This is a genomic window from Flavobacterium sp. LHD-80 (assembly GCF_030929605.1).
Taxonomy (GTDB): Bacteria; Bacteroidota; Bacteroidia; order Flavobacteriales; family Flavobacteriaceae; genus Flavobacterium.
On sequence record NZ_JAVFVS010000013.1, the window covers coordinates 57,672 to 115,342 of the forward strand.

52 protein-coding genes and 1 tRNA gene (1 of these 53 only partly in view) are annotated in these 57,671 nt (G+C 32.9%); 27 read left to right on the plus strand and 26 right to left on the minus strand.

The features are described 5' to 3' along the window. Nucleotides 1–793, plus strand: the 3' portion of a protein-coding gene (locus RB619_RS19125) for an HNH endonuclease domain-containing protein (protein WP_308100498.1). 251 nt of this gene lie to the left of the window's left edge; only the last 793 of its 1,044 coding nucleotides appear in the window; the start codon falls outside the window, past its left edge; it ends in the stop codon at nucleotides 791–793. A 73-nt stretch (nucleotides 794–866) separates the two neighbouring features. Here the strand turns inward: RB619_RS19125 and RB619_RS19130 are convergent, their stop codons facing one another. Further along, on the minus strand, nucleotides 867–1,043 hold the full coding sequence (locus RB619_RS19130) for a histone H1 (RefSeq protein WP_308100501.1): 177 nt from the start codon (nucleotides 1,041–1,043) through the stop codon (nucleotides 867–869). Between the two features lie 385 nt (nucleotides 1,044–1,428). On the opposite strand from RB619_RS19130, the gene RB619_RS19135 reads away from it, so the two are divergent. From RB619_RS19135 to RB619_RS19145, 3 genes are all read left to right on the plus strand, one after another. After that, complete coding sequence (locus RB619_RS19135) at nucleotides 1,429–2,304, plus strand: hypothetical protein (protein WP_308100503.1); 876 nt, start codon at nucleotides 1,429–1,431, stop codon at nucleotides 2,302–2,304. A 283-nt stretch (nucleotides 2,305–2,587) separates the two neighbouring features. After that, nucleotides 2,588–2,755 (plus strand): hypothetical protein, encoded by a 168-nt coding sequence (locus RB619_RS19140; protein WP_308100505.1) that lies wholly within the window; start codon nucleotides 2,588–2,590, stop codon nucleotides 2,753–2,755. Continuing rightward, nucleotides 2,755–4,305, plus strand: coding sequence for a recombinase family protein (locus tag RB619_RS19145; protein ID WP_308100507.1), 1,551 nt, complete (start codon nucleotides 2,755–2,757; stop codon nucleotides 4,303–4,305). Before RB619_RS19140 ends, RB619_RS19145 begins: the two co-directional genes overlap by 1 nt. Here the strand turns inward: RB619_RS19145 and RB619_RS19150 are convergent. Continuing rightward, nucleotides 4,271–4,344, minus strand: a tRNA-Arg gene (locus RB619_RS19150). The two genes, RB619_RS19145 and RB619_RS19150, sit on opposite strands and share 35 nt — an antisense overlap. A gap of 113 nt (nucleotides 4,345–4,457) precedes the next feature. Here RB619_RS19150 and RB619_RS19155 point away from each other — a divergent pair. Further along, nucleotides 4,458–4,970 (plus strand): adenine phosphoribosyltransferase, encoded by a 513-nt coding sequence (locus tag RB619_RS19155; protein ID WP_308100508.1) that lies wholly within the window; start codon nucleotides 4,458–4,460, stop codon nucleotides 4,968–4,970. A gap of 1 nt (nucleotide 4,971) precedes the next feature. On the opposite strand, the gene RB619_RS19160 is transcribed toward RB619_RS19155, so the two are convergent. From RB619_RS19160 to RB619_RS19175, 4 genes are all read right to left on the minus strand, one after another. Continuing rightward, nucleotides 4,972–5,622 (minus strand): response regulator transcription factor, encoded by a 651-nt coding sequence (locus RB619_RS19160; protein WP_308100510.1) that lies wholly within the window; start codon nucleotides 5,620–5,622, stop codon nucleotides 4,972–4,974. Next, entirely contained in the window at nucleotides 5,606–6,271 is a 666-nt protein-coding gene (locus tag RB619_RS19165) for an ATP-binding protein (RefSeq protein WP_308100512.1), read from the minus strand. The genes RB619_RS19160 and RB619_RS19165 overlap by 17 nt, the downstream gene beginning before the upstream one ends. Before the next feature lie 98 nt (nucleotides 6,272–6,369). After that, nucleotides 6,370–7,017, minus strand: a complete 648-nt coding sequence (locus RB619_RS19170) for a hypothetical protein (RefSeq protein WP_308100514.1) — start codon at nucleotides 7,015–7,017, stop codon at nucleotides 6,370–6,372. Nucleotides 7,018–7,027: 10 nt separating this feature from the next. After that, nucleotides 7,028–7,459: a hypothetical protein gene (locus RB619_RS19175; RefSeq protein ID WP_308100516.1), complete on the minus strand. Its 432-nt coding sequence runs from the start codon at nucleotides 7,457–7,459 to the stop codon at nucleotides 7,028–7,030. Nucleotides 7,460–7,729: 270 nt separating this feature from the next. On the opposite strand from RB619_RS19175, the gene RB619_RS19180 reads away from it, so the two are divergent. The 7 genes from RB619_RS19180 (at nucleotide 7,730) to RB619_RS19210 (ending at nucleotide 13,761) form a co-directional block, all read left to right on the plus strand. After that, a complete protein-coding gene (locus RB619_RS19180) occupies nucleotides 7,730–8,581 on the plus strand; it encodes a hypothetical protein (RefSeq protein ID WP_308100518.1) in 852 nt (283 codons plus the stop codon). A gap of 18 nt (nucleotides 8,582–8,599) precedes the next feature. Further along, nucleotides 8,600–9,004 carry a hypothetical protein gene (locus RB619_RS19185; RefSeq protein WP_308100520.1) on the plus strand — a complete coding sequence of 135 codons (405 nt, stop codon included), beginning with the start codon at nucleotides 8,600–8,602 and terminating at the stop codon, nucleotides 9,002–9,004. 18 nt (nucleotides 9,005–9,022) lie between these two features. Then, a complete protein-coding gene (locus RB619_RS19190; RefSeq protein WP_308100522.1) occupies nucleotides 9,023–9,727 on the plus strand; it encodes a hypothetical protein in 705 nt (234 codons plus the stop codon). A gap of 65 nt (nucleotides 9,728–9,792) precedes the next feature. Then, entirely contained in the window at nucleotides 9,793–10,377 is a 585-nt protein-coding gene (locus RB619_RS19195) for a hypothetical protein (RefSeq protein WP_308100524.1), read from the plus strand. Then, a complete protein-coding gene (locus tag RB619_RS19200) occupies nucleotides 10,374–10,826 on the plus strand; it encodes a hypothetical protein (protein ID WP_308100526.1) in 453 nt (150 codons plus the stop codon). The genes RB619_RS19195 and RB619_RS19200 overlap by 4 nt, the downstream gene beginning before the upstream one ends. A gap of 19 nt (nucleotides 10,827–10,845) precedes the next feature. Further along, complete coding sequence (locus RB619_RS19205) at nucleotides 10,846–12,519, plus strand: S8 family serine peptidase (protein ID WP_308100528.1); 1,674 nt, start codon at nucleotides 10,846–10,848, stop codon at nucleotides 12,517–12,519. A gap of 12 nt (nucleotides 12,520–12,531) precedes the next feature. Then, the gene (locus RB619_RS19210; protein WP_308100530.1) at nucleotides 12,532–13,761 is read left to right on the plus strand and encodes a peptidoglycan-binding domain-containing protein; all 1,230 of its coding nucleotides are present in this window, start codon (nucleotides 12,532–12,534) and stop codon (nucleotides 13,759–13,761) included. Between the two features lie 425 nt (nucleotides 13,762–14,186). On the opposite strand, the gene RB619_RS19215 is transcribed toward RB619_RS19210, so the two are convergent. The 12 genes from RB619_RS19215 to RB619_RS19270 form a co-directional block, all read right to left on the minus strand. Further along, nucleotides 14,187–14,654 (minus strand): DUF5004 domain-containing protein, encoded by a 468-nt coding sequence (locus RB619_RS19215; protein WP_308100532.1) that lies wholly within the window; start codon nucleotides 14,652–14,654, stop codon nucleotides 14,187–14,189. Between the two features lie 201 nt (nucleotides 14,655–14,855). Next, nucleotides 14,856–15,806, minus strand: coding sequence for a hypothetical protein (locus RB619_RS19220; protein ID WP_308100534.1), 951 nt, complete (start codon nucleotides 15,804–15,806; stop codon nucleotides 14,856–14,858). Continuing rightward, the gene (locus RB619_RS19225) at nucleotides 15,790–16,914 is read right to left on the minus strand and encodes a hypothetical protein (protein ID WP_308100536.1); all 1,125 of its coding nucleotides are present in this window, start codon (nucleotides 16,912–16,914) and stop codon (nucleotides 15,790–15,792) included. Before RB619_RS19225 ends, RB619_RS19220 begins: the two co-directional genes overlap by 17 nt. A gap of 2 nt (nucleotides 16,915–16,916) precedes the next feature. Next, the gene (locus RB619_RS19230) at nucleotides 16,917–17,264 is read right to left on the minus strand and encodes a hypothetical protein (protein WP_308100538.1); all 348 of its coding nucleotides are present in this window, start codon (nucleotides 17,262–17,264) and stop codon (nucleotides 16,917–16,919) included. A 6-nt stretch (nucleotides 17,265–17,270) separates the two neighbouring features. After that, entirely contained in the window at nucleotides 17,271–19,079 is a 1,809-nt protein-coding gene (locus RB619_RS19235) for a phage baseplate assembly protein V (RefSeq protein WP_308100540.1), read from the minus strand. Between the two features lie 206 nt (nucleotides 19,080–19,285). Further along, complete coding sequence (gene pheT, locus RB619_RS19240) at nucleotides 19,286–21,706, minus strand: phenylalanine--tRNA ligase subunit beta (protein WP_308100542.1); 2,421 nt, start codon at nucleotides 21,704–21,706, stop codon at nucleotides 19,286–19,288. Between the two features lie 294 nt (nucleotides 21,707–22,000). After that, the gene (locus tag RB619_RS19245; protein WP_308100544.1) at nucleotides 22,001–22,930 is read right to left on the minus strand and encodes a type IX secretion system membrane protein PorP/SprF; all 930 of its coding nucleotides are present in this window, start codon (nucleotides 22,928–22,930) and stop codon (nucleotides 22,001–22,003) included. Continuing rightward, a complete protein-coding gene (locus RB619_RS19250; protein ID WP_308100546.1) occupies nucleotides 22,923–25,109 on the minus strand; it encodes a gliding motility-associated C-terminal domain-containing protein in 2,187 nt (728 codons plus the stop codon). Before RB619_RS19250 ends, RB619_RS19245 begins: the two co-directional genes overlap by 8 nt. Nucleotides 25,110–25,164: 55 nt before the next feature. Continuing rightward, complete coding sequence (locus tag RB619_RS19255) at nucleotides 25,165–26,028, minus strand: bestrophin family ion channel (protein WP_308100548.1); 864 nt, start codon at nucleotides 26,026–26,028, stop codon at nucleotides 25,165–25,167. 29 nt (nucleotides 26,029–26,057) lie between these two features. Continuing rightward, a complete protein-coding gene (locus RB619_RS19260) occupies nucleotides 26,058–27,368 on the minus strand; it encodes a TolC family protein (RefSeq protein ID WP_308100550.1) in 1,311 nt (436 codons plus the stop codon). Between the two features lie 65 nt (nucleotides 27,369–27,433). Further along, nucleotides 27,434–30,532, minus strand: coding sequence for an efflux RND transporter permease subunit (locus RB619_RS19265; protein ID WP_308100552.1), 3,099 nt, complete (start codon nucleotides 30,530–30,532; stop codon nucleotides 27,434–27,436). Between the two features lie 136 nt (nucleotides 30,533–30,668). Next, nucleotides 30,669–31,727 carry an efflux RND transporter periplasmic adaptor subunit gene (locus tag RB619_RS19270; protein ID WP_308100554.1) on the minus strand — a complete coding sequence of 353 codons (1,059 nt, stop codon included), beginning with the start codon at nucleotides 31,725–31,727 and terminating at the stop codon, nucleotides 30,669–30,671. 551 nt (nucleotides 31,728–32,278) lie between these two features. On the opposite strand from RB619_RS19270, the gene RB619_RS19275 reads away from it, so the two are divergent. From RB619_RS19275 to RB619_RS19285, 3 genes are all read left to right on the plus strand, one after another. After that, nucleotides 32,279–32,875: a thioredoxin fold domain-containing protein gene (locus RB619_RS19275; protein ID WP_308100557.1), complete on the plus strand. Its 597-nt coding sequence runs from the start codon at nucleotides 32,279–32,281 to the stop codon at nucleotides 32,873–32,875. A gap of 22 nt (nucleotides 32,876–32,897) precedes the next feature. Beyond that, complete coding sequence (locus tag RB619_RS19280; RefSeq protein WP_308100560.1) at nucleotides 32,898–33,764, plus strand: hypothetical protein; 867 nt, start codon at nucleotides 32,898–32,900, stop codon at nucleotides 33,762–33,764. A gap of 90 nt (nucleotides 33,765–33,854) precedes the next feature. Continuing rightward, nucleotides 33,855–34,457, plus strand: coding sequence for a PAS domain-containing protein (locus RB619_RS19285; RefSeq protein ID WP_308100564.1), 603 nt, complete (start codon nucleotides 33,855–33,857; stop codon nucleotides 34,455–34,457). A 310-nt stretch (nucleotides 34,458–34,767) separates the two neighbouring features. Here RB619_RS19285 and recG read toward each other — a convergent pair whose 3' ends face one another. Next, complete coding sequence (gene recG / locus RB619_RS19290; protein ID WP_308100566.1) at nucleotides 34,768–36,876, minus strand: ATP-dependent DNA helicase RecG; 2,109 nt, start codon at nucleotides 36,874–36,876, stop codon at nucleotides 34,768–34,770. Between the two features lie 276 nt (nucleotides 36,877–37,152). Here recG and RB619_RS19295 point away from each other — a divergent pair, with 276 nt between their 5' ends. Both RB619_RS19295 and RB619_RS19300 read left to right on the plus strand, forming a co-directional pair. Continuing rightward, nucleotides 37,153–37,563: a hypothetical protein gene (locus RB619_RS19295; protein ID WP_308100568.1), complete on the plus strand. Its 411-nt coding sequence runs from the start codon at nucleotides 37,153–37,155 to the stop codon at nucleotides 37,561–37,563. Nucleotides 37,564–37,641: 78 nt separating this feature from the next. Continuing rightward, nucleotides 37,642–38,181 (plus strand): DUF1697 domain-containing protein, encoded by a 540-nt coding sequence (locus RB619_RS19300; RefSeq protein ID WP_308100570.1) that lies wholly within the window; start codon nucleotides 37,642–37,644, stop codon nucleotides 38,179–38,181. 97 nt (nucleotides 38,182–38,278) lie between these two features. On the opposite strand, the gene RB619_RS19305 is transcribed toward RB619_RS19300, so the two are convergent. Next, a complete protein-coding gene (locus RB619_RS19305; protein ID WP_308100935.1) occupies nucleotides 38,279–39,025 on the minus strand; it encodes a diphthine--ammonia ligase in 747 nt (248 codons plus the stop codon). 91 nt (nucleotides 39,026–39,116) lie between these two features. On the opposite strand from RB619_RS19305, the gene RB619_RS19310 reads away from it, so the two are divergent. The 3 genes from RB619_RS19310 (at nucleotide 39,117) to RB619_RS19320 (ending at nucleotide 42,845) form a co-directional block, all read left to right on the plus strand. Further along, nucleotides 39,117–41,177, plus strand: coding sequence for a M1 family metallopeptidase (locus tag RB619_RS19310; protein ID WP_308100572.1), 2,061 nt, complete (start codon nucleotides 39,117–39,119; stop codon nucleotides 41,175–41,177). A 108-nt stretch (nucleotides 41,178–41,285) separates the two neighbouring features. Then, nucleotides 41,286–42,185: a patatin-like phospholipase family protein gene (locus RB619_RS19315; RefSeq protein ID WP_308100574.1), complete on the plus strand. Its 900-nt coding sequence runs from the start codon at nucleotides 41,286–41,288 to the stop codon at nucleotides 42,183–42,185. Between the two features lie 117 nt (nucleotides 42,186–42,302). Then, complete coding sequence (locus RB619_RS19320; protein WP_308100576.1) at nucleotides 42,303–42,845, plus strand: hypothetical protein; 543 nt, start codon at nucleotides 42,303–42,305, stop codon at nucleotides 42,843–42,845. 51 nt (nucleotides 42,846–42,896) lie between these two features. Here RB619_RS19320 and RB619_RS19325 read toward each other — a convergent pair whose 3' ends face one another. Then, nucleotides 42,897–43,418 carry a hypothetical protein gene (locus tag RB619_RS19325; protein ID WP_308100578.1) on the minus strand — a complete coding sequence of 174 codons (522 nt, stop codon included), beginning with the start codon at nucleotides 43,416–43,418 and terminating at the stop codon, nucleotides 42,897–42,899. Nucleotides 43,419–43,543: 125 nt separating this feature from the next. Here RB619_RS19325 and RB619_RS19330 point away from each other — a divergent pair, with 125 nt between their 5' ends. The 4 genes from RB619_RS19330 to RB619_RS19345 all read left to right on the plus strand — a co-directional run bounded on the left by RB619_RS19330 (nucleotide 43,544) and on the right by RB619_RS19345 (nucleotide 48,874). Further along, the gene (locus tag RB619_RS19330; protein WP_308100580.1) at nucleotides 43,544–44,311 is read left to right on the plus strand and encodes a TSUP family transporter; all 768 of its coding nucleotides are present in this window, start codon (nucleotides 43,544–43,546) and stop codon (nucleotides 44,309–44,311) included. Between the two features lie 352 nt (nucleotides 44,312–44,663). Continuing rightward, entirely contained in the window at nucleotides 44,664–47,000 is a 2,337-nt protein-coding gene (locus RB619_RS19335; protein ID WP_308100582.1) for a UvrD-helicase domain-containing protein, read from the plus strand. Between the two features lie 136 nt (nucleotides 47,001–47,136). Continuing rightward, nucleotides 47,137–47,757 carry an L-threonylcarbamoyladenylate synthase gene (locus RB619_RS19340; protein ID WP_132991064.1) on the plus strand — a complete coding sequence of 207 codons (621 nt, stop codon included), beginning with the start codon at nucleotides 47,137–47,139 and terminating at the stop codon, nucleotides 47,755–47,757. A gap of 79 nt (nucleotides 47,758–47,836) precedes the next feature. After that, complete coding sequence (locus RB619_RS19345) at nucleotides 47,837–48,874, plus strand: carboxypeptidase-like regulatory domain-containing protein (RefSeq protein ID WP_308100585.1); 1,038 nt, start codon at nucleotides 47,837–47,839, stop codon at nucleotides 48,872–48,874. A 241-nt stretch (nucleotides 48,875–49,115) separates the two neighbouring features. On the opposite strand, the gene RB619_RS19350 is transcribed toward RB619_RS19345, so the two are convergent. Genes RB619_RS19350 through RB619_RS19360 form a run of 3 tightly spaced genes read right to left on the minus strand, consistent with a single transcriptional unit; the run spans nucleotide 49,116 to nucleotide 51,476 of the window. Then, the gene (locus RB619_RS19350; protein WP_026729768.1) at nucleotides 49,116–49,949 is read right to left on the minus strand and encodes an OmpA family protein; all 834 of its coding nucleotides are present in this window, start codon (nucleotides 49,947–49,949) and stop codon (nucleotides 49,116–49,118) included. A 34-nt stretch (nucleotides 49,950–49,983) separates the two neighbouring features. Next, nucleotides 49,984–51,003, minus strand: a complete 1,020-nt coding sequence (locus tag RB619_RS19355; protein ID WP_308100588.1) for a glycosyltransferase family 2 protein — start codon at nucleotides 51,001–51,003, stop codon at nucleotides 49,984–49,986. Between the two features lie 20 nt (nucleotides 51,004–51,023). Beyond that, on the minus strand, nucleotides 51,024–51,476 hold the full coding sequence (locus RB619_RS19360; RefSeq protein WP_308100590.1) for a type I restriction enzyme HsdR N-terminal domain-containing protein: 453 nt from the start codon (nucleotides 51,474–51,476) through the stop codon (nucleotides 51,024–51,026). Between the two features lie 104 nt (nucleotides 51,477–51,580). On the opposite strand from RB619_RS19360, the gene holA reads away from it, so the two are divergent. The 3 genes from holA (at nucleotide 51,581) to ettA (ending at nucleotide 54,575) form a co-directional block, all read left to right on the plus strand. Next, nucleotides 51,581–52,585, plus strand: coding sequence for a DNA polymerase III subunit delta (gene holA / locus RB619_RS19365; RefSeq protein WP_308100592.1), 1,005 nt, complete (start codon nucleotides 51,581–51,583; stop codon nucleotides 52,583–52,585). 64 nt (nucleotides 52,586–52,649) lie between these two features. Beyond that, nucleotides 52,650–52,832, plus strand: a complete 183-nt coding sequence (locus tag RB619_RS19370) for a CAL67264 family membrane protein (protein ID WP_095951261.1) — start codon at nucleotides 52,650–52,652, stop codon at nucleotides 52,830–52,832. Nucleotides 52,833–52,883: 51 nt separating this feature from the next. Beyond that, nucleotides 52,884–54,575 carry an energy-dependent translational throttle protein EttA gene (gene ettA / locus RB619_RS19375; protein ID WP_111291005.1) on the plus strand — a complete coding sequence of 564 codons (1,692 nt, stop codon included), beginning with the start codon at nucleotides 52,884–52,886 and terminating at the stop codon, nucleotides 54,573–54,575. 213 nt (nucleotides 54,576–54,788) lie between these two features. Here the strand turns inward: ettA and RB619_RS19380 are convergent, their stop codons facing one another. Together RB619_RS19380 and RB619_RS19385 are read right to left on the minus strand one after the other, a co-directional pair. Continuing rightward, a complete protein-coding gene (locus RB619_RS19380) occupies nucleotides 54,789–55,202 on the minus strand; it encodes a thiol-disulfide oxidoreductase DCC family protein (RefSeq protein ID WP_308100598.1) in 414 nt (137 codons plus the stop codon). Between the two features lie 286 nt (nucleotides 55,203–55,488). Further along, nucleotides 55,489–57,654: a DNA mismatch repair protein MutS gene (locus RB619_RS19385; protein WP_308100600.1), complete on the minus strand. Its 2,166-nt coding sequence runs from the start codon at nucleotides 57,652–57,654 to the stop codon at nucleotides 55,489–55,491. Nucleotides 57,655–57,671: the final 17 nt, after the last annotated feature.

Sequence of the window (57,671 nt, forward strand, 5' to 3'; positions counted from 1 at the left end):
CGAAAATCTAACAATAAATGAAAATCGAAATAGAATTAATTCTATTTTAGAAAATACTAATAATATACAAACTATTAAGGCGTTAAATCACTTTGATAAAAACGTACCTCATTGGTTTATCTCGTCTTGGTTTTCAGGAACTCGTAATGAGATATATTTGCTTTCGCAGAATTTTGATTACGGCTGTCTCTACCGTTTAGAAAAAGATCATATTGAGATAAATCCAAGTTGGATTTCTTATCTTAAACTAAATTCAAAGATACTTAAGGGCTTCTGCTATTGGAATTTGTCTCTTTTTCTTCAAAAAAGAAACCCAAATGTCCCGGACATTCCAAATAAAATATATAAGACAATTGCAAGAAATTCACTTATTAAACAAACAAATGAATATTGGAAATTTGTATTTAATGAATTGGGGGCAATAGATTGTATTTTTACAAATAAAAAATTGGTTTTCGATGAGAAAAAATATGCTTTGGATCATTTTGTACCTCATGCATTTGTTTCACATGATTTAATTTGGAATCTAATTCCAATCGATAAAAAATTTAATTCGTTTAAGAGCAATAGGCTCCCTTTGATAGATAAACATTTTGATAAATTTTATACTCTGCAGAAGACAGCTTTTGAAGTAGTTAAAAGTTATTCCTCCAAAAATAAATATTTGGAGGAATATCTTAGCATTTTTCCTGATTTAGATGATAGCGGGTGGGATTATCTACGATTTAAAGAAACAATTCAGCCTTTAATTACTATTGCCAGTAATAATGGTTTCTCCTATATGAAAGAGTAATGTGGAATTAATTTTATACAGAAAAAAGCCCTTCAGAAACTGAAAGGCCAATTTGATAAAAGTAAGATTGAAATTATTTTTTTGATTCTTCAATAGAAACTTTTCTAAACTCTTTTAGAAGTTTCTCAATTTCTAAGGTCGATTTACGAGCTCTAGCTCCAGCGGCTTTCACGCCTTTTTCAATTAAAGAATCTGATTCTGCTTTAAATGTTTCGATTTCCGCATTGATTTTTGCTACTAAATCTTTCATGTTTTTTTATATTGTTAAATTGAGTATGCAAAAATAAAAGGTTATTTCAATTTAGAATAAATTTTCTACCTGTTTTTTATTGGTAATTAAATCAATATGTCCCCGTTTGTTGTATGGTTTATACAAAGTATAAATCTTGTGAAGATGAATTTCTTGAATCTCCTTAAGACAATGAATTATATAAAGCGTTAATTAAAAACAATTTATCTATTGTAATTATTATATTTATTGTTATATTTGCTTATGCTTGTTGACAAGCATGCCTGTTCGTGCAAAGATTTTATCAGCCAATAGTTTAATAATGCAAATCTGCCTGCTTATTATCCAAACAAGATTACGAACGCAAAAGTCAGGATAATACAGCCGGTGTTAAAAGGAATGTATTATGGAAACTATTGAGTACTTCAAACTTCAATCAAAAAATCTTTACAAAGATTTTATAACACAAAAGCCTTATTTCGATGCCGATTATGGCCGTGAACTTTATCAATATATGCCCAAGTATTTTGATATAGATGCTCTTATTCTCGATTTTGATATCGATGAAGACAATTTTACTCTAATGAAAGCTCAGCATTATATTGCAAATTTGGCTGGATTTATAAAATGGACGGAAATGCTGGATGCTTCTTCTTCGGCATTGAAACTATCAGAACTGCTGTTTAGAAATATGCATAAGATAAGTGTTATAGAATGGGATATTTATATCTCGGCACAACAGCGAGAGAACGGTTTTGCCTTCGATGATGATCTTAAACTGGATATCTTTGAAACAGTTTTTGATAAAGTAGATGATCATGAATCTGATGGGCATGATTATCGCTTAACACAATCCGAAAAAGTATCAGATAAAAATCAAAATAGTAAGCCAAAGAAGAAGAAGAAGAAGAAGAAGAAGAAGAAGAAGAAGAAGAAGAAGAAGAAGAAGAAGAAGAAGAAGAAGAAGAAGAAGAAGAAGAAGAAGAAGAAGAAGAAGAAGAAGAAGAAGAAGACACCTATACAAATTTCTGCATTGCCACTAGTTGGTGAGTATAGATTAGAATTTATAAGAACAGCTAATGTGGTTTTTGAGAAAGTTTTGAGCAGAATTGAACCGAAAAACCCCGATTTAGTCAGAAAGCTATGGGATGCAGAGAATTATATTGATGAAATCCTGCTAAAGCCAGAAATGCTGCCCATTCATCATGGTTACGCACTCTCCCTGATAGATGCTTTCCTGGTTCATCATGTTGTTGAACTTGCCGTTGAAACTGATAATTAGGATGAAAATCGTAATTAAAAATTAAAGCTTTTCTAAAAATGGTCAGTATTAAGTTTTACTGACCATTTTTTTTTAAATCAATCCCGTATTGATAAATGTCTTTTTTTTTGCAGCTATTCCAATTGCATTAAGAAGTGAGTTTGTGAGCATTTCTTAGAATATCCCAAATATACAAGATGGAAGACAGAAACAAGCTTCCTCTCAAGGACAAACCATGATGATCAATAAGATTTAAGCACTTTTAATTTAAATTACTTTTTTATAAATTTTAAAAAGTGTAATTATGGAAAGAGATATTGACTACAGTAACTCAAAGTTGACACCGGAAAAAGCTCTGCAAATGCTTAGATCGGAAGGAATGGATGTTACTATTGAACAGGCAGAGGAAATCTTGCATTTCTTAAGAATAATCGCTAATATCGCCGTGTTGAAATATTTAAATAAAACATAATGAGTAAGATAGCAGACTTATATGTTCGTGTAAGTACGGATGAGCAGGCAGAAAAAGGTTTCTCACAGCGCAGTCAGGAGGAAATGCTGAGAAAATATTGCAGCATTAACCAGATACAGATACGCAATGTAATTTATGAAGATCATTCGGCCAAGACCTTTAACAGGCCTCAATGGAAAAAATTTCTGGCTGATGTTAAGAAACATAAAAATAAAATTAATCTGGTTCTTTTTATGAAGTGGGACAGGTTCAGCCGTAATGCGGGTGACGCTTACCAAATGATCAATGTTTTAAGAAAATTGGGGGTAGAGCCGCAGGCTATAGAGCAGCCCCTTGATCTAAGCGTTCCCGAAAATAAAATGATGCTTGCATTTTATCTGGCAGCACCTGAAGTTGAAAATGACCGTCGGGCTTTAAATACCTTTCAAGGTCTTAGGCGCGGGAAGAAGGAGGGGAGGCATATGGGGATGGCGCCTTATGGATACGTAAATAAGGTTACTGAGGATGGAAAGAAATATATTGCTGTTGTACCAGAGAAAGCGGCAAAACTTATCTGGATATTCGAACAGGTTGCAAGAAACGTCTTTAGCACTGAATCTATTTATCAGATGGCTAAAGATAAAGGGCTTGTCCTATCTAAGAGCAATTTATGGGTAATTCTAAGAAATCCGCTTTACTGCGGAAAAATAGTTGTTCCCAAATACAAGGATGAAGTAGAAAAATGGGTCAGTGGACAGCATGAGCCGATTATCAGCGAGGGATTATTTTATCGGGTACAGGATGTTCTTGACAGTAAAGCCCGGACATACAGACCGAAAATTAAGACTGTTGAGAACTTTCCCCTGCGAGGTTTTTTCCTTTGCCCGCAGTGCGGCCAAAAGTTAACGGGAAGCAAATGCAAAGGAAGAAGCAAATATTATTACTATTATCATTGTGATAAAGATTGCAGATGGAGGATTAACTCAGAGGTGGTCAATAAAATATTTAAAGAACATTTAAATAAATTAAAACCTTTAGCTGAAGTAAAGAAATTATACACGGCAGTTCTGCTTGAAGCTTACAGAGAGCATACAGGCGTGGTCGCTAATGAAAAGAAGAAATCACTTGAACAGATTGCAGTTTATGAAAAGAAGTTATCAGTTGCCAGAAATTTGTTGGTTACAGAGAAGATAGATCCTGAAGATTATAATCTTATGAAAGTGGAGTATAATGCAATTATCAGTAAGCTGGAAAAAGAGATTGGAAATGTAGAGGATGATAAGGCTAATATAGAGCAGTTAACGAACTCAGGACTGGAAAACCTTTTAAAGCTTGGTGAGACCTTTGAAAATGGCACTTTAGCTGATTCTAGGGAGATGATTGGTTTAATTTTTCCCGAAAATTTCACATTTGAAGAAAAGAAAATCCGCACCGCCCGAATTAATGAAATGGTCAACTGTATTTATTTGGTAAACAATAGATTACGGGCAAAAAAAAACGGAACAAAAGATGATATTTTTCTTTTGTCCCGAGTAGTGACCTCGACTGGATTCAAACCAGTAACCTTCTGAGCCGTAATCAGATGCGCTATTCAGTTGCGCCACGAGGCCTTTTTTGTATCATTAAGCTATTTTTTGTAGCTTTGTTGATTGCTTATTGCGGGTGCAAAGATAGACATAAATGTGAGATAAACAAGAATAAAATTGCAGAAAAATAAAAAAAAATGAAGATAGAAAATTATATACGTGATATTCAGGGATTTCCAAAAGAAGGAATTTTGTTTAAAGATATCACTCCGCTCTTAAATGACCCAATTGCACGACAAGAATGCCTTTCGGTTTTGGTAAATTCTTTAAAAGATCAGAAAATTGATAAGGTTGTTGGAGCAGAAAGTCGCGGATTTTTCTTCGGAATTTTATTGGCGCAGGAATTAAATGCTGGTTTTATTCCGGTTCGAAAGCCTAAAAAACTGCCTTATGAAATAATCTCAGCTTCGTATGAACTCGAATATGGCACAGACAGCCTAGAAATGCATACTGATGCTATTAAAAAAGGAGATCGCGTTTTGATTCACGACGATGTTTTGGCAACAGGCGGAACAGCAAAAGCCGTTTGCGAATTAGTAGAGAAACTAGGCGGAGAAATCGTGCAATGCAATTTCTTGATGGAATTGTCTTTCTTGAACGGAAGAGAAAAAATCAAAGAATATCCAATATTTTCTGCGATTACGTATTAATTCAAACTAAAACAATTTTGTGTTTTATGGCGTAAAGAACCAATCCAATTCGGGTTTTGATTTCGAGCTTGTCAAACAGACATTCTCGATATCCGTCGATTGTTTTGGGGCTTAAGCACATTTCTGATGCGATTTCTTTATACGTCTTTTCAGTACAGGCATGTTTAATAAAAACAATTTCTTTTTCTTTTAAATTAATTTTTTTTGAATCGTTGTTTGCTTTTTTGACTAGCATGCCTGAAACTAATTCGGTAAAATAAAAACCTTTTTCAATAACTGAGATAATCGCTTCTTTAAAAATTTCGGGCGAAGTATCTTTTAGCAGGTAACCTTTTGCGCCGTTTGTAATCATTTTGATGATAATTTCTTCGTCATCATTAACAGAAAGTGCGATCACTTTTAAGTCGGGTCTGTTTTCTTTAATCCATTTCATTGTGCTTACGCCGTCTAAAACAGGCATATTCACATCTAATAAAATTAAATCAACATTGGCATCGGCATGATCTTGCAAGTAGGAGACAAATAATTTGCCGTTTTCAAAGCGGTTGATTACTTCAAAATCTTTGAAACTGTTGATTAAAAGTTCCAGAGATTGTGAAAAAAGCTGATGATCATCTACAATAATTATTCGGTTTTTAGTGTTGGGTTTCATTGGTTATGGTTAAGGGGTATTCTAAAGTTACAGTTGTTCCTGATGAATCTGATTCCATAATTAAATTAGCGCCAATCAATTTGGCTCTTAATTTCATGTTGTTTAAACCTATCCCAGAATTTATCTGACTTGCATCATAACCTATCCCGAAATCCTTTATTTCTAATCGAAAAACGGTATTGACAGTACTGATATTTACTTCAAATAAATCACTGTGTGAATGTTTTAAGCTGTTGTGCAGTGCCTCCTGAAAAATTCGGTAAATGAACAAATCATGTTCTTGGCTAATCTTCGGGATTTCTCCCGTAAGATTATATTTGTACTGAATGTTTTTCAGTTTTTTTATGCGCTCTAGATCCTGTTTAATGGCTTCGATGAAATTGCTCTGCAGTAAATTGTCTTTATTAATGATTCGGGATAAAATCCTGATTTCATCCAGTGATTTGGCAAGTATTTCTTTAAGATCCTGTAGTTCATTGGCTTTAATAGTTCTTCCGCTGTCCAAATAAATATTGAGCTGCATAATGCCTACAGATATGATTTGGCCTATATTATCATGAAGTTCTTTGCTTATTTCGCTCAACGTCTGATCTTTTATCTCAATTCGGGTTTTAATTAATTCCGATTGAAAATACAATTCTGATTCCATTTTTTCAACCAGATAGGTGTTTTTCTTTTTAAGAAAATAAAAGAATATGACAAGCAAAATGATCAGTAAAGTTAAAAAAACAATACCTAACGAAATGACTAATAGTTGTATTTCTTTTCGCTCCATAAAAATCCAATAATATAGCAACTCTGCGCTAATAGGTTTAAAATAAATACTACTAAACTAAAAACCGATTCGTCTTGTTTGATTAAAAACCAATTCAAAGCCAGCATAAAGGGCAAAAAAGGGACATGAAAAACTAAAATCCCGAGTATGTACCAAAAAAACACCGATTTCTTAAAATTCAATATTTTGTCTGAATTAAAAATTTCTACCAAATACAAACAGGACAAAATCATAATTAATATCACGCCAATAGCAAAACTGTATGTGTAAGAATGATTTACATCTTCTTTGAAATATAAAATATTCAGAAAAAAGGATGCTATAAAAAGCAGTAAACTTAGAGAACCGGTTATTCTATAATTGGTTTTAGTTAACAGGCTCCTCAAGAGCAATATATAGGCAGAAAAACTGACTAACATATAAAAATTAAAAACATAGTAATTCAGCAAGCCTGTCCACTCTGTAAAATAATAACCTACTTTTTCTATAATTACAGAAAACCAAATTAAAATTACGAGTGATTTAGCTTTATAACCCGGAAGTTTATGCCATGAAATCAAGCCTATAATTCCAGAAAATAAAGCTAAATAGAAAATATAAAATCGTAAAAATTCGAACATGATTTTTTAGTTAATAGTCCAAGGCAGGTGGTCTTCCAATACTTCCGTAATTCATTGGTTCAATGCTTGATATGTCAGAGTTTTCATCACTAAGCAAAGCAAAAGTTTGTATTTCTCCTGTTTTTGGTGTTTTGATTTTTTTGCCGGTTGCGGTTAAAAATACGGTCATCAAACCAGCTTTTTCGGCATATTTTTTTTCCTCTGGATATACTCCAAAATAAATACGAATCCCGTTTACATTATAACCTGTTTTTTCTCCTTTAGACTTGATATAATGAATGTAATTTTCAAGTTCTTCTACAGAAAACCAAACTGCATTGGCATCTTCTTTTTTAATGTATTTAGCAATAATGCTTGCTCTATACTTCATAAAATTCGTATGTAATTCTTTTGCGAATTTTTTAGTAATCAATTGTGTTGGTCTTTCGGGTTGTCTTTCCATGATTATTAATAGTTTGTGGGTTAATTGTTTGATAAATAGTGTTTTGATAAAAACATCGAGAGCAAAAATATTTTAAACGCCAAAAAACGACAAGGGGAAATGTACCCTTTTTCTTAGGGTAAATTTATTTAAAAATTTGGGTTAAAGTACTGTTTTGTAGTAATTTATAAAAAATCAATTTTACATCGTCCCTTTTTTGTGCACAAAATGGATAGGCGAAATCTGAAAAGCCTATTAAAAGAGTAAGAGTTAATTGTAATACTAAAAATTATGAGTTTATATCATGAAGTTTTTCAGGGAGAATCATTCAGCGAAGACAATTATTTTGAAGCTGTACGATATGTTTTAGGACCGGAATATTCTAATTTAAGCGAAAGCGAACTAGAAGATGTCCTTTTATCACGAGTAGATCAAATGAGTGAAAGTGAAGCAGAAGGATTTTGGTCAAGTTTAGGTAATGTAGCCAGCAGTATTGGTTCTGGCGTTTTGCGCGGTGTTTCTGCTGTAGCTCCAATTGTTGGAACTGCTGTTGGAACGTACTTTGGTGCGCCTCAAATTGGTGGTGCTGTTGGAGGTTTGGTGAGCAATTTGGCAGGAGCGGGTAGTGCTGCTTTAGACAATAGCCGTCAGCCACAACGCAGACCATCTCAACCACAACGCAGACCTGCACCACAACGTAGACCAGCACCACAGGGACCTTTTAGACAAGCCTTAGGAGATACCGGACGTTATTTGGCAAATGCCGGAAGAGCAGCGCTTCCTGCTATTCAGCAATATGTACAGGACAATCCGGTAACGCTTCGTCCGCAAGCGGCACAGGATATTGGCAGAGTTCAAGGATTGTATAATCAGCTGGGCGGTGTAATCAACAATCCTCAATTTCAAGCTGGACAGGCACAACAAAGTTTAGGTACTGCAAGCCCTAATGCCCCAATCGAAAGCCACTCTTTTGCCGAATTAATCGAGAGCGTTAATTACCTAACAGAGAATATTTTGTATGAATATTACAACGGAGGTTTGATTCCGACTGAAGATTACTACGTTGATCAATATGGCCAGTTTGTTGGCACAAATACTCCTAACCGAATCAATAGACTTGAAAATTCTATTGCAAGTTTATAAAACCTAAATGTTATACTAATGGATGCTTATTTAGAATATTTGAAAGAACATAATCCTGAAATGGCTAAATATTTTGAGCTTATGCAGCCCATGATGGAAAAAAAAGAGCCCGAAGAGGAAAAAGAAATCCCAAAAGTTGATTTAGAACTTGAAGAAAGAGTCAAGAAACTAAAAAAAATCAACCATAAACTTTTTACCATAATTGAAGGGCTGAAATTTCAGCTGGAATTTGAGTTAAATCAAAATGATGATTTAGCAAAAGCGATTGGCGCCTGTACGGAATGCTTTGGGGAGAATCCAGACTGTTCAGAATGCTTTGGCATTGGTAAACCAGGTTATACGATTCCTGATTTTATTCTTTTCAACAAATATATTCAACCTGCCATCCAGAAATATAACAAACATTATTTCAACAAAAATTAACCATTAAAAATTAAAATTATGAGCTATTTTGAAAGTTATTTAGACGAAGATTTATTAAATGAAGATTATTTCAGTGAGGATCTTTTAAGCGAGGATTTATTAGAAAGCTATGACGAAAGTTATGATGAAGCTTCCAAAAAGAGACCTTTTATAAAAGGAATTAAACCGAATGTAAGTTCGGCAGTGAAACAAAGATCAAACTTTGGAAAAGCCTTAAGCGGAAGAGCCAATGATTATGCTACTAAAAGCGAATTGAAAAAATCATTAGATGCAATTTCAAATCAGGTAAATGAGCTGAAAAAAACATCAATAGCAACAAATAAAACCTTGGTTGCATTAGATCAAAAGCATACAGAACTTGCAAAGATAGACGCCAGAAAAGGCGATAATCAAACAAAGGTTTTAAAAAATATGCAAATGATGAGCATGATGGGATCGTTATTGAATCAGCCAAAATTAGTTACAGAAAACCTTGAAGTTACTGGTACGGGAACTGATACTAAAATTGTTGCTAAAGATGGCAAAAATCCTATCTACATTGATCAAACGATGTCTTTGTTGTTGCCCATGATGACTACAATGGGTGATTCAGGTTCTGGAAAATCAGACAATTCAAACATGATGCTTCCATTAGTGCTTATTATGTCACAGCAAAATCAAGGCAATACAGCAAATAATAACAATATTTTGCCTATTGCATTGATGATGATGATGAATAAGTAAATTATAGAGAGGGCAGTTGATCCTCAATTGCCCTTTACTTTCTATTAACTTTAAAACTATGAACAATGAATCCATTTAGTATATTAATCAATTATGTAATTGCCAACAGCAGAGCGAGTTTCTATAACGTTTCAGGTAATCAGGAAATTACTAATACAGCACTTTTAGCTGGCGCGGTTTCTGAAAATCCATTGCTGAATTACTTAATTATAGAAAACAAAGCCAAAATTGAAGGCGACAAACATATTTCGGCTTCTATTGAGACTACCTCTGAACCAATTAGAGATGTGTCTAAAGAAGAAGCTGCTGGAAAAAACAAAAAGGAGGAGGGAAAAGAGGCTACAACTGAAGAAACGACTCCTGTAAATTTCGAAACTCTAAAAAATGTCGAAACAAAAATTTTGCAACTCACTAATGTTTTGGAAGAAGAAATTGCCAAAATTTCAGATAAGAACAAAACTAATCTGGAAGGAATTATTGCTGAGAAGTTAAATCCAAGAATTGAAGGTTTAGAAAAAAGTAATGCAGAGTTAAATGTTGTTATTCTGGAAATTAAGGAGAAACTAGAGGCAATTTCTAAAACAGCTTCAGAACCTGCAGATACTTCTACTACTGATCAAAAACCAATTGCTAAAAATGTGAAAAAATGAAAACAGCAACTTCAACCCAAGATACTATTGGTTTAGATAAAATTGAAAAGAATACAAATCAGATTCTTGAAAAAATTAATAATATCAGACCGACAATGTTTAAAAGCAATTTTAAACTTTCAAAAAAAGCAGAGGAAGAGAAAGCTTTTTTGAGCAAAAATCTAGCTTATAAAAGTTTATTTAGTTTTAAAAGTTCGCTAGAAATTTTCACCAAAATATTAGAGCACGCCAATTTTTCTAAACTTGAAAAAAACGATCAGGATTTTGTTACTGGATTGGAAAAATTAGGTTTTAAAGATAGTCTTTATATCAAAGAAATTAATGATTTTATCGCTTCTGCAAATTCTGTTGAGGATGGTTTTCCAACAGTAATAGAAGAAACAATTTATTTTAATCTTTTGAATTCTGAATTAAATTCTATTGAGAGAAGATTAGACGCTTTGGATTAATATTTTAAAATGTAAAATTATGGATCCAAGACTCAAAGTTATTTTATATGGTAATCCTGATGAAGAATTATCACTCTTAATGCGTTTAGAAAAAGAAAAGGATTATCCAGATAATTGTAAAATTATTTCAGAATTTGGAAACATTGTGAGTATAAGAACACAGCGACGTTTTTTATGTCCCATTTACCAAAGCAAAAAGGTAAAAAGTCTAAAAGCAGCGATGGTGGTTCCTGCGAATAATTACATTGAACTTGCTCCTGAAACCCAAATTCTTGATAAAAAAAATGATGTTTTAGACGATGCTGTTTCAAATGTTGTATTCGGAATTATAGATTTTGGTTTTGATTTCACACATCCCGATTTTATTAATAACGGAAAAACACGATTCGAGAAAATTTGGGTACAATCTGACCGATATGACGGAAATAAATACGGATATGGAAGAATCATTACGAAAGCGCAGATCAACGAAGCTTTATTAGATGAGTTTCCGTTTAAAAAACTCGGTTATCATCCTGGAAAATCAGATTTATTTGGTAATGGAACGCATGGCACACATGTACTCGGAATAGCATGTGGAAACGGAGCTGTGGCGCCAAAAAGTTTCGCTCCAAATGTGCCAATAATCGCTGTTGATATGGGAACTAACCTTGTCAACGGATCTAATTTGTCACTGGGCGATTCCGTAAAAGGTGCCGAAGGATTATGTTTGATTACGAATGAAGCAGACGAAAGACCATTGGTAATCAATATGAGTTTGGGCGGTCATGGTGATGCACATATGGGAAAAACGTTGTTTGAACAAATCATCGATCATATTGTAACGACACGAAAAGGAACTGCAATTGTTCAAAGCACAGGAAATTATCATCAGTCAAATGCACATACTTACGGCGATATCAAAGAAAATCAGAAGATTAAAATTCCGTGGATGTTTAAAAAACACGATAGAACTCCAAATGAAATGGAAATTTGGTACCATGGCGACGATGTTTTAAGCGTTGATATTTACGATGATAATATGAAACTGTTGCTTTCCTCAAAGCCTTTTAAAGATGAAATAATTTTAAAAGATGATGATGAAGTCGGAATTTGTCTGCAAAGATGCAACGAACCCAATACGGGCAAAAATCAAATTAATATTTTGGTTAATGGCAAGTTAAACTCAAAGTTCTGGACGATTGAACTGGTTGGAAAAACAGTGAAAAATGGACGTTATCATTGTTACATCGAACGTGATGATGGCGGACAATCAATATTTTTGCCAGCAATTGCCAATAAAACTCATACTACAAATTCGATTTGCAATTCAAAATACAGTATTGTTGTTGGGGCTTATAATCAAAATGATGATACTAAACCTATTTTGTCTTTCAGCAGCTCTGGACCAACAGCAGATGGACGTATGAAGCCTGAACTTGTTGCACCCGGTTTTAAAATAAAATCATCATGCTCATCTTCAAGCAGAGAAAACAGAGCCTCAAATAAACTGACTTCTAAAAGTGGCAGCAGTATGGCGGCGCCTTTTGTGGCTTCTTTAGTAATGAAAATTTTAGAAAAAGAGCCACATCTTGATATTATTTCAATACGAAAAAAACTCTTCAACGCCTGTGATGCCGCTTCTTTTAAAGAAAACAATTTTGAGATTTTTAGAGCTGGACACGGCTATATTAATCCGAATAAAATAACATAAACTTGGAATACTATGGAAAATTTAGTTTCAAATCCCTCAGTTATAAATCAAAATCCTCCAGTCGTTGGTGCTCTCGTAAACAGCGTAGGATTAAACGCCGTAAACAATAGCGCTGACGTATCACAAATACAAAATTATTTGAAAGCGTTAGGTTATCCCGTGCCGACCAGCGGAAGTATCGTAAATAATCAAACGGATAGCACCATTATTTCTATTCTAAATTTTCAGGCAAATAATAAAATTCAAGTGACAGGAAATATCAATCCTGATGATGTGACTTATAATGCTTTGAAAAAATTGAGTAGTACAAATACTTCGCTGGTTGAAGCGGAAGATGAATCCCTGCATCAGCCATTTTTGACTAATTCATTTTTATTTAGAAGAAACGCTGGAAATGCCAATACCTTGAATGTTATTTTTGAAGGCGATTCTTGGCTGGATTACCCGGTTCCAACAATTTTAGATTTGTATGATACAATTACAGATCGAAATCAAAGACTTAATTTAAATTGTTTGCATTTGGCAAAATTTGGAGAAACAACTTCTCAAATGTATGCTGATAGAACACATTTTGTGCAATATGTAAGTGGTTATCGCATTGACCGAATTTATTTTAGCGGAGGCGGAAATGATGTTTTTCCGCAACTTGGCAGAATCTTAAATGCTGGAGTTACTTCTTTCGATCCAATTTTCTTTACCGATCAAGCTAAACTGACAGAGCTCAGAAGTTTGTCTGGTGATGCTTTGTACCAAAAATGTATTTTGTACAAAAGATATTTGAACACAACTACTTTTGATCGTGCGCTTTTTAATGCGGCTAATCTTAGTTCTATTTTTAGCACTATTATGCGAAACTATCTCGGTTTTGGAAGTATCGTAAACGCGCATTCAACGCCAAACACCATATTTTATATGCATACTTACGATTATCCTTTATTCAAACTTGGTGTTCGACCATCAATTGTTGGAGTTAACTTGCCTTTGGGACCTTGGATAAAACCTGTTTTTGATCGTTTAGGAATTGCAGATGAAATTTTAAGATGTTACATCATTATTAGATTATTGGACAAATTTTACGCCCTTTTATGGCAAATTAAAAATCATTTCACATATTATGGATATCGCTTTCAAAGCCGAATTATAGATTATCGTGGCTTATTGAATTCATCAGAATTTTGGAGAGATGAAATTCACCCCAACTCGGCAGGAGCGAGGAGGCTGTCTACACGCGTAACATTCTAAAATATAAAAACCCGACTTTTTAAAGGTCGGGTTTTGTATTTAATATGATTATTGAATTTTTCTATTTTTCCTGCCAATATTTAAAGTCTGTTGTTTTGTTAGTGGTTCGTTGCTTTATCATTTTCTACAGATGAAATTTTTAAGACGAGAATATCCTCCACCATTATTGGTTCTCATTTCTTTTTTTACTTTAAAAACTTTGAAATTCAGTATTTTTTTTTTAACCATATCAATCTATTTTTGCTATTCTTTTTTACTTCAATGAAAATTATATTAAAACGTTCAAAATTGGCAACTTTTGCTTTATTGCAAGTTTATTGTTAGCCAAATATTTAAAAATATTTCACTTGACAGTTTCAAAATCCGACATTCAATCAGTTTGATACAAAGCTCCATTGGCGACCTAAAAAGTAATGACTTGTGTTTTATTTATTCACTTCAATTTCAGGAAATTTGTAATTTGTTTTAAAGTATATGGATAATCTTTCTGTTCCATTATTACTTTTATTGACTTGTAAAAACTTATCATCTAAAAACTCTACCTTCATAGTATCTTTTTTTGATTTCATTTTATCAAGTAATATTATCAAATTATTATGATTGATCGAGTATATTCCTTTGTTTGTTAAAACACCATAAATCTTATATTCATAAGTGTTGTCTGCTTTGAATGTATAATTGAAATTACTTATCCAACTTTCTGGTCGATTCCCAAATTCTTCTTCAAAATCATATAATTCTGATTTTGAAAAAGATTTATCGGTATAACTCACAAAATACCAAGAACCCACAATTTTACTTTTATCGATTTTATTAGAGGAGCAACTAACAACTAATATTAAAAGTGTAAATAATAACAAGTTTTTAATTATAATAAAGCTAATAGATTTCATGAAATTCTTCTTTTAGAGTTGTATTTCCTTCTCTCCGTGCGTTTGAGGTACGGAATGGTTTACAAAACCGTATCCCCTGCTGGCGCGAGCGTCTCGCTCGTGCACGCAAAACTTGTTTTTTATTCTTTTTGTAAAGACTTTAGTTTCACGAGCAGGACGTTCGCGCCAGCAGAGGGACTAAGATATTTTAATGTATAATCTTTATTTTAAAATTTCCTCATTAATATTTAACAACTTAAAAATTTCTTGACTGCTTTTGGGCTTTGTATTGATCTGCACAATTTTTAAAAGTGATTGAAACTTGGTATAATAAAAAGTCCTAGAGGTGGAATATTGTTCATAATTACCTACAATCGAATCGAACAAATTTATTTTATTTATATATAAATCTTCTTTTACTTGGGATCTTTCATTTATTGATTTATCAATTGAATAGTGTATAGTTTTTTTATTTTCTGAAATGAATTTTTTATTGAAACTATTACCTCCAATTATATCTTTTATTGTTCCCCTTTTGTCATAAATATATTTTATTCGATAAATAAAATATTTGTTGTCTGTTTGTTGATCTTTATTCTTAATTATCGCACTAATTATTCTATACTTGGTATTTTGCTTATAATTACTCCAATTTTTATTTAATAGTTCTAAAGATTGTGAATAATCACCATATCCATCTTTTAAAAAATAAACTAAGTCTAAAATAGATTTATCATTTAATATTTTCTTTTTTAAATATATAAAATACTCATTGTTAGCAGTGTAAATGTCATCATTGATCTTTATTTTATTATCATGTTTAAATGAAACTTTTATGTTTTCATTTGATGATGAACAGTAAAGTATTGCACATTCTTTTTTTATATCTGACTTAATCCAAAACAGACTTTTTTCTTGGGTTTCGTTTAGGTTACTTACTTTAAAAATAGTTATTGTGTCATTTTTTTTTGGAAAAAGACCTATAAAATTTCGAATTTCTTTTTCTCCTTTACTTTCTTCATTTTCAGATTTATCAATATAAATTTCTTTTAAAAAAGCGAGTTGAAAAGAAGATTCATTAGATTTGATTTTTTTAGCGTTAATTAATAAAATAAAACAGCTAAGAATAGCAGTGATAAATAACTTCTGAATCATATTATTCTGATTTTTCATTTGTTAACCTTGTTTTTGTAAGTTTCCAAAAAATACTTTTTCCAGCACTAACCGTACCAGAAACTCCATTTGTTGCTTTTACTCCAGTATCATAATAAAAGCTTCCCGAAATCCAGTAATCTTTATTTTCAAAATCTGAAGCAGGAATTTTATATTTAATTTTAGAAGGCACTTCTACTTCTTCGTAAGTTGGTTTGCCATCTTTTCCTAGAACTGGTTTACCATCTTTTCCTTTAATAATTTGTTTAACTTTCTTTTTGACATGTTCATGAGTTCCTTTGTCATTTTTGTCATTATGATTCCCCTTGTCTCCATATTTTGTAGAATTTCCATTTGCAGATAAAAAGGAATCGTAAACATCTTTAGGAATTTCAATAAATTTATATTCGTCAAATTTATTTTGTCCGACTTTATTGTATGGATTCATTTCTGAATTTCCCCAAGCAAGAAAATCAGTACCATCCCAAAATTCAGCCCCATTTGTTAAATCATCTTCACCTTTTAAGACGTAAAAAAGAGATTCCCTTGTTAATTTTGATTTATTATCATTTAACTCTGGTTTCATTTCTTTTTTATTGCCAACAGAAGAATAACTAGTAGAGAGTAATTTTTTCCAAGTGCTCTTAACGCTTTTTGCTCTATTAAAACTAGTATATGCAATAGATTTTAATTCTTTTAAATTTTCTTCTCCAGACTCCATTTTCACTACATAGGCTATATAACAAAAATCGGAGTGGCTAACTTTTTTTTCATTTTCTTTTAATAGCTGTGTATTATTATATGTTAACATTTCTTCTCCATTTTCATTTTTAAAAGTTGATTTTCCTGTACAAGTATAAACATCCTCTACACTTCCTTCATTTTCCAATTCGTTCACTTTACCCTCAAAGGTTCCATCTTCATTATAGAAATGACCATTTATATAAATTATTTTAGGAAAGAAATTAAATTTAGAAACATATTTTTCTGGTTCGCCATAAGTATGGTTTTCAGCAAAATAATCGATAAATCCGTTTGAGTTGTGTTCAATTCCGCCTTTGGCATAAACTCTGGAAGTCCCTCTGGTTTTTTCTATAATTTTTCCTTTTACTCTAATATATTCAGACATGATTATTTTTCTTTGGTTGTGTTAAAAGTTAAAAAATCTATAGGGCGAAATTGCCCATCTTCATAAAAAGTTTTACTAGCTATTTCGAGAATTTGATCAAATGGCAGGAGAATAGAAGTTCCAGAAGGTGTTTTAACTTCATCGCCTATTTTTTTAAGACTATAAACCTTGTCATCCATAACTAATGCAGTTGGATAGCTAATCATCGAGTTGCCGAACGGATCATAATATTGAAGACCGTTTACCATAATACTAAGTCCAGCATTGTTCTTTAAATTGATAAATTCGAATAAATAATTGCCTTGATTTATTATGAGAATATCGTTAATTGTTGTACGTATTTCCTCCATTTCATTTTAATTTTGTCTGGTAGCTTCACTACTGTTGTTTTGTATGTTTTTATTAGAATGAAATTCATGTCCAGCTTCACTGTGAGTAATAATTTTACTTTCAGAAGCTACATTTCTATCTTTTTTAATTTCAGAATGAAAGTCGCCATCTATATTTTGAAACGAATTACCAGTAATATTCATCATCTGATTTCCTCCAACATTTACATTATGCATCATTCCAATCGTTGTAGATTTATCAACTCCAATATTTTCAAAAATATTTACTCCCGCTGTAGTCGTAATACTCTCAGAAGCATTAATAATTAGATTTTTGCAGTTAAGTGTCAATGTTTCAGGAACAGTTATAGTCGTACTTTTGGTTTCTTCATTCATATGCAGTTCATTCCCGCTTGGGTCAGAAAGCCAGATGCCTACTTTTTCAATAAACTTAAAAAGCATTCCAAATTTGAGTTTCCATCCTTTGATGCTGTTTTTAGGGTCAAAAAACTCTGGTTTTGCTTGACCATTATAATGAGAACCCGATACATAAGGTCTCAAAGCATTGCTACCTTCAAAATTAACCAGTACTTCGTCGTCTATCTCAGGTCGCCAATAGGAACCTCGTTCTGGACCTGCGTAATGCTGCATTACACGCATCCAGTCACTTTTTGTGCTTCCCATTCCCCAATAAAACTCAACTCTAACGCGTCCAAGTCCTTCGGGATCATCGTTGTCTTTTATTCTTGCAGGCTGGGTTTCTGCTTTTGCAAAAACTTTTGTGTCTGTGTAATGCGGTGCCGAAACATCGGCAGGAATTGCTTTGAACTCACAGGTGTAATTTCCATGTACTTCTGAATGGTGTGTAGCTTCTATGCAGATAAGCTGATGCTCGACGGTTTGGTTGATGATTGTAAATGTCTGTCCAAGTCCTATTGGAAAGTATGATATTCCGCTGTAGTAAACACTGTTAGCATCGCTTCCAGCAGTCTGTAGTGTCACCATTTCGTCTATTTCGTCTTTGTTTTGTGCATTATTGGTATAGGCTCCAATACTCAGTTCAGGCTGTGTAACAGTTCCTTGATTAAATCCTATATTAGATGCGAAACTGTCTTTGCTTCCTGAAGATGTTTTTTGTGATGAATTCCGAATACTTGAAGCATTATTATAATTGTAGCCAGCCAGCGATATTTTATGCGCAATCATGTTGGCCTGAATCTTAAAACTATGGAGAGATGCTCCATTTATGAGTTTTACTTTTGAAGTTTTGATCTGTCCGAACTGCATGCGCATTCCGTCGAAATAAAACCACTGACCGTAACGCTGAGCAAGCCTTTTTAGAAAATTAAAACTGGTTTCATTATACTGAGCCATATAATTGAATTCTTTCAGATAGGTAGACCGGATCGCATCTCTTTGATAAAATTCAGTAGGACCTTCAGACAAAATATCTAGAACAATATCATTCATTCCTCTTTCAAGATAAGTCCTCGATTTCGGCATGTCGTCCAATACAATGCTATGACTTGTTCCACTTACGTGGAGACCAACTGCGCTTCCGTTTTTATCCACCGAAGTCAGCCCCGTAATAATTCCCTTGCTCATCAGTTTTATTCCTGTCAAACTTTTGAAAGTAAAAATGACTTCATTGCCAATATAATCTCTCATTGCATTGGCCTGATCTTCAGGTTTAATGACTGCCTTGCCGGTATATTGCCAAACAAACGAAAAATAATGGTGATCTGCCATTTTTTGCGACAGCTTCAAATCATAATAAATAATGTTTTGGGTAAAACCTCCAATGGTAATGTGAACTTGGTCTGAAAAATGTGCCATAGTATTTTTTGTTGATTAGTAAATGAGTAGAATTTTCGGAAGAAATGAAAATTCTAAGCGAAATCGTTTTAATAAAAATAAAAACGTAAACAAAAAACGGCAGTACTAAAAAGGTTTATTTATAATACAATAAGGTGAAATTCAATTTGGGCAAAAAAAATGCCTCATAAAACTATGAGGCATTTTTTATTCTATATTTTTTTACTCTATCTTAAACTTGCGCCAAGTTCAGTTTCAAAAGTCTGTTGTAGTTTTGACATGATTTTGTCAATTTGAGCGTCTGTAAGTGTTTTTGTGTTATCCTGAATAGTAAAACTCAAAGCATACGATTTTTTACCTGCTGGAAGTTTTTCTCCTTCGTAAACATCAAATAAGTTGACATCTTTTAAAAGCGATTTTTCAGTTTGTTTTGCAAGGTTAAAAATACTTTCGTAAGTCGTACTTTGATCAATTAGTAAAGCTAAATCTCTACGAACTTCTGGATACTTTGGAATCTCAGTATATTTAATTTTTCCAGTAATAATTTTCAGTATTAAATCCCAATTAAAATCGGCATAATAAACATCTTGTTTGATTCCGAAATGCTTTAAAATAGATTTTTTTACTACACCCATTTCTACTAAAGTATCATTGTTGTAGCAAATTGCCGTTCCTTCAGAAAAAACATCAGATTGTACTGGTGCATTCGAAATTTTATCAATTCCTAAACGAGATAAAACTCCTTTTACATATCCTTTTAATAAAAAGAAATCAGTAGTTTTTTGAGGATTTGTCCAGCTTTCTTTGTTTCTGTTTCCAGAAATAAGCAAAGTCAAATGTTTGTGCTCTTCGTAACCAGTAAGGTATTTATGATATGTTTTTCCGAATTCAAATAATTTTAAATCGGCATTTTTTCTATTGATATTATATGAAATAGCTTCAAGTCCTGAAAACAATAATGATTGACGCATAGTCGACAAATCACTGCTCAAAGGATTCAGCATTGTTACATTATGCTCTTCTTTTAACGAAGCAGAAAGTTTTGCGTAAGCTGCTGTTGTCAAAGAGTTGGCCATCATTTCATGAAAACCCTGAGAATTTAACTGAGAAGCAATTACGTTTTGTACTTTATAATCTTCTGTTCTTGGCGAATTTGCTACAGTCGCATTGAATTTTTTAGAAAAATTAATGTTATTGTAACCGTAAACACGTAAAATTTCTTCAATTACATCAATTTCACGCTGTACGTCAACACGGTAAGCAGGAATTGTTAGTCCTAAACCAGAATCAGAAACACTATTTACTTTAATATCTAAAGAAACTAGTATTTTTTTGATTGTATCTTTTGGGATTTCTTGTCCAATGATTTTAGAAACGTGGCTGAAATTCAATAAAACAGAGAAATCTTCTACTTTTTTAGGATAAACTTCCACAACATCCGAAGTGATTTTTCCGCCGGCAACTTCCTGAATTAAAAGTGCTGCACGTTTCAAAGCATATTCAGTAATTGTTGGGTCAATTCCTCTTTCAAATCTAAAAGAAGCATCAGTATTCAAGTTATGTCTTTTCGCTGTTTTTCTGATGCTTACAGCATCAAAATAAGCACTTTCTAAAAAGATAGAAGTTGTTCCATCAGTTACTCCAGATTTTTTTCCTCCAAAAACACCCGCAATGCACAACGGACCTTTTTCATCACAAATCATTAAATCTTCCTTGTGCAATGTTCTTTCTACATCGTCTAAAGTGATGAATTTTGTTCCTTCCGGAAGCATTTTTACAATTACTTTTCCGTTGATTTTTGCTGCGTCAAAAGCGTGTAATGGTTGTCCTAATTCATGCAAAACATAATTAGTAACGTCAACAATATTATTTTTTGGAGTTAATCCAATTGCTTTTAATCGATCTTGAAGCCAAGCTGGTGATTCTTGAACCGTGATTCCAGAAATAGTTACACCACAATATCTTGGAGCTAAATGTGAATCTTCAACGTTAACGTCAATTTTTAACGTACGCATATCCACTCTAAAATTACTTACAGATGGTGTAATCAATTCTACATTTACACCGCGTTGTAGCATTCCTGCTCTCAAATCACGTGCAGTTCCAAAATGACTCATTGCATCAGCGCGGTTTGGAGTCAAACCAATTTCGAATACTTCATCATTTGCAATTTTAAAAACTTCTGCAGCTGGAGTTCCAGGTACTAAGTTTTTATCAAGAACCATAATACCTTCGTGACTTGTTCCTAAACCTAATTCGTCTTCGGCACAAATCATTCCGTGGCTTTCTTGTCCGCGAATTTTTCCTTTTTTGATAGTAAATTCGGCACCTTCTTTATCATATAAAACCGTTCCAATAGTAGCAACAGGAACTTTTTGACCTGCTGCAACATTAGCTGCACCACATACAATTTGTACAGGAGCTTCCAATCCAATATTTACAGTTGTTACTTTTAGTCTATCAGCATCTGGGTGTTTTTCGCAGGTAAGAACATGGCCTACAACAACGCCTTCCAATCCACCTTTTATAGATTGGTATTTTTCAACAACTTCAACTTCAAGACCCAAATCGGTTAGTAATTCTGAAGTTTGTTCTGAAGTCCAGTCTGTTTTAATAAATTGTTTTAACCAGTTGTAAGATATTTTCATGTTAGCTTAATTATTCTTGTATGAGGATACAAATATAAGGATTGCACGTTGTAGTAAGAAAAAAAATATTTGGTTTTTTTTTAGACGACTTTAATTTATTTAAAACCAGTTATTCTTAGCTTTCATTTATTTTAAAACGTATTATTATAGGAATTAATCATTATGTAATAATGCGACTAATTAATGTTATTTTTTGGGAAAATTTCTAGAATTGATTTCTTTAATTTCAATTACGAGATATTAAATACATGGTAAATATTTGGTAATTAATGATGTATAAAGGGTGTTGAAGTGTTAATATAGTTTACAGCTGCATTTTTCACTATTTTCATTTAATAGTGTATAAGTCAATAAAAACGTATGTGTGCCATTATTATAGTGGCTAAATTTGGTTATAGATTGATCGTAAGAATAACCAATTTTGAGGTTGTCGAATACACGAATTCCAAAAAGAAGTCCAACACTGGAATTATAATCAAAATTTAAACTGGCAATATATTTTTCGTACCAATTTAAGTTTAAGGAAGTTAGAACGCTTATTGGTGCGCCTTCTGTAACTCTTATTAAAGCGGCTGGTGTTAAACTAACATCGCGTCGTAATTCAAATCTATATCCAGTATTCAAGTAATAATAGTTCTTTCTTTTGGAAAGAACAGAAGAATTGTTCGCATTATAATATTTTGACACAAATACATTTGGGGTCGAAATTCCGATGAAAAAATTATCAGAATATAAATTTGCTCCAAGTCCAAGTATTAATGATAAATTGTTCTCAAAGTCGGCATTAAAAACATTTTCTCCCGGCTGATAAACATTGAGTTGATTCATGTCAACTTTATAAGAATGTAATCCGCTTTTAACTCCTAAAGCCAGTTTGTATCGATCGTTTACATCAAGGTAATACGCAAAATTTCCTTCAATATTGTACTCTCTCGCAGGACCAATGGCATCATGATATAAACTGAGTCCAAGCCCAATTTTATTGTAAGGCAGTTTTGTATCCACAGATAAGTACTGTGTTTTTGGAGCTCCATCAAATCCATACCATTGCGTAGAATAAATTCCGGCTATATTTAACCCGTCAGCTGCACCTGCAAAAGCGGGATTATAGATCAAGGGATTATAATTGAATATTGATAATTTAGAATCGTTTTGTGATCTAGCCATATGGCACACATGGAAGACAGCAACAAAAATTAGTATTTTTTTTAAAGTGCTATTCATTGTTGCTGATGTAAAGAAAACCTTTTTGTAAATTATTTTCTGATGAAATGGTTTTCTTGAAATTTATGATATAAAAATAAGAGCCTGTTGGCAACTTTTTGCTTTTCTGAAATACTTCTCCGGAATTTGCCTCGCCGTAAAAATAGTTTTCATCTATACCATATTTAGTTGTTCGATAGACCAACTGGCCAAAACGGTTATAGATTTCAACTGTATTCTCTGGAAAAAATTCTATATTTTTTATGACAAAATGATCGTTTAAATCATTTCCGTCAATGGTCATTGAATTATATACCACTAATTCACATGGAATTACCGAAACTAAAACAGCGGTTCTTTTTATACTTTCGCAATTGGTTTTAGGATCAAAAATTGAAGCGTAATATGTTGAGCCATTACGAACTGGATCATTATCAGAGAGTGGATTGCTCGAATTTTCCGAATCATAAAAAATCATTTCTGCCTTATTATCTCTTAAAGAACGAACGACTAATTCATCATCCAAGCATAATTCTTTCTTATAACTGGCTGGCAAAGTATTTATTGGATCTTGCAAAATGATATTGATTTTGAGGCGTTCTTTACTTTCACAACCTGTTTGCAGATCAGTTTGTGCGGCATAAAAAACATCATTGGATAATATTGTCGAGTTGCTCAACGGATTCGTATCAGTAAGATTCTTAAACCATTTTATTCCTGTACCTTTTACGATAATATCTTTAAGCGTTGGTTTGTCAATTGTACAAAAATATTGTGTAGCATTTCCTGTAGGCGCCGTAAGATTTGAAACAGATGCAACAAAGGCAATTCGTTTACCCAAACAGCCGTTATTTACTACTGAAGCATAGTAGGAAGTCTTATCAATTAAAGGTGTTGTAGTTGGTAATTCATCAGTAGATGTTAAAGAACTAAACCATTTCAGATTTTGATTCCCAACATTAATAGCACTAATCGTGGCATTTTGATTGCAAAAAAATTGATTCGAATTTAATATTGGTTCCGAAATAGGGTTGTTGTCAATTAAAACTTGCTTTATCGAATTAAATATACATCCACTCTCAGTTGTAGCAGTTAGTTTAACGTTATAATTTCCCGAAGCAGTAAAAACATGCTTTGGATCTTTTTCAATTGAAGTAGTTCCGTCTCCAAAATCCCAACTCCATTTTACATTCGGTTCACTTGTTGTAGTCTGGTTTTCAAAAATTATAGGATTAAAAGTAGTCTGAGTTGTATTGCAAGATGCTTTTGCAACAAATAAAGGGTCAATTTTTGTGGGTTTTGTTAAGGTAACCTGTATTTTTGAATCGCAGGCATTGTCGTCGCTAAAAGCAGTCATGATGCATTCAAAAACGGCACCTTCCGTGTAATCTGCGAGAGGTAGGTATATATTTTGATTTGGCTCGCCAACCGGCTGTCCTTGATAAGTCCAAAGATATTTACGGAATCCGTACGGTGCAGTTAATTCAAAATTAGGTTCGCTTGCGCATACTTTTAAATCGACTTTTGGTTTGGCGCATTTGGCGGAAATGTAGGCATAGCCAAAATGTTCTTCATAAGCACAATCTTTTGTTGTAAACTCAATTTTTACAGTCTGGCCCATGTATGTGGCCAGATTTACACCAACCGTTCTCCATTTTGTCCATTTTGTCTTATTTGTACGTCCGGTCACGGGATCTTTATACGTACACGAGTAGAATTCCTGATCTGGCTGACCAGCATAAATTGTGTAATCGCCACAAAGAGGATCAATAGTTACTCCGTTAATATCTGTAATTCGAGTTGTGAATTCCGGTTGCTCGCTAGGTTTATGCCCGCCATCTTCAACCACAAATGCAAATTGATATAAAAAAAAACTGTTTTCAGGAGTGACATTCATGGTATAGACTAATGACTCTGCTTGGGCTCCAGATTCATTATCTCCTAATTTAGCTGAAAAAGTTTCACCAGGTGGTATTGTCGGTAAGTTATTACATGTTCTTGGGTCAAGTGTTGATGTAGTTATAATAGTATGCCTATATTGTTTAAAGCCCTTAGCAAAATCTGGAATATTATAAGTGCCATAATAGCCTTCCCAGCCGGAAAAATCGCCAGTAGAAAAATCTGAATTATAGCATTCAGACTGGCTGAAGCCTAAATTTGCCAAGAGAAGAAATAGGATGAAGAAGTGTTTGTTTAACATATATTTTACTAATATATTAAAAATATAAGAATATATGTATAATAACAGTAAAATATTAAATCAATTCTTCCACATGTTTTTTAATGTTTTCTGATATTTTTTTGATCGGCAAATCGTTCTCATCATCACCAAAAGGATCTTCAATTTCTTCGGCAATTAACTCTAAACTGGCCAAAACATAAAAGATAAAAACAACAACAGGAACTACATAATAACCTAAACTCAACGAATAACCAAAAGGCAGTGTCATGATATAAAAGAAGATAAATTTCTTTATAAAAGCACTGTAAGAGTAGGGAATAGGTGTGTTTTTTATTCGCTCACATGCACCGCATATATCTGTAAAAGCAACTAATTCGGCATTTAAAATAATAAGTTGGTCGCCAGTGATTTTTTTTGAATCATACAAATCATTGATTTTATGAAACATCATTCGTTTCACCTGATTTGGTTTATGTTTATGATGATCCAATTCCAAATCAACATCTTCAAAAAGTTGTTTTGCAGTCTCAGAATTATTTAGGTGTTTGTATAAAATGGACGCATAACCGGGAATAAAAGTTCTAAAAAACTTTCGGTCATTTTCATCTTTTAAAATAGCCGAAAGTTTTATAGCAAAATTACGGCTGTTGTTTACTAAACCGCCCCATAATTTTCTGGCTTCCCACCAGCGATCGTATGCAGTATTTGTTCTAAAAACTAATAAAAGAGAAATTACAAAACCAAGTATTCCGTGCATTACAGGAATATTTTTAAGATAATGGTTTTCATCAATTCCAAAATAAATCAATTCAGCATAACCTACAAGGGCCGCATAAATACCAATGCCAATCATTACAGGGAATAACTGCCTGATAGTGTCTGATTTGTGAAAATGAAAGATAAATGTAAACCACTCTTTAGTATTGTATGCAATCATTTTTTATTAATTTTTAAAACAAATTTAATTTAAAAATTAATATTTCCTGCTAATTCTCTCAAGGCAATTTCAGATAATTTGGCTTGATATTGAGCATTGCTGTAACGAACTTTAGCATTTACATAATTTAATTGTGCCGTTCTAAAATCAAGGGTTGTAATAGTTCCAATTCTGAATTTATCCAAAGTAATATCTAAGTTTTGCTTAGCAATAGTTACGTTATCTTCTTCTAAATCAATTAATCCCAAGTTTGTTTGATACGTTTGAAATGCTGTACTCAACTGTGTATCTAAAATCATATTTTGTTGATCAATAGCAATCTGAGAATTTTCAATTTCTATTTTTGCTACTTTTTCATTTCGATGCTGATTTAAACCGTCGAATATATTCAATCTTGCATTAAAGCCATAATTGAAACCTTTTGAAGAAGATGCACTTGTAAAACCTAAACTTGACTGATTTTCAGAAAAATTGTACCCCGATGTTAAGTTTACAACCGGATAACGATCTGCTTTTACTTGCTTTAATTGAAGTTCGGCAATTCTTTTATTGATAATTTGAGCTTCTACAGCCGGATTTTGTTTGTGGGCCAGATCAGATAGTTCTGCAAAGTTCATTGCATTATCAACTGTAACTAAATCGGTTACTGTAAAATCAATTTTAGGATCACGTGCTAAATATTGGTTAAGCAAAATTTTAGCATTTGCATAAGTTTCTTTTTGGCGCAATAAAGCAACTTGATCTGAATTTAAGTCTACCTGTGCATTTAGAACCTCTAATTTTGAAGCTTTTCCAATGCTGAAACGATTTTGTGCCAATGTCAATCTTTGCTTAGAAATTACGATTGTAGTATCTAAAGCAGCCAATTGATGCTGTTGCTGTACAAGATCGTAGTAAGCCGAATTTACTTGTACAATTTTGATTAAAACGGTTCTTCTCAATTCAGAATCACCTAATTTTTGAAGTTCTTTTAATTGATCTAGTCGAGCAAACATCTTCATTCCGTCAAAAACGGTCCAGTTTAAACCTACTCCGTAAGTTAAACTGTTATTTTTTGCATTGTCTAAAGAAGTGGTAGTTCCGTCCTGACGCGTTTGTGATGAATTTGTAACGCTATTATTATCAGTAACGGTTGCTGCAACGTTTGGCAATATTCCAGCATTTCCAATCGTAACATTTGTCTCGCTTATTTTTGAGTTGTTCTTTGCAATTCTAATTTCAAAGTTATTTTCTAAAGCGATTCTTGTAGCATCTTCAATAGTCAAAACTGCCTGTGCATTTGTTTTTGCAATGCAAAGGAAGAGGATTAATAAAGTGCTGTATATATTTTTAATATTCATATTTATATTCTTTTACTAGAAAATCATGAATTTCACGCAAAGCAAAATTCATGATTTTTTAGCTGCTATTTTATACTTTCTTTTTCGTATTCGTCAATATGATCAAACTCAGGATAATGTTTTCTTTGTTTAGACCACATTAAATAAATGGCAGGAATTACAAAAAGTGTTAAAGCTAGAGAGAAAATAGTTCCTCCAACAATTACAACTCCCATCCCAATACGGCTTGTTGAAGCTGCTCCAAGTGACATTGCAATTGGCAACGCTCCTAAAGCAATCGCTAAACTGGTCATCAAAATTGGACGCAAACGCGCTTCTGAAGCTTCTAGGATTGCTTCTAATTTTGGTTTTCCTTGTTCACGAAGCTGATTCGCAAATTCGACAATCAAAATACCATTTTTAGTTACCAATCCAATAAGCATTACGGTTCCAATTTGGCTGAAAATATTCCACGTTTGGTTGAAAAGCCATAATGAAAATAAAGCTCCTGCAACCGCCATTGGTACTGTCAAAATAATAATGAACGGATCAATAAAACTTTCAAATTGTGCTGCCAAAATCAAAAAGATCAAAAGCAAAGCTAATCCGAAGGCGAAAGAAGTATTTGAGCTACTTTCTACGAAATCTCGAGATTCTCCACTCAAATCGGTTGTGAAACTTTCGTCCAAAACTTTAGCTTTAATTCGGTCCATTTCTACAATACCGTCACTGATACTTTTTCCTGGAGCTAAACCAGCAGAAACTGTAGCTGACATATAACGGTTATTGTGATACAATTGTGGTGGATTACTTTGTTCTTCAACATTTACAACGTTGTCCATTTGGATTAATTCACCTTTGTTGTTTTTCACGAACATTGAAGTTAAATCCAATGGTTTTGAACGGTCTTTTTGATCAAACTGACCAATAACCTGATATTGTTTTCCGTTTTTAATGAAATAACCAAAACGTTGTCCACTTAACGAAAGTTGTAAAGTCTGTGCGATATCTAAAATAGAAATTCCTAAACTTTCTGCTTTTTCACGATTGATGCTCACGTTGATTTCTGGCTTGTTGAATTTCAAGTTAACATCTGTCGTAGAGAAAACGTCACTTTTCCCAACTTCTTCCATAAACAACGGAATTTTTTCTCTCAATTTTTCAAAATTAGGAGCTTGAATAACATACTGAATTGGTAAACCTCCACGTCTGTTTACAGCAATTGTAGGTTGTTGAAGAACAGCAGTTTTAGCTTCTGGATATCTTTTAGTCCATTTTGTTAATTTATCAGCAATGTCTTTTTGAGTAGCTTTACGTTCATCTGGTTCTTTCAATGAAAGTCGGATAAAACCTGTATTTGTTGCCGAAGCTCCAAAACCAGGTGCTGTAATAACCAAACTCACTTTTTTCTCCGGAATAGAATCGTCAACTAATTTTGAAATCTCTTGCATGAAACGGTCTGTATATTCATATGAAGAACCTTCAGGAGTTGTCATACGCATTGTTACAGAACTTCTGTCATCCAGCGGAGCAGTTTCTTTCGGAAGTATTGTGAAGAATAAATAAATCAATCCAAAACAAACAATTAAAATTGGAAAACTAATCCATTTTTTATCCATGAATTTTGAAAGAGATTCAGCGTAAGTGCTGTTCATTTTTTCAAAAAACGGTTCCGTTTTAATATAGAATTTTGATTTTTTCTGTTCGCCGCCTTTCATTAAATAAGCATTCAACATAGGAGTCAATGTCAAGGAAACGAAAGCTGAAATTAATACAGCGGCACCAATTACAACACCGAATTCCCTAAAGAGTCGGCCAACGAAACCTTCTAAGAAAATTACAGGCAAGAATACCGCAGCAAGAGTAACTGAAATCGAAATTACAGCATAGAAAATCTCGTTTGAACCTTTAATTGCAGCTTCAATTGGCGACATTCCTTCTTCGACTTTTTTGAAGATATTTTCCGTAACTACAATTCCATCATCAACCACTAAACCGGTGGCGAGTACAATTGCTAATAAAGTTAATACGTTGATAGAGAATCCAAAAAGCCACATGATAAAAAACGTAGCAATCAACGAAACCGGAATATCAATTAAAGGTCTGAACGCAATTGCCCAGTCTCTAAAGAATAAGTAAATAATGATAATTACCAGAATAATAGAAATCCCTAAAGTTTCAGCAACTTCAAGAACTGATTTTTTTACGAAAATGGTATTATCTAATGCGATATTCAGTTTAATATCTTTTGGAAGATCCTTTTTTAGCGCTTCGTATTTTTTGTAAAATTCTGCCGAAATATCTAAATAGTTAGCACCTGGCATTGGAACAATTGCCAAACCAATCATTGGCAAACCAGACTGGCTTAGTTTTGTTTCAATATTCTCTGGACCAAGTTCGGCACCTCCAATATCACTGAAACGTACAATTTTATCGCCATCAGTACGAATAATAATGTTGTTGAATTCTTCTGGTTTTGATAAATTTCCAATGGTTTTTACAGTAAGTTCTGTATTATTACCTGTTAATTTACCAGAAGGAAGTTCCACATTTTGAGAATTTAAAGCAGAACGAACTTCAGCAACGGTACAGCCATAAGCGGCAAGTTTTGCTGGATCGATCCATAAACGCATTGCATAACGTTTTTGCCCCCAAATTTGCACGCCACTCACGCCCGGAATCGTTTCTAAACGTTGCGAAATTACATTTTCGGCATAATCACTTAATTCAAGAGAATTTCGTGAGTCACTCTGTACAGTCATCGAAATGATAGCATCACTATCGGCATCAGCTTTAGATACAACTGGCGGCGCATCAATATCTTGTGGTAAACTTCTAATAGCTTGAGAAACTTTATCACGAACATCGTTAGCAGCTTCTTCCAGGTCTTTATCTAAATTAAACTCAATAGTAATATTACTGCTTCCTTGATTACTTGAAGAAGTAATATTTCTAATTCCGTCAATCGCATTTACTGCTTTTTCAAGAGGTTCAGTAATTTGTGATTCAATAATATCAGAATTGGCTCCGGTATAATTTGTTCTGATTGAAACTTGTGCCGGGTCAATTGAAGGGAATTCTCGAACACCCAAAAATGTATAACCAATGAAACCGAATAAAATAATCAAAAGATTCAGTACAATCGTTAAAACGGGTCTTCTTATACTTGTGGTTGATAAACTCATAGATGATTTTAGATTTTAGATTTATGATTTTAGACTTTTGATTTATCGCTAAATCTTACTCTTATCTTTAAATCTATATTTAAGTCTTGTAAATTTTGGCTTTAAGACTTTCGACTTTTGACTTTCGACTTTATGACTATTTTACTTTAACTTTTATTGGAGCATCATTTTTTAATGACATAACGCCGCTTGTAACCAAAGTATCACCTGCTTTTAATCCTGATAAAATTAAGATAGAAGCATCCGTACGTGTAGTTGCTTCAACCATAACTTCTTTGGCTTTGCCCATATTGGCGATGAAAACTTTTTTTCCATCTTGAACTGGAACAATTGCTTCAGTAGGAACAACAATTGCATCTTTGATAATGTTTAGAGGAAGTTTTACATCGGCAAAAGTTCCTGGGAAAAGTTTGCCATCACCATTATCAGCTATTGCTCTAATTTGTAGTGTACGAGTTGCAACAGCCACTTCTGGTTCGATCGCATATATTTTTGCGTTATAAACTTTGTTTGAACCTGATACTGTAAAGTCAATATTTGATCCGTTCTTTACTTGTGTAGCATATTTTTCAGGAATAGAAAAAGTAATTTTCAATTTGCCAGTGTTTACTAGTTTTGCTACTAATATTGTTGGCGTAATATAAGTTCCTGGAGAAATAGATCGCAAACCAATTTTTCCTGAAAAAGGAGCTTTTACAGATGTTTTTGAAATTTGTGCTTTTATTAACTGGGTTTGTGCTTTTGCAGAAGCATAATCAGCATTGGCAACATCAAATTCTTCTTGGCTGATAGCTTCTTTTTGAAGTAGTAATTTTGCTCTTCTTTCATTTTCACCAGCTAAACCTTCTCTGGTTTGTGCTTGACGAAGCTGCGCTCTTAATTCAATATCATTTACTTTAAAAAGTACTTGGCCTTTATTCACATAACTACCTTCGTTAAAATAAATGCCTTCAACAATTCCCGAAACCTCACTTCTGATTTCGATTTGTTCGTTTGCTTCAATCGATCCTGATAAAGATAAATTGTTATCAAAAACAGCGGTTTTTACAACGATTCCAGTTACAGTTGTTGGCTTGTCTTTGTCGCCAAACTTTTTAGATTCGTCATTTTTACTTTTGTTTGATACTACTCGGTAAGCAATAAATCCTCCAAGTCCGATAACTAGCAAGGCATAAATTAGATTTTTTACTTTCATAAAATTTGAGGTAAATGTATTTTTTTGGTGTTTTTTTCAGTAAGCTTACAAATTTAACTTTTTGATACGAAAACGAAAGAGCTAACTCTTAATTTAACATTTGTATGTACAAGTTTTTGCTTTGCTTATCATTTAGACTGTTTTTGTTTACAATGGTTTAATGTTGCCTCATAAAAAAAATATTCTTCTGTTTTTTTTGCACTTTTTTTCGTTTTAAAGGCATAATCTAATTTTTATCTTAAAAACTAAATCTATATTGTAAGTTTTTATTTATAAAAAAGGTAAAAATACTTACAAATAATCTAAGAAAAAGATTACATGTGTTTTTTTTACACGCATTTTATCTGTTTTATTTTGTGCTTTATCGATTTTATTTGTAACATTGATAAGGTTAAACAAAATAGCACTATAGCGATAAAGTTATTGCTGTTTTTTCTGTAGTTGATCGTGGTAAATGTAGGTTTTTTATTTGTTTAGAGTTAAATTTTTTGTCTTAATAAAATTTCAAAATTAACAACTGTTTATATTTTTAAATCAAAATCTATCTATTTATGAAGAAAAAATTACTTCTTGGTTTGTGGTTTTCTTTGATTCTTACAGCTATTTCGGTTTTGTTTTGGAAGAATGAATTTCAGTATAGTTTACCAACACCAATCCCGAAAGATTACCACGCAGTTGCAATGGGCAGTAAAATTGACTTAAAATGCTGTACCATAGATCAAAAGCCTGTTTTTTTTCACTTTTTTAATCCAGAATGCCCCTGTTCGCGTTTTAACGTTCCTCATGTTAGTGAATTGATAAAAAAATATGGTGATCGCGTTAACTTCAAAATTGTTGTAATCAATAATGAAAAAAGTGTTACGATTGAAGAGATTCAGAAGAAATTTGATGCCAAAATCCCTGTTTATTTTGATCAGCAATTAGCTAAAAATTGTGGTGTTTTTTCGACGCCACAAGCAGTGCTTATTGACGGTTCTCAAAAGCTTTATTTCAGAGGGAATTACAATAAAACAAGATATTGCACCGATGCCGAGACCAACTATGCTCAACAAGCAATAGATTTGTTATTAAGTCATACAAATGCCCCTTCATTTGATGCTTTGGCTCTCAGAGCCTATGGATGTTCGTTACCAAAATGCACTAAATAAATCTAACCCTAAATTACCTATTATGAAAGCAAAAGCTAAATTGAATGAGCAGGACTATCTGCACAGTTTTGTGTCTACAATGACAGAAAAATCGGATACTATTATTAATTATGTTCTTGCTGTTTATTTCCTTCTCGGAATTGCATTATCCTTTAAATATGACACTTGGGAAATTGGAGCAGGAGTGGGTACGCTGAATTTGCTAGCTTACTATTCGGCTAAATTATTTCTGAAAAATTCTAAGTTTTATCAATATGTACTTTCTGTAGTATTGGCAATTTTTATGGCACAGTATATTTACCAAATGCATGGTATGTTTGAAATGCATTTTACAGTATTTGTGGCCAGCACAATTTTAATTATTTATCAAAATTGGAAACTGCAAATTCCACTTACGCTTTTGGTAATCTTGCATCACGGTGCATTGGCTTATCTTCAAAATTATGTTTACAATGATGCAAATGGCTTGCAGATTTATTTTTCGCAGGTCAATTTTGATGTTGAAACTTTTTTAGTTCACGTTGTACTGGCGGGTGCGGTATTTTTTATGAATGGATATTGGGCTTACTATTTTAAAGCGCATAGTCAGAATCATATTTCTAAAATTTCTGATGAATACGAATTGGAAAACATCAAATTAGCTTCGGCAAAATTCAGCTCAATGTCGGCTACAAAAGAATACAATGATTTTATACATAAAACCACTTTAGACTTAAAAATGCCAGTAAGTTCAGTTCTAAAACTGATTGATGTTTCTAAAGTCCATACTGATAATGATCAGCTTTTGAGCTATTTAGATATGATGAGAGAAAGTGCTAAAAAAATTGATGACTTGGTAAATGATATTCATTTCAAATCAGTCAGTGGCAAGACAAATCCGAATCAATAACTTACACTTAACTTAAATAAAAACAATTTTAATTGAATTTAAAAGTACACGCACCAATGTAAATTCATATTAAATTTAAATGCAGAAATTATGGATACCAGAATTACCCGCCCATCACCATCAGACAGAGAAGTCGATTGGAACAAGAACAAAGTATTGCTCAGTAAAACGGATACAAAAGGAACAATCTTATACGCCAATGAAGATTTTATTGACGTATCAGGTTATGACGAGTTTGAGCTTATTGGTCAGGCTCACAACATAATACGGCATCCAGATATGCCTAAAGTGATTTTTAAAGTTTTATGGGACAGTATTAAAGCAAGTAAAAACATTCATGCCATTATCAAAAACATGTCGAAAACCGGCAGGTATTATTGGGTTATTACCGATTTTAAAATTATAGCCGATTCAAATGGCGAAATTGTAGGGTATTTTGGAACAAGAAAGTCTGTTCCTGAGGATATTGTAGTCAAATTTATCGAACCGTTATACAAAAAATTATTGCACATTGAAGAAGCCAGCGGTATGTTAGCTTCTGAAGAATATTTAAATGGTTTTTTAGAGGAACGTAAAAAAACATATATGCAATATATTGATCATCTTATAGCAACTGGAAAAGATGATAAGAATAAAGTCAGTAAAGGTTTGTTTAGTGGCCTTTTTGAAAAGAAAGAAACTCCTAAAAAATAAAAATAAGTTTGAAAAAAAACTTTGCTGTGTCAGTCAGAATATTCAATCCTTAATTTGTCCCCCAACAAATCTAATCACCTAGAAAAGTTATTTGAATATTTTGTAAAGTAGGATGCAGTGAAGTTTTTTTTAAGGTTCTAAGGTTCTAAGGTTCTGAGGGACTAAGGTGCTAAGTTTTTTTTAGCGCTAGACTTCGTTCAGTATGATAATTGGATTTGAATCCAATTTAAAATCTTTTAAAATACTTTAAATCTGCACATAATAAAAAAAAACTTAGCACCTTAGTATCTCACAACCTTAGCATCTTAGATTAAGAAATATAATTCCAAATATTCTTTTTTTTAGTAAGCTCGATAAAAACAGTTTTTAGAACCGCGTGTTCTGGTTTTTGAAGTGCGCTGTCTTCTTTTAAAATTTTCATGGCATAATTTCGTGCCAAAGACAAAATCTCTCTATCTTTTACTATATCAGCAATTTGTAGATTTAAAACACCACTTTGCTGTGTTCCCATTAAGTCGCCTGGACCGCGCAATTTTAGGTCGACTTCGGCAATTTCGAAACCATCATTGGTTCCAACCATTGTTTCCATCCTTGTTTTGCTATCTGCGCTTAGTTTGTGGCCGGTCATTAAAATGCAATAACTCTGTTCAGCGCCACGACCAACGCGTCCACGCAATTGATGTAATTGTGATAATCCAAAACGTTCAGCACTTTCAATAATCATAACGCTGGCATTTGGTACATTTACACCAACTTCAATTACAGTTGTTGCTACCATAATATTTGTTTTTCCTTCAGAAAAACGTTTCATTTCGGCATCTTTATCTGCTGGTTTCATTTTTCCATGTAAAATAGAAATCGAATATTGTGGTAATGGAAAATCTCTCGAAATACTTTCGTAACCGTCCATCAAATCTTTGTAATCCATTTTTTCAGATTCCTGAATTAACGGATAAACAATATAAATTTGTCTTCCCAAAGCAATTTCGTCACGAAGAAATTTCCAGACTTTTAGTCGGTTTGTGTCATAACGGTGAACGGTCTGAATTGGTTTTCTGCCAGGAGGCAATTCATCAATTACAGAAATATCTAGATCTCCATACAAACTCATCGCCAAAGTTCTCGGAATAGGAGTTGCCGTCATTACTAAAACGTGTGGCGGAATATCATTTTTCTTCCACAATTTAGATCGTTGCTCTACGCCAAAACGGTGTTGTTCGTCAATAACAGCCAAGCCTAAATTCTGAAATTTTACTTTATCTTCTAATAAAGCGTGAGTTCCAATTATAATTTGCAGACTTCCGTTTTCAAGTTCTTCATGAATAATTTTTCGTTCTGACGTTTTAGTGGATCCGGTTAAAATTCGGATATTGATATTCAGCGTATTTGCAAATGCTGATAACCCAATAAAATGCTGATTCGCCAAAATCTCTGTTGGAGCCATTAAACACGCTTGAAAACCATTATCAATTGCCAAAAGCATACTCATAAAAGCGACAATCGTTTTTCCGGAACCAACATCACCTTGAAGCAAACGATTCATTTGAGCATTGCTTCCCATATCGGTACGAATTTCTTTGATTACTCTTTTTTGAGCGCCTGTCAAATCAAAAGGCAAATGATTTTTGTAGAATTCATTGAATAATTCACCAACCTTAGTAAACGGATGTCCTTTTATTTTGTGCTTTCTGATTAAATTTTTAGTAATTAATTGAAGCTGAATAAAAAACAATTCCTCAAATTTTAATCGGAATTGGGCTTTCGCCAAAATATCAGTGCTTTTTGGGAAATGAATATTGAATAAAGCGGCTCTTTTAGGAATTAACTTTAATTCTTCAATTAAATAAGGTGGAAAAGTTTCAGTAAATAAAGCCTGAGTTTCAATAAACAATTGTTCCATTAATTTATTGATGGTCCTGTTTGAAATGCCACGGTTTGCCAGTGTTTCTGTTGAAGGATAAACAGGTTGCATGGCAGATCGAAGACTTCTTTCATGCTCGGTTAATAGTTCAATTTCTGGATGTGCCATGCTAAACTGGCTTCCATATAAAGAACATTTTCCAAAGATGACAAGCGGTTCATTCAGTTTTAAACTTTCGCGAACCCATTTATGTCCTTGGAACCAATTAAGGTCAATTTGCCCTGTGTCGTCAACAAAACTAGCCACAAGACGTTTTTTATTTTTAGCAAACTCGACAGTCTTGATATTGATGATTTTTCCAATAATCTGAACTTCTGTTCCCGTATTCTGCAGTTCGTTTATCTTGTAATAACGTGTTCTGTCAATATATCTATTCGGAAAAAAAATAACCAAATCTCCATATTTATGAATTCCCAATTCCTTACGAAGCAGCTGACCACGGCTTGGGCCAACACCTTTTAAGTATTCGATTGGAGTTTCAAGAAGATTGTTAGACATTTTTTTTAGACTTCTTAGATTGTTAGATTTTTAGACGGGCTTAGATTTTAGAAAATAGAGCAAAGACAAAAATCTATTTTCTTGCTTCTATATTCTTTTATCTTTTTTTGGAAAAGCGAAGATAGATTTAAATTAGGAAATTTGAAAATTGATTATTTGTCAATTATAATTGAAAGTTAAAACTGCATATTATCTTATTGTTAAGCTATTGTTTTTCAACGCAACTGTTTTTAAAAAGTTTAATCTTTATAGTAGTTAACCTAAAAAACTAAAAAAGTGAAAAAAATTGTACTATTATTTGCTTTCGTTCTTACGCTCGTTTCTTGTTCGAATAATGATTCTGATGATGTGGTAGTTTCTGATTACTATGGAAAATGGAATCAATTTGCTGATCAGCCATACGCTAATGATCCATCTTCCACACAGTTTTCGTATCAATTTAATACAGATAATACTTTTACAAAAAACCGAAATTACGACAATAAAACCACAATTTTAGCAGGAACTTTTGAAATAAAAACCACCGAAAATGCAACTGTTTTTGTTTTAACATACAAAGAGCAGAATTTTTTAATATCAAATTGTACAGGTGGTTTAATTGAGAGTTTAACTTTAGATAAATCAGGTCATTTAAATGATAATGCAGCTATGTGTGATCGTAGCTATACATACAAAAAAGCAAAATAAAAACCGTAAGTTTGCTAAACAATTAAAAGTATTCAATTTAAAAAACTGAATACTTTTTTCTTTTTAAAATACTTTACTATGAGAACTCATTTAGCACTTTTACGCGGTATCAATGTTTCGGGCCATAATATGATGAAAATGGAAGCTTTGAAAACAATGCTGGAAAACATAGGATTTCAAAATATTCGCACTTATTTGCAATCTGGAAATGTTTTTGTTGATAGTGAAGAGGAAGCTTCGAAAGTGGGTTTCATGATCAAACAGGAAATTTTTAAGGTTTTTGGACATGAAGTTCCAGTAATTGTGATTACTAAAGAAGATTTAGAATTGTGTTTTAAAAACAGTCCGTATTTAAAAGAAAAAGATTTAGATACAAAAAAACTGTACGTTGCCTTTGTTTCGACTGTACTGAAAAAAGAAAATATAAATGACTTGAAAATCAGTCAGTTTAAACCAGACGAAGCCAGTATTGATGGCAATAGAATTTTTATTAAATATGCCGTTGGAGCTGGAAAAACTAGATTAGAAGGAAAATATATCGAGAAAAAATTAAATGTGATTGTAACAATGCGAAATTGGAATACGGTTACAAATTTACTAGCAATGTATTCTGAATAAATTTTAGCCACGAATTTCACGAATTTTCACGAATTGATTTGTTTTAATTAGTGAAATTGCTCCGCCTGTTCGCTATCGCTCGAGTCGTGGCAAGATTTTATCTTTTAGGAATCAAATCACAGTACCAAAAGCCATAATCAAAAGCATCAGAACTATTTGTATTGCATGCAGTATTTGAAGATTCTTCTGTTTTAGGTTTTTCATATTTGCGGTAAACAATTTCACCAATTTCAAAGTTTATTGGCTCAGAGAAAATTGGCCCGTCAAAAGCAAAAGTATGAAATTCGCCGTTTTCACCACAAACATCAACATTTTCAGGTAAATCATTTATAAAATCCTGATCGATAACTCGGCCAACAAAACTTTTGTCTAAATAACGTTCGTTTACACAAACCACAATCGTTTTGAATCCAAGTGAAATAAATTCCTGAATTAAATCGTGAGACGGAATTTTCCAAATTGGAAAAACACCTTCAAAGCCTAGTTTGGCCAATTGATCTTCACGATATTTGCGTAAATCTTCTAGAAAAATATCTCCAAAAACCGAATGCGAAATGCCTTGTTCTTTTAATTCGGTCAAAGCCTCTGTCATTACATTTTCGTAAACTTCCATTGTCGGCATCTCAGGAATTTCAAGAATTTTTAATGGTAATCCGATGCTTTTTGCTTGAGCTTCTAATAATTCAACTCTAACGCCATGCATTGAAATTCGCTGAAATTGCTGATTCACACTCGTCATTAAACATTCAATTTTACACGAAGGATTTTGCAGAATTTTATATAAGGCAATCGCAGAATCTTTTCCGCTGCTCCAGTTGAATAAGGCTTTTTTTATCGACACGATTTGGTATTTTTATACGGTAAGCTTACAAATTTCATTCTATTTGTTGGTGAAAGGTTTGTAACTTTGGGATCTTGGCATAAAATTTTATTTGATGAAATATATTTTCTTTCTAATTACTTCTTTTGCTTTTGCTCAACAAACTCAATTCGTCGATTTTAAATCGGTTAATGCGCAATTAACTTTAAATTCCAAAGAAAAGTCGGTTTCAGGTACGGTTGATTTTGGTTTTTCTGTTTCAAAACCAATCGATACCATCAAAATTGACGCTAAAAACATGGAATTTTCCAAAGTACAAATCGACAATAAAGATGTTGTTTTTGTTAATTCTGGAAAACAGTTGCAACTTATTGGCAATTTTCAAAAAGGAGAAAATCATCTGACTTTTGAATATACAGCAAAACCAAAACAAGCCTTATATTTTGTTGACATTGAAGGAAGAGAAGTTCAAATTTGGACGCAAGGTCAAGGTCGTTATACCAGTAATTGGTTTCCGAGCTTTGATGACGTTAATGAAAAACTGATTTTTAATTTAGGAATATTTTATGATGAAGCATATCAAGTTATTTCAAACGGAGTTTTAAAAGAAAAAACTCAAAAAGGCAACTTATTTCATTGGCAATACAAAATGGAAAAACCAATGAGTTCTTATGTTTTGATGCTTGCAGTTGGAAAATACGATAGAAGAAGTTTGAAATCGAAATCGAATGTGCCGCTTGAATATTATTTAGAAAATAAAGATGCATCGCGTTTTGAGCCAACTTTTAGATATTCAAAACATATTTTTGATTTTTTAGAAAAGGAAATTGGCGTTTCATATCCGTGGGAAGTTTATAGAGAAATTCCGGTTCGGGATTTTTTATATGCCGGAATGGAAAACACAACTTCAACTCTTTTTGCAACGCGATATGTTGTCGATTCAATTGGATTTACCGATAGAAATTACACAAATGTAGATGCGCACGAATTAGCGCATCATTGGTTTGGAAATTTAATAACAGCCGAAAGTAGTAAACATCACTGGCTTCAGGAAGGTTTTGCAACTTATTATGCGGCACTTGCTGAGCGTGAAATTTTTGGCGACGATTATTTTTATTCTAAACTTTATGATACAGCGCAACAAATAAAGTTTGCTTCGAGAACGGATTCTATTCCGGTTTTAAATCCAAAAGCGAGTTCACTTACTTTTTACGAAAAAGGAGCGTGGGCTTTGTTTGTTTTGCATGAATCTGTTGGAGATAAGGCATTTAAAAAAGCAATAAAAAGCTATCTGAAAAAATATGCATATCAAACCGTAAATACTCAAGATTTCTTTAACGAAATTAAAAAAGTATCTAATTTTGATTTGGATAAATTCCAGAAAACATGGCTTGAATCAACTGCTTTTGATACATCAACTGCGAATGCATTGTTGAGTAAAAACAAAGCGATTCAAATTAGATTGGAAATCGATAAATTAAAGAAAACGCCTTTGGCAGAGAAAAAAGATTTCTTTATTAAAATCTTAAATTCCGATGTTTATCATACAGTAAAAGAAGCAATTGTTGATCAATTGGAAAATGAGAAATACGAAGCAAAAAAAGAGTTGCTGCTTTTAGCAATGCAAACAAATTATGTTCAAATTCGTCAAACCGTAGCAGAAACATTTACTAAGATTCCAGAAGATTTTAGAGTGCAGTATGAAAGTTTGTTAAACGATCAATCGTATCAAACACAAGAAATCGCATTGTATTGGCTTTGGCGTAATTTTCCAGAACATCGAACGGAATATTTAGACAAATCAAAAAACTGGATTGGTTTTAACGATTACAATCTTCGCACTTTATGGCTTTCTCTCGCATTATCGACACCAAATTACGCTGATAATCCGGATGATCTTGTAAATGAATTAATTGCTTTTTCATCTACAAAATATGAAGCGACAACGAGACAAAACGCGCTCGAAAAATTGATTGCCTTCAAAATCATTAACGATCAGGTTTTGAGTAATTTAGTTTCGTCTACAACGCATCATATGTGGCAGTTTTCAAAATTTGGAAGAGATACAATAAGATTGTTATTAAAAAATCCTGAAATGCGTGCTTCGTTTGAAAGAATTTTGCCTAATTTGACCCCCAATGAACAGTTTCAATTGAACCGTTTGCTGAAAGAGTAAAAGAGAAAAGAAGAAAGAAACAAGATGAAAGATTTTATTTTTAAAAAAAGTCTTTATTCTTGCTTATTGGCTCTATTCTCTAAAAAACAATAACCTACAATACCACATATGAGAGCATTAGTTATTTCTGGCGGCGGAAGTAAAGGCGCATTTGCCGGCGGAGTTGCGCAGTATTTAATCGAAGAGAAAAATCACGAGTATGATTTATTTTTAGGCACTTCTACAGGAAGCTTGCTTATTCCGCATTTAGCTTTGGGGCATATTAGGAAGATTCATTCGGTTTATACTAATGTTACTATGGGAAGTATTTTCAATATTTGCCCGTTTGTGGTTAAAAATAAAGAAGGTGTTGATATTGTGACGATTAATCATTTCAACGTTTTGAGACAATTTTTTAAAGGAAAGAGGACTTTTGGCGAAAGCAAAGGTTTGAAAAAATACATTCAGAATAACTTCTCACTTTCAGATTTTAATAAACTGAAAAAATTAAAAACCGATGTTATTATTACAGTAACTAACTTTACGAAAAACGAATCAGAATATAAATCTGTAAAAGATTGCAGTTATGAAGAATTTATAGATTGGTCTTGGATTTCAAGTAATTATGTGCCATTTATGAGTATAGTTGAACGAAATAATTTTGAATACGGTGATGGCGGATTTTCAAGTTTAGTTCCAATTCGCGAAGCAATCAATCGCGGAGCCACTGAAATTGATGTAATTATTTTAGAAACTGAAGTAAATATGGATAAAACAGTTATTGGTAAAAACCCTTTTTCATTAATGATTGATTTGTTTAGAATTGCCTTAGATCAAGTAGAAAAACACGATATTGCTATAGGAAAACTTATGGCAAACAACAAGAATGTTAAACTTAACTTATATTATACACCAACTAAACTTACTGATAACGCTTTGATTTTCAATAAAGAGGTAATGAAAGAATGGTGGGAGCAAGGTTTTGAATATGCACAGAATAAATCTGAAGTTATGAGTGATAACAGATAGGTATAAAAATTAACTTGTTCTGAAAACATGGGAAATTTAAATTATTTTGGTTCACTTTTAGTATTGATTTTCTTTTTTATAAGCTGTCAGAAGGAAAAACAAATTCCTGATTTTAAATTGCCAAAAAACGAAGAAGTTAATGCAATAATTAAAGCTCTCATTAATAGTGATCGCTTAGAAATTGCTCCTTTTTTAGGAAAGAAAAAGAAGATTTCTTTTTGTGAAGATTTGCAAAAGCTACGTATTGATCATGTGGAGAAAAACAAGTTGCCAAAAAAAGCAGAAGGAGAGTCTGAATTGATAGAGTTTCTTATTGGATTTCCCGATATTCCGAAGGAAAAATTTTTCTTTTCAAAATCAGATTCGTTGTACATTGAATTTCAAAACAAAAACTTTAGTACTTTCAAAATATCACAAAATGATTTTAATGAAGTTGATATCAAATCAGTCCAAGAATTTAGGAATGATATTAATAAAAAGGCAGAATATTTTAATTTCTATCATGCAACAATTCCAATAATTTCACTTGATGGAAAAAAAGCTTATGTCAAATATACTTTGAATTGTTCTGGTTTATGTGGAGCAGGTTACCGGGTTTACTTAGAAAAAAAGAAAGGAAATTGGGTAGTCGTAAAATATAGCGAAGAATGGGTTAGCTAAAAAAAGAAAGATTGAGATTTAAAATTTTCTCAATCTTTCAAATAATATTTTCTACCAAAGTTCTGCAACTTCATTTTTAATATATCCTAAAGCAGCATTACTAGGTGATTGTTTTTCTAATAAATCATTCAAAATAACTTCACGTAATTTATCAGCATTTTCTACTTTATCACTCATTGCAGCTTTGCGAATCATTTGAATTGTAGCATTTTTTGCAGTTGTGATAATCGTCCAGCATTCGTCAGACATGTATATTTGCTGCGTCAAGTTGTGTTCAAATTCTTGCTCAATTTGGTCGATTATGTAGTTTTCGTAATCGTGTTTATTTTGAGAAATTGGCGCAATCCTAATTAATAATTTCGTCAAATTTATACGCTCCAAAAATAAAGTCATACGCTCATACGCCTGCAAGCGTATTGGTAATGATTGTTTTTGGTAATCTCTATTCAATAAAAAAGCACGCTTTTTATCATTGTTTTTAATGTGCAGTTCAAAAAAACTGTAAGCAACAAATCCCGTTACAATTGCAGGTAAAGTATAACTGGCTAATTCTATAATTCTTGTAAAATCCATTTGGGTTAAATTTTTTAGCAAAAATATACTTTTTGAGGAGAAATCCGTTTTAATTTTTGGTAATAAACAAAACGGAAAACTTATTTTTGCAACAGGTTTTCAAAATTTGCACAATACTATTTTTAATGGATTCATACATAATACTTTTTCTTTGCTTAGCTGCTTTCGCTGCAGGATTTATCGACGCAATTGTTGGCGGTGGCGGACTAATCCAAACTCCAATGGGATTAATTTTATTGCCTAATTTACCTGTTTCAACAGTTATTGGATCTTTAAAAATTCCGGCTTTCAGCGGAACGGCTTTTGCTGCCTTTCAATATTTAAAGAAAGTCGCTATTCAGTGGAAATTGTTGATTATCATGATGTGTTTGGCAGTTCCATCGGCATTTTTGGGTTCTACGATTTTGACAATGGTAAGTAACGATTTTATGAAACCGCTTTTGCTTGTGGTTTTGTCATTGTTGTTTGTTTATACGTATGCAAAGAAAAATTTTGGCCAGCATGTTGCCAAAGATCATTCAGAAACAACTCAAATTATTTATGCAGTTGTAATTAGTATGATTGTTGGATTTTATGACGGATTTATTGGCCCAGGAACAGGAAGTTTTTTTGTAGTTGCTTTTATCGCGCTTTTAGGTTTTGATTTTTTGCACGCTTCCGCGAATGCTAAAATGGTGAACTTGGCAACAAATTTTGGTTCGATTTGTTTGTTTATGATTAAAGGGAAAATCATTTGGTCAATCGCAATTCCAATGGCAATAAGCAACGGACTTGGCGGTTGGCTTGGTGCAAAACTGGCCATAAATAAAGGAAATGGGTTTATTCGAATCTTCTTTTTGGTTGTTGTTGTCGGAACTTTGATTCGATTTGCTTATGACGTTTTCTTCAAGTAGTTTTTTTTAAAACCATATAAGTGATATAAGAAATTATAAGCTTTATCTTTAATATGGTTTTCAAAATTGCAGGTCATATAAGCATTTCTAATGTTTTCTCAATAATAGAATTAAATGAACTTATATTACTTATATGGTTCAAAATATTTAAAGAAAGCCAATTGTTTGAACCTAGCCCCGATAGAGGCGGTATCCTCGCAGTGCAACGGAGAGATATAGCCGAAAGCAGGAAACCATGTTTAATAAAATGCCCATTCTTCGGCTTCAAAAAAAACTTAGCATCTCAGAATCTTAGCATCTTAGGAACTTTCTTTTTTAATTCTTATTTTTGCATATAAAGGAGAAAAATTACATGCAGAAATATATTGACCAGCTCAACGAAGCGCAGAGGGCGCCTGTTTTAAAGAAAGACGGGCCAATGATTATTATTGCTGGTGCAGGTTCGGGAAAAACCCGTGTTTTAACAATTAGAATTGCTTATTTGATGGCTCAAGGAATTGATGCCTTCAATATTTTGTCGCTGACTTTTACCAATAAAGCAGCGCGTGAAATGAAGCACAGGATTTCGGATATTGTTGGTGCATCTGAAGCTAAAAATCTTTGGATGGGAACTTTCCACTCGATTTTTGCGCGTATCCTTCGTGCAGAATCAGATCATTTAGGATATCCTTCCAATTTTACTATTTACGATTCTCAGGATTCGGCAAGACTGATTTCTTCTATTATAAAGGAAATGCAGTTAGACCGTGATATCTATAAACCAAAACAGATTTTAGGACGTATATCTAGTTATAAGAATAGCTTAATTACGGTTAAAGCCTATTTCAATAATCCAGAATTGGTTGAAGCCGATGCCATGGCAAAAAGACCAAGATTGGGCGAAATTTATCAGCAATATGTAGAGCGCTGTTTTAAAGCCGGTGCAATGGATTTTGATGATTTATTATTGAAAACCAATGAATTGTTGACACGTTTTCCGGAAGTTTTAGCTAAATATCAGGATCGTTTTCGTTATATTTTGGTTGATGAGTACCAAGATACAAATCACTCTCAATATTTGATTGTTAGGGCTTTGTCTGATAGATTTCAGAATATTTGTGTCGTTGGTGACGATGCGCAGAGTATTTATGCTTTCCGTGGAGCGAACATCAATAATATTTTGAATTTCCAGAAGGATTATGAAGGCGTGGTAATGTTCCGTTTGGAGCAGAATTACCGTTCGACACGAAACATTGTTGAAGCGGCAAATACGGTCATGGAGCATAATAAAACCAAACTGGATAAAGTGGTTTGGACAGCGAATGATTTTGGACCAAAAATTAAAGTCCACCGAAGTTTGACAGATGCTGAAGAAGGCCGTTTTGTAGCGAGCACAATTTTCGAGCAAAAGATGCAGAATCAGCTTCATAATGGCGCTTTTGCGATTTTGTATCGTACGAATGCACAGTCACGTGCGATGGAAGATGCTTTGAGAAAACGTGATATTCCGTATCGAATTTATGGAGGATTGTCTTTCTATCAGCGTAAGGAAATAAAGGATGTTTTGTGTTATTTACGTTTGGTAATTAACCCAAAAGATGAAGAAGCTTTAATTCGTGTGATCAATTATCCGGCACGTGGAATTGGAGATACAACTGTAGAAAAATTGACTATTGCAGCCAACCATTACAAACGCTCGATTTGGGAAGTAATGGTTAATATTGATAAAATTGATTTGAAACTGAATGCTGGAACAAAAAACAAATTGAAAGATTTTGTGACTATGATTCAGAGTTTTCAGGTAATTGATCAAAATCAGGATGCGTTTTATATTACAGACCACGTTGCGAAGAAAACTGGTTTAGTTCAGGAATTAAAGAAAGATGCTACTCCAGAAGGAATGGCGAAAATTCAGAATATCGAAGAACTTTTAAACGGTATTAAAGATTTTACTGAAGGTCAAAGAGAAATTGATGGAGCTAGAGGTGCACTTTCTGAGTTTATGGAAGATGTGGCTTTGGCAACTGATTTAGATAAAGATACAAATGATGAAGACCGAGTGGCTTTGATGACGATTCACTTGGCAAAAGGACTTGAGTTCCCTCATGTTTTTGTGGTTGGTATGGAAGAAGATTTGTTTCCGAGCGCTATGAGTATGAGTACAAGAAGCGAATTAGAAGAGGAACGTCGATTATTTTACGTAGCTTTAACTCGTGCTGAACATCAAGCGTATTTGACTTACGCGCAATCGCGTTATCGTTGGGGAAAATTGACAGATAGTGAACCGTCACGATTTATTGAAGAAATTGATGGTCAATTTTTAGAATATTTGACTCCTTCAGAAAGCAATTATCGTTATAAATCTCCAATTGATGGTGATATTTTTGGCGATGTTGATAAATCAAAATTAAGATTAGCCAAACCAATAGGGGGGACACCACCAAAACATGTTACAGATAACAATCCGAAACCGGATTTGAATATTAGAAAACTAAAACCAGTAACAGGAACAAATCCAAATGCTGGCGCTCCGAATTTATTTGACAGTAAATTAACTGTTGGAAATGTAGTGATGCACGAGCGTTTTGGAAAAGGAGAAGTAATTAATCTAGAAGGCGTTGGCGCTGATAAAAAAGCCGAAATCAAATTTGAAGTTGGCGGCATTAAGAAACTTTTGCTGAGATTTGCTAAATTAGATGTTGTGGGATAAATAAAATTTCAAGTTTTGAAAACATTTGTCACCCTGAGCGAAGTCGAAGGGCGCTTCAATTGGACGTGGGCTTCGACTCCGCTCAGCCTGACAAACTTGAAACCTGAAACAATAAAAAACTTGAAACAAAAACACTATGGCTGAATTCATAAAAATATATCCAGATAAACCTAGTGAAGCTGCAATTGCAAAAGTTGTAAAAGTGCTTCAGAATGGTGGATTGGTAATTTATCCGACAGATACTGTTTACGGTTTGGGTTGCGATATTACTAATTCACGCGCATTAGAAAAAATTGCAAAAATTAAAGGAGTTAAGTTAGAGAAAGCTAATTTCTCGTTTATTTGTCATGATTTGAGCAATTTATCAGATTATGTGCGTCAGATTGATACGTCGACTTTTAAAATTTTGAAAAGAGCATTGCCTGGGCCATATACTTTCATTTTGCCAGGAAATAACAATTTGCCGAAAGAATTCAAAAAGAAAACAACAGTTGGTATTCGTGTGCCTGATAATAATATTATTTTGGAGATTGTTCGCCAGTTAGGAAATCCAGTTGTTTCAACTTCTATTCGTGATGAAGATGATGTAATTGAATATACCACTGATCCCGAATTGATTTTTGAAAAATGGCAGAATCTTGTAGATTTGGTAATTGATGGAGGTTATGGCGATAACGTTGGTTCAACGATTATTGATCTTTCAGAATATGAACCAGTTATCGTGAGAGAAGGAAAAGGTGATATTGATATTTTGTAAGAAAAGAAACAAATTGATTAGGATATTACAAAAAGGTTTGGTTAATTAGTAGTTAATTAACCAAACCTTTTCGACTTTAATGAAAAAACTATTTACTCTTTTAATTTTGTTTTATGCGGTCACGATATTTTCGCAACATAATTTTAAAGGTAAAATTACAGGTAAAGACAATACGCCGTTAGAAGGAGTAAATATTTACTATGATGGTACAACAATTTCAACAGTTTCAGACGCTGATGGAAAATTTTCTATAAAGTATGAACCTAATGCTAATAATATTTTGGTGATTAGTATAATGGGATATCAGACCGAGTATCTCTCAGGATTAGATGCTTCGAAGCCATTAAATATTGTGATGAAGATTTCTGAAAACGAGCTTAAAGAGGTTGTTGTTAATAATAACAATGAGTTTACAAGAGCTCAGAAATTAAAATTGTTTAGAGAATATTTTTTAGGGAAAACTAGTAATGCGAAATCAGCTATTATTAAAAATGAAGATGATATTAAATTTAATTATGATAAAAAGAATTTACTTTTTACAGCCTCTTCAGATAAACCTTTGGTAATTATAAATCCAGCATTGGGATATAAAATTGATTTTGAATTGGTAATTTTTGAAGTTTCTTTTACTAGATTTAGTATTAACTCAATAGATGCTTATAAGAATTTTTACGGTGGTGTGAGCCGATTTGAAGAAATTGATAATAGCGCTAAAGTTTTAAAAAAACGAGAAAAAACATTTCAGGGATCTCAAATTCAGTTTTTCAGAAATTTAGCAAATACGGATTGGGAAGCGAAGAAGTTTTTATTGTTTAAAGGCAAATATAATCAGGATCCAACTAAATGCTTTAAAATAACCAAAGAAGGCGATTTTGCAAAAGTAGATTTAATTGATCAGGATAAAAGTGAAAATATAAATCTAAACTCAAAAAAGATTGTAGCAGTTTATAATCTTATATTTGATAAAAAAGAAGCGTCGAGGATTACTTTTGAAACAAATAGTTTTTATATTTATAAGTACGGAAATAATTCCAATATTGAAGACATACTTTTTTCAGGGAAAATTTCGGAAAAAAGAGTTGGAGATATGTTGCCTTTGAATTATGGGATAGAATAATTTTAATTCTTATAATTTCAAATACACAAAAATTACAACATGGTATATTTGTAAAAAAAAACTGAAATACTATAAATGTTAAAAAATAATTACTAACTTTATTATAGTTAAAATTTAGTTAGTTGATTAAAAATAATGCTATTCTTGATTTATATTTAATTGGTTATTAAAAAAATTAAGGATACATAAAAGCAGGTCGTAAGACCTGCTTTTTCTGTTTTTATGATATGTAAAACAAGGATTATTTAGCTTGCTTTTTCATTTCTTTTTCAATCATATCGTAGAACTGATCGATTTTTGGCATAACCACAATACGAGTTCTTCTGTTACGAGCTTTGTTTTCAGCGCTGTCATTAGCAACTAAAGGTACGTAAGAGCTTCTACCAGCAGCAATTAATTTTGCAGGATTTACGCCAAGGTCATTTGTTAATACACGAACAATAGAAGTAGAACGTTTAACACTTAAATCCCAGTTGTCTAAGATAATTCCGTTGCTTTTGTAAGGAACGTCATCAGTGTGTCCTTCAACCATACATTCAAAATCAGGTTTGTCGTTTACAACTTTTGCAACTTTAGCCAAAACAGATTTAGCTTTGTCGCTTACGTCATAACTTCCGCTTTTGAATAACAATTTATCAGCGATAGAAATAAACACAACTCCTTTTTCAACATTGATTTCGATATCTGGATCGTTGATTCCAACAGCTCCTTTTAAGCTTGTAACTAATGCTAAAGTTACACTGTCTTTTTTCGTAAGAGCATCTTGAAGTCTTGAGATTTTCAAATCTTTCTCTTTTAAGCTTTCTAGAGATTTTTCTAGGTTTTCAGCTCCTTTAGTAGTTAAAACCGTTAAATCTTTTGAACTGTTGATTAAGTCTTGATTATGTGACTTTAAGCCTTCAACTGTAGCAGCTAAACCAGCTTTTTCTTCTAGACAAGAATTTAATTTAACAGTACAAGAGTTTAATAAATCTTGGGTCTCTTTGTTCTTAGCTTCAAGTGCTGCGTATTGCTTTTTCGATACACACGAAGTTAAGGCCATTAATACTGATAGTGCGATAACTATTTTTCTCATAGGTATTATATTTAATTAAACGTTGATTACAAATTTAGTTTTTAATATTTTGATTACTGTTAAAGATTTCTTTAAAAACCAGTAATTTCTTTATGTAATAGAGGTAAACGATACTTTTTACGGTATAGTATTGCTGTATTTGAAAATCTTTTCTTTTTTTTAAATACTTTAAAGATAGGCAATAAAAAGAGAAATGTGCCTTTAAAATGGCAAAAGTATGCCCGAATTTTCCTTGTGTAAGAAAACGGATACCGGCAATACCATCTAAAACCATTCGCAGAAAAATTACCCAGAACAATCCTCTTTTAGGTAAATTCTTGACAAGCATTAAAAGAGAATTTCTAAAATTTAGATATGTTTTTTTTGGATTTCCTTGTTGAAGCGTTGCACCGCCAACATGGTAAACCAGAGACTGATAATTATACTTAATAATATGTCCATCATTCAAAGCACGCCAGCATAAATCAATTTCTTCCTGATGGGCAAAAAAGCTTTCGTCAAAACCACCTAATTCATCAAAAATATGTTTTCTGATGAAAAAACAAGCGCCCGAAGCCCAGAATAATTCACAATTATCATCGTATTGTCTGTTATCTTTTTCAACAGTTTCGAAGAGTCTTCCTCTGCAGAATGGATAACCAAATTTATCGATAAAGCCACCGGCAGCACCAGCGTATTCAAAATATTCCTTGTTTTTAAAATCACGGATTTTTGGCTGAATAATCCCCGTTTGCTTTTCACTATCAAAAGTTTCCAAAATTGGTTTAAGCCAATTCTCAGTTACTTCAATATCTGAATTGACTAAAGCATAAATTTCAGCATCAATATGTTTCAAAGCGTCGTTATAGCCTTTTGCAAAGCCATAATTGCTTGTATTTTTTACAATTTTAACTGTAGGGAAATTTTGTTGAACAAATTCAACTGAATTATCTGTAGAATCATTATCGGCAACATATATTGTCGCTCCTTCCGAAAATTGGATAACAGATGGTAAAAACTGCTCCAGCAATTTTACTCCGTTCCAATTTAAAATGACAACTGCTATTTTATCCAAAAGTTCTTAAATTATTTATTTTAATGGTTTTCTTTATAATCAGGCAGGTTTCTTAAAAACTCATATTTTTCGTTTTCAAAATCCATTTGACAATAAAAATGGTTTAGTCCGTTTGTGACATTCAAAAACCGTGCCTGCATTGTCATATTATAACGAGCAATTTGATCAAAAGTTGCCTGAGAAATTTTTACCTCGGGTGCTTTACACTCTACCAGTATGTGTATAGAGCCGTCTGGATTAAAAACTACTACATCATACCTTTTTCTTAAACCGTTGACTTTTAAAACTTTCTCTACGTTAATTAGCGATTTAGGGTATTTTTTTTCGATAATCAAATAATGAACAACATGCTGCCGAACCCATTCTTCTGGGGTAAGAATGATAAATTTTTTTCTGATTTCATCAAAAATAGACACTTTATTTTCGCTATTTTTGAATCGGAAAGCGTAAGCTGGGAAATTTAATTGCTGCATAAAGCAAAAATATAAAATAGTTTCAGGTTTCTCCCGAAGTCTCGGGATAAAGTTTCAAGTTTTGGAACGATAACTTGAAACTTTAAACTTGAAACAATAGCTAAATGGATGAAGTAATAAAAATTGTAAATGATATAAAAGCCGGAAATATAAAACCGATTTACTTTTTAATGGGTGAAGAACCTTATTATATTGATAAGTTATCGGAATATATCGAAGAGAATGTTTTAGCGGAGGAAGAAAAAGGTTTTAATCAAACAGTTTTATACGGAAGAGACGTTTCGGTTGAAGATATTGTTTCAACGGCCAAGCGCTATCCGATGATGGCTGATCGTCAAGTTGTTATTGTAAAAGAAGCACAAGATTTGTCCAGAAATATCGATAAACTTGAATCGTATGCCAATAATCCGATGGAAACTACGGTTTTGGTTTTTTGCTATAAATACAAAACGCTAGATAAACGTAAGAAAGTAACTAAAGTATTGGCTCAGAATGGTTTGGTGTACGAAAGTAAAAAACTATATGAAAACCAAGTGGGAGATTGGATTAAGCGCGTGCTTGCGGGAAAAAAATATACAATTGACCCGAAAGCAAATGCGATGTTGGTTGAGTTTTTAGGAACAGATTTGAGCAAGATTAATAATGAACTTGAAAAACTGCAGATTATTTTACCACAAGGAACTATGATTACGCCTCAGCATATTGAAGAAAATATTGGTTTTAGCAAAGATTATAATGTTTTTGAGCTTCGAAAAGCAATTGGAGAACGCAATCAGTTGAAAGCGTATAAAATAGCAGAAAATTTTGCACATAATCCCAAAGAATATCCTTTAGTAATGACAACTGGATTAGTATTTGGTTTCTTCGTGCAGCTTTTAAAATACCATGGTTTAAAAGATAAAAACCCTAAAAATGTTGCATCAGTACTTGGTGTGAATCCGTTTTTCTTGAAAGAATATGATTTGGCGGTTAAAAATTATCCAATGCGAAAAGTAAGTCAGATTGTTGGTGCTTTACGAGATATTGATGTTAAGAGCAAAGGTGTGGGAGCCAATGCATTACCGCAATCAGATTTGCTTAAAGAAATGCTGTATAAAATATTTAATTAAGCCAGTAAAATTCACGATATTTGCGTTTCTAAAAATTTTACCACTTAAAAATAATTACACAATTATGGGAATGAATAAAAATACCGTTTTAGGATGGGCTACTTTTATAATGGTACTTATGGGATTGTTGCTTATAGGTCTAGGAATCTTTAGATACAGTGATGTTTCTGGTTGGGGATTTGCAGCTGTTGGAGTTGGTTTTTTTGCTAATGCTTGGGTTTTTAATGCACTGAAAGGCAGAGTTTAATCTTTGTTGAACAATCAAAAAAAATAATAATAAAAATAAATAATAAAGAAAATGTCAGACGATAAGAAAGTAATTTTCTCAATGCAAAAATTGAGTAAAACCTATCAAGGAGCAGACAAACCGGTATTGAAGAATATTTATTTGAGTTTCTTTTATGGAGCTAAAATTGGTATTTTGGGACTTAACGGTTCAGGAAAATCTTCTCTTTTAAAAATTATTGCTGGAGTAGATAAAAACTACCAAGGTGATGTTGTTTTTCAGCCAGGTTATACTGTAGGTTATTTAGAGCAAGAACCAATTCTTGATGATTCTAAAACAGTTATCGAAATTGTTCGTGAAGGAGCTGCAGAAACTATGGCAGTTTTAGAAGAATACAATCAAATTAATGATTTATTTGGTCTTGAAGAAAACTATTCAGATCCAGATAAAATGGATAAATTGATGGACCGTCAAGCAGCGTTGCAAGATAAAATTGATGCGCTTGGTGCTTGGGAAATCGATACAAAATTAGAAATCGCAATGGATGCATTGCGTACGCCAGAAGGTGATACGCCAATTAAAAACCTTTCTGGAGGTGAGCGTCGTCGTGTAGCTTTATGTCGTTTGTTATTGCAACAACCAGATGTATTGCTTCTGGATGAGCCTACCAACCACCTTGATGCTGAGTCAGTTCTTTGGTTAGAGCAACATTTAGCACAATATTCAGGAACTGTTATTGCGGTAACGCACGACCGTTATTTCTTAGATAACGTTGCAGGTTGGATTCTTGAGTTGGATAGAGGAGAAGGTATTCCATGGAAAGGAAACTATTCTTCTTGGTTAGACCAAAAATCAAACCGTATGGCTCAGGAAGAAAAAGTAGCTTCTAAACGTAGAAAAACGTTAGAGCGTGAGTTGGAGTGGGTTCGTCAAGGTGCAAAAGGTCGTCAGACAAAACAAAAAGCGCGTTTGCAGAATTACGACAAATTATTAAATGAAGATCAAAAACAACTAGATGAAAATCTAGAAATTTATATCCCGAACGGCCCACGTTTAGGAACAAATGTAATTGAAGCTAAAAACGTTGCAAAAGCGTTTGGTGAAAAATTACTTTATGATAATTTGAATTTTACTTTGCCACAAGCTGGTATTGTTGGAATTATCGGACCAAATGGTGCTGGTAAATCTACTATCTTCAAAATGATTATGGGTGAGCAAGCTACTGATAGCGGAGAATTCTCAGTTGGTGAAACGGTAAAAATTGCATATGTAGATCAGTCGCATTCTAATATTGATCCGAATAAATCTATTTGGGAAAATTTTGCTGATGGCCAGGAATTGATTATGATGGGTGGAAAGCAAGTAAATTCAAGGGCTTACTTATCGCGTTTCAACTTTGGCGGTGGAGAGCAAAACAAAAAAGTGTCAATGTTGTCTGGTGGTGAGCGTAACCGTTTGCACTTGGCAATGACTTTGAAAGAAGAAGGAAACGTACTTTTACTGGATGAGCCTACGAATGACCTTGACGTAAATACACTTCGAGCTCTTGAGGAAGGTTTAGAGAATTTTGCTGGTTGTGCTGTAATTATTTCTCACGACAGATGGTTCTTGGATAGAATTTGTACGCACATTCTAGCTTTTGAAGGAGATTCTGAAGTTTATTTCTTTGAAGGAAGTTTCTCTGATTATGAAGAAAACAAAAAGAAACGTCTTGGTGGTGATTTAACTCCGAAACGTTTGAAATACAGAAAATTGATTAGATAATACGATCTAAATTTTCAATAAAAAAAATCCCAAATTCCAATTTTCTCGGAGTTTGGGATTTTTCTATTTTGTATGTTTTTGCGTTAAGTTTGTCATTTCGACGAAGGAGAAATCTTCGCAAGTAACTCCGCAACGAGAATCCAATCTTTGTCGAGTTTCTCACGAAGATTTCTCCTTCGTCGAAATGACAATATTAAGTTAAATTGAAATTTTCTACAAAAACTTAGATTTCAATTCCGGAGTTGGAATCATACAACTTTCTTTCTTGCCATACCAATTGTATCTATTTTTTGCGACATAATCATAAATTCTGTCACTGATGAAAATTGGAACAATCCTAAAGATTAAAAATAATTTCCAAAATCCTCCAAAATATCTAGCTATTTCAATTACAGCTGAAGATTTATAAAAATAAGCACTTTCAGGATTGTACAAAATAATACTATCCATTTTTGAAAAACTAATTCCTAAATGTTTACAAATCGAGATACCTAATTCTGATTGCAATGCGACAAATCTGAAAATGTCTTTTTTGTCGTGTTTAATAATAAATTGCACAGCGGAATTGCAAAGATTGCAAACTCCGTCAAAAAGTATTATTTTTTTGTCTTTTGGAAGATTTTCCATTTTTATTATAAATCAAAATTGGCATTTAATTATAAACGTTGAAATTTTATAAAATTGTAGTTCAATTACTGAAAGGTTATGGTATTCGAAAAATCTATTTGTTTTTAAATATTGATAATTTTTATCAATAAAAAACCACTTTAGTATTTCTTTTTAAATCGACTTTTAAAAATTATCGATGTCTTTTGTCATATTTTATTAAATAGTTCTTAAAATCGCTTTATTTTAAATATCGCTGAATTTTCCCTTTTTTTAGAAACTAAAAACATCCACTGCGACTGAAAACTTATTTTTTAACAGCTTCTACCAATTCCAATTCATCCAAACTAACTTTCGAAGTAAAAATGCCGTAATTCACAGTTGCTTTGTTTTTTTCGATCGAATCGATACTTCCAACAGATCTTCCGTCCATCATTCTAACTCGGTCACCAACTTTTAAAATTGGTTTTGGTTTTTCGACAACTGGTTTAAGTTTCTTTTCTTTTTTCTCTTGACGAATTTCCTCGACTTTTACTTGTACTTCGGCAATTATCTCTTTTTGTTTTTCAACTTTTGCCTTCACTTCTTTTGGAGTTGCTTTTTTGCGTTTTGAATTTTCAATCTCAACAATTTTCAAAAATTCTCCAATCAATTCTTTTTTGTTTTTGTAGTTGAAATACTTCTCAGCAATATCATCAATTTTTTGCCCTATGTAAATTATCTTCTGATTGCTGTCGTATAATTCCTGATAGCTTTCGAGCTTTTGCTGAATTCTCGTATTGATGTTTTCCATCTTTTTGCTTTCTTCACGCGCACGAGTTTCTTCTTCTTTTAAATTCAAAGAAGTTTTTTCAAGCTTCGATCTTTCTTTTTGAAGTGTTGCAATGGTTTTGTCAAAACGAACTTTTCCAACTTCTATTTTCTTTTTCGCACGATTAATCAATCCAAATGGAATCCCATTTTTCTGAGCAACTTCAAAAGTAAACGAACTTCCTGCCTGACCTAAAGCCAGCTTGTACATTGGTTCCAATGACTTTTCGTCAAACATCATATTTGCATTTGTGGCGAAAGGCAATTCGTTTGCAAGAATTTTTAAATTAGAATAATGTGTTGTGATAATTCCAAATGCTTCTCGATGATAAAATTCTTCTAAGAAGATTTCAGCCAAAGCACCTCCCAATTCAGGATCAGAACCTGTACCGAATTCATCAATCAAAAACATGGTTTTCTTGTTGCATTTTTTCAAGAAATAATTCATGTTTTTTAATCGGTAACTGTATGTACTTAAGTGGTTTTCAATAGATTGGTTATCTCCAATATCGGTTAAAATTCGATCAAACAAGAAAGTTTCGCTTCTTTCATGAACCGGAATCAAAATTCCAGACTGAAGCATCAATTGTAATAGACCAACTGTTTTTAAGGAAATCGTTTTTCCTCCAGCATTTGGTCCAGAAATTACAATAATTCGGTTTTCTTGTTTTAACTCAATAGTTTGCGGATGCGTAATTTCTTTTTTCTCCTTATTATTAAGGTATAAAATTGGGTGATACGCTTCTCTAAAAAACAATCTTCTTTCTTCAGTGATGGTTGGTAAAATTCCGTTGATTCGGTTGGCGTATTTTGCTTTTCCGGCAACCACGTCAATATCGCTTAAAAAGTCTTGATATTCAATTAATAAAGGTAAAAATGGACGAATTACATTTGATAAATTCTTTAGAATTCTAGTGATTTCTTCCTTTTCTTCATATTCTAAATTCGCTAATTCTCTCGAATATTTTAGAGTAGCTTCTGGTTCGATATAAGCAATGCTTCCAGTTTTTGAACTTCCTAAAATTGAGCCTTTTACTTTACGACGATACATTGCTAAAACCGCTAAAACTCTGCGATTCTGCACAAAACTTTCTTTAATATCGTCTAAATATCCTAAACCATTATATTGTGTTAATGCTACACCAAAACTTTGATTCACTTTTCCGCGAACCAAATTCATATTCTGACGAATGCTAGCTAAAGCAGGAGAGGCATTATCTTTTATTTCTCCATATTTATCAACGATGGCATCAATTGCAGTGATAATATCTTTAGTCAATTCAACACGAGAAGCCCTCGCATTTAAATTTGGATAATAATCATCGAACTTTCTTAAAAAATTCAGCAAGAAATTTGTTGTCGACGAAAGATTAGCGATTTTTCTAAAACTTCCTACTTCTAGGAAACTGTCTTCAATGGCTAAAAATTTGATTTCGTGCGTGATGGCGTCAAATCCGTGATTCGGAATTGCGTTATTGTTTTGAAATGAAGACACATATTCTGAAGTCTGCATTAAGGACTGCATCAAGGTTTCTTTATCTCTGAAAGGTGTTATTTGCAAAGCTTTTTCTTTTCCAATGTCTGTGTTGCAGCCTGCCGAAATTGTTTCGAGCACTGTTGGAAATTGTAAATCTTGTAATGTTTTTTCTGTAATAGATATCATTATATATCGTGAGTTGT

What these genes read in the sequence shown, in the direction of transcription:
- RB619_RS19130 (WP_308100501.1), bottom strand. Translation starts at nt 1,043, where the DNA reads ATGAAAGATTTAGTAGCAAAAATCAATGCGGAAATCGAAACATTTAAA.
- RB619_RS19135 (WP_308100503.1), top strand. Translation starts at nt 1,429, where the DNA reads ATGGAAACTATTGAGTACTTCAAACTTCAATCAAAAAATCTTTACAAA.
- RB619_RS19140 (WP_308100505.1), top strand. Translation starts at nt 2,588, where the DNA reads ATGGAAAGAGATATTGACTACAGTAACTCAAAGTTGACACCGGAAAAA.
- RB619_RS19145 (WP_308100507.1), top strand. Translation starts at nt 2,755, where the DNA reads ATGAGTAAGATAGCAGACTTATATGTTCGTGTAAGTACGGATGAGCAG.
- RB619_RS19155 (WP_308100508.1), top strand. Translation starts at nt 4,458, where the DNA reads ATGAAGATAGAAAATTATATACGTGATATTCAGGGATTTCCAAAAGAA.
- RB619_RS19160 (WP_308100510.1), bottom strand. Translation starts at nt 5,622, where the DNA reads ATGAAACCCAACACTAAAAACCGAATAATTATTGTAGATGATCATCAG.
- RB619_RS19165 (WP_308100512.1), bottom strand. Translation starts at nt 6,271, where the DNA reads ATGGAATCAGAATTGTATTTTCAATCGGAATTAATTAAAACCCGAATT.
- RB619_RS19170 (WP_308100514.1), bottom strand. Translation starts at nt 7,017, where the DNA reads ATGTTCGAATTTTTACGATTTTATATTTTCTATTTAGCTTTATTTTCT.
- RB619_RS19175 (WP_308100516.1), bottom strand. Translation starts at nt 7,459, where the DNA reads ATGGAAAGACAACCCGAAAGACCAACACAATTGATTACTAAAAAATTC.
- RB619_RS19180 (WP_308100518.1), top strand. Translation starts at nt 7,730, where the DNA reads ATGAGTTTATATCATGAAGTTTTTCAGGGAGAATCATTCAGCGAAGAC.
- RB619_RS19185 (WP_308100520.1), top strand. Translation starts at nt 8,600, where the DNA reads ATGGATGCTTATTTAGAATATTTGAAAGAACATAATCCTGAAATGGCT.
- RB619_RS19190 (WP_308100522.1), top strand. Translation starts at nt 9,023, where the DNA reads ATGAGCTATTTTGAAAGTTATTTAGACGAAGATTTATTAAATGAAGAT.
- RB619_RS19195 (WP_308100524.1), top strand. Translation starts at nt 9,793, where the DNA reads ATGAATCCATTTAGTATATTAATCAATTATGTAATTGCCAACAGCAGA.
- RB619_RS19200 (WP_308100526.1), top strand. Translation starts at nt 10,374, where the DNA reads ATGAAAACAGCAACTTCAACCCAAGATACTATTGGTTTAGATAAAATT.
- RB619_RS19205 (WP_308100528.1), top strand. Translation starts at nt 10,846, where the DNA reads ATGGATCCAAGACTCAAAGTTATTTTATATGGTAATCCTGATGAAGAA.
- RB619_RS19210 (WP_308100530.1), top strand. Translation starts at nt 12,532, where the DNA reads ATGGAAAATTTAGTTTCAAATCCCTCAGTTATAAATCAAAATCCTCCA.
- RB619_RS19215 (WP_308100532.1), bottom strand. Translation starts at nt 14,654, where the DNA reads ATGAAATCTATTAGCTTTATTATAATTAAAAACTTGTTATTATTTACA.
- RB619_RS19220 (WP_308100534.1), bottom strand. Translation starts at nt 15,806, where the DNA reads ATGAAAAATCAGAATAATATGATTCAGAAGTTATTTATCACTGCTATT.
- RB619_RS19225 (WP_308100536.1), bottom strand. Translation starts at nt 16,914, where the DNA reads ATGTCTGAATATATTAGAGTAAAAGGAAAAATTATAGAAAAAACCAGA.
- RB619_RS19230 (WP_308100538.1), bottom strand. Translation starts at nt 17,264, where the DNA reads ATGGAGGAAATACGTACAACAATTAACGATATTCTCATAATAAATCAA.
- RB619_RS19235 (WP_308100540.1), bottom strand. Translation starts at nt 19,079, where the DNA reads ATGGCACATTTTTCAGACCAAGTTCACATTACCATTGGAGGTTTTACC.
- pheT (WP_308100542.1), bottom strand. Translation starts at nt 21,706, where the DNA reads ATGAAAATATCTTACAACTGGTTAAAACAATTTATTAAAACAGACTGG.
- RB619_RS19245 (WP_308100544.1), bottom strand. Translation starts at nt 22,930, where the DNA reads ATGAATAGCACTTTAAAAAAAATACTAATTTTTGTTGCTGTCTTCCAT.
- RB619_RS19250 (WP_308100546.1), bottom strand. Translation starts at nt 25,109, where the DNA reads ATGTTAAACAAACACTTCTTCATCCTATTTCTTCTCTTGGCAAATTTA.
- RB619_RS19255 (WP_308100548.1), bottom strand. Translation starts at nt 26,028, where the DNA reads ATGATTGCATACAATACTAAAGAGTGGTTTACATTTATCTTTCATTTT.
- RB619_RS19260 (WP_308100550.1), bottom strand. Translation starts at nt 27,368, where the DNA reads ATGAATATTAAAAATATATACAGCACTTTATTAATCCTCTTCCTTTGC.
- RB619_RS19265 (WP_308100552.1), bottom strand. Translation starts at nt 30,532, where the DNA reads ATGAGTTTATCAACCACAAGTATAAGAAGACCCGTTTTAACGATTGTA.
- RB619_RS19270 (WP_308100554.1), bottom strand. Translation starts at nt 31,727, where the DNA reads ATGAAAGTAAAAAATCTAATTTATGCCTTGCTAGTTATCGGACTTGGA.
- RB619_RS19275 (WP_308100557.1), top strand. Translation starts at nt 32,279, where the DNA reads ATGAAGAAAAAATTACTTCTTGGTTTGTGGTTTTCTTTGATTCTTACA.
- RB619_RS19280 (WP_308100560.1), top strand. Translation starts at nt 32,898, where the DNA reads ATGAAAGCAAAAGCTAAATTGAATGAGCAGGACTATCTGCACAGTTTT.
- RB619_RS19285 (WP_308100564.1), top strand. Translation starts at nt 33,855, where the DNA reads ATGGATACCAGAATTACCCGCCCATCACCATCAGACAGAGAAGTCGAT.
- recG (WP_308100566.1), bottom strand. Translation starts at nt 36,876, where the DNA reads ATGTCTAACAATCTTCTTGAAACTCCAATCGAATACTTAAAAGGTGTT.
- RB619_RS19300 (WP_308100570.1), top strand. Translation starts at nt 37,642, where the DNA reads ATGAGAACTCATTTAGCACTTTTACGCGGTATCAATGTTTCGGGCCAT.
- RB619_RS19310 (WP_308100572.1), top strand. Translation starts at nt 39,117, where the DNA reads ATGAAATATATTTTCTTTCTAATTACTTCTTTTGCTTTTGCTCAACAA.
- RB619_RS19315 (WP_308100574.1), top strand. Translation starts at nt 41,286, where the DNA reads ATGAGAGCATTAGTTATTTCTGGCGGCGGAAGTAAAGGCGCATTTGCC.
- RB619_RS19325 (WP_308100578.1), bottom strand. Translation starts at nt 43,418, where the DNA reads ATGGATTTTACAAGAATTATAGAATTAGCCAGTTATACTTTACCTGCA.
- RB619_RS19330 (WP_308100580.1), top strand. Translation starts at nt 43,544, where the DNA reads ATGGATTCATACATAATACTTTTTCTTTGCTTAGCTGCTTTCGCTGCA.
- RB619_RS19335 (WP_308100582.1), top strand. Translation starts at nt 44,664, where the DNA reads ATGCAGAAATATATTGACCAGCTCAACGAAGCGCAGAGGGCGCCTGTT.
- RB619_RS19340 (WP_132991064.1), top strand. Translation starts at nt 47,137, where the DNA reads ATGGCTGAATTCATAAAAATATATCCAGATAAACCTAGTGAAGCTGCA.
- RB619_RS19345 (WP_308100585.1), top strand. Translation starts at nt 47,837, where the DNA reads ATGAAAAAACTATTTACTCTTTTAATTTTGTTTTATGCGGTCACGATA.
- RB619_RS19350 (WP_026729768.1), bottom strand. Translation starts at nt 49,949, where the DNA reads ATGAGAAAAATAGTTATCGCACTATCAGTATTAATGGCCTTAACTTCG.
- RB619_RS19360 (WP_308100590.1), bottom strand. Translation starts at nt 51,476, where the DNA reads ATGCAGCAATTAAATTTCCCAGCTTACGCTTTCCGATTCAAAAATAGC.
- holA (WP_308100592.1), top strand. Translation starts at nt 51,581, where the DNA reads ATGGATGAAGTAATAAAAATTGTAAATGATATAAAAGCCGGAAATATA.
- RB619_RS19370 (WP_095951261.1), top strand. Translation starts at nt 52,650, where the DNA reads ATGGGAATGAATAAAAATACCGTTTTAGGATGGGCTACTTTTATAATG.
- ettA (WP_111291005.1), top strand. Translation starts at nt 52,884, where the DNA reads ATGTCAGACGATAAGAAAGTAATTTTCTCAATGCAAAAATTGAGTAAA.
- RB619_RS19380 (WP_308100598.1), bottom strand. Translation starts at nt 55,202, where the DNA reads ATGGAAAATCTTCCAAAAGACAAAAAAATAATACTTTTTGACGGAGTT.
- RB619_RS19385 (WP_308100600.1), bottom strand. Translation starts at nt 57,654, where the DNA reads ATGATATCTATTACAGAAAAAACATTACAAGATTTACAATTTCCAACA.